The following is a 45,626-nucleotide window of genomic DNA, read 5'->3' on the forward strand; positions in this document are numbered from 1 at the left end:
GCGTGCGAGGCGCGAGCGCCATGGCCGCCGAGCACGTGCTGTCCGCCGCCGCGATCGACGCCCTGATCACCTGAGCGCCCCACCTGCGGTACGGCCGACCGAGCGGCCCGCCGCACCCTCTCCCCATCCCGCCCCGCCGTCGAAGGAGACACCGTGGACCAGCGTCGAGCACTCGTCGTCCGAGGAGGCTGGGACGGCCATGCGCCCGAGGAGGCCGCCGAGCTGTTCGTGCCGTTCCTGCGCGAGCACGGCTTCGACGTGAGCGTCGAAGCCACGCTCGAGGTCTACGCCGACGAGGCGACGATGGCCGCGACCGACCTGGTCGTGCAGTGCTGGACGATGGGCGACATCCTCGCCGACGAGCTGCGCGGCCTGCGCACCGCCGTCGCGGCCGGGACCGGCTTCGCGGGCTGGCACGGCGGCATCGTCGACTCGTTCCGGATCGCCACCGACTACCTGCAGCTCGTCGGCGCGCAGTTCGTCGCGCACCCGCGCGACCTCGTCGAGCACACGATCCAGATCGTTCCCGCGCACGCCGACCACCCGCTCGTCGCCGGCGTGCACGACTTCGCGCTGCGCTCGGAGCAGTACTGGCTGCTCACCGACCCGCTCAACGAGGTGCTCGCGACGACGACGATCACGCCCGGCCCCGACGACCCGTGGCACGCGCCTGTCACGTCGCCCGCGGTGTGGACCCGTCGCTGGGGTGCCGGACGCGTCTTCGTGTGCACGCCCGGGCACCAGCTCGCCGACCTCGAGCTGCCCCAGATACGCACGATCATCGAGCGCGGCCTCCTGTGGGCGGCGCGCTGATCAGACCGCCCGCACGCGCACGGCCGCGCGGGACGCTCAGCCGGTCACGTCGAGGTCGCGCTCGCGGTACACGTACCGGTCGGCAGGGCGGAACCCGAGCGAGGCGTACAGCGTGCTCGCGACAGCGTTCTCGCTCTCCACCTGCAGGAACGCGCGCCGCGCCCCCCGCTCGTGCGCCACGAGCAGCGCCTGACGCGTCAGCTCGCGACCCCAGCCGAGGCCGCGCACCGCCGGATCGACCACGAGGCAGGACAGCGCGACCCAGTCGTCGACGAAGGCGGCCCGCAGGACGCCGATCGTGCGCCGGTCCGCGCCGGTGCTCGCCGACAGGTACGACGCGTCGGCGCCCGCGAGGATCGCCCGGCGCATCGCCTCGTCGGCGTCCGCATCGGCGTCGGCGTCCGTGTCCGTGTCGCGACGTGCCGTCCGGGAGGGCTTGGTGCCGCTCCAGAGCGCGAACCAGGCGGCGTCGGGCGTCTTCGCGACGCGCACCTCCCCCTCCGACGCCGACGATGGCGCCTGCGGACGCAGCGGGTCCAGCACGAGCACGTCCGTCTGGGCCGTCCAGGCGTAGCCGCGCCGGTCGAGCGCTGCGAGCAGCTCCGTCGACGCCGAGCGCCCGACCCGCACGACCGACGGCTGCCCCTCGAGCGCGTAGACCGCCTCGACGCGGGACAGCGTGAGGTCGGGGTCCGCCGCCCCCGCCGGGAGCGCGCTGTTCGCGCGCCGGGTCACACCCCCGGACAGGCCCACCCGCCAGCCGTCGACGTCGACCACGTGCACGGGCGGCCAGGAGGCGATCTCCCGGCGCGCGCCGGGTGGGGCAGGTGCGCTCCACGTCAGCACCCGCAGGTGGACCTCGTCGTGCCCCCAGTCACGTTCGGGTCGGCGCTCGAAGCCGAGCCGCTCGTAGAGCCGGTGGGCCACCTCCATCGCGTCGAGCGTCGACAGCACGACGTGGGCCGCCCCCAGCGCGACGGCCTCGCGCAGGGCGGCGACCACGAGCGCCTCGGCGATCCCCCGCCGCCGCGCTTCGGGCGCCACCGCGAGCATCCGCAGCTCGACCTCGCCGGGCTGGGCGACCTCCGCGTACGACGTGCCGTACGGCGCGAGCGTCACGGTGCCGACGACGACCCCGCTCCCGCCCGCCGGCACCACGGCGACCAGCAGCGTCGCCTCGTCGGCCCGGCGCCGCGCATCGCGCAGCTCCTCGGCGTACGGGTCGCCGTCCGGGACGAGCCGGTCGGCGAGGTAGGCCTCGGCGGTCAGCGCACCCGCGTCCGCGACGTCGTCGCCCCGCGCCACCCTGACCGTCACGCGGGACGGCAGCGACGCGCTCACGCCTGGTCCCCGGCATCGCCGAGCGCCGCGGGACCGCCCGCGAGCAGCGCCTCGAACTGCTCCTCGTCGAGGACGGTCAGCCCGAGCTCGCGCGCCTTGGTCTCCTTCGAGCCCGCGTTCTCCCCGACGACGACGAAGCTGGTGCTCTTCGAGACCGAGCCCGACGCCTTGCCCCCGCGCGCCAGGATCGCCTCCTTCGCCTCGTCCCGGCTGAACCGCTCGAGACTGCCCGTCACGACGACGGTCAGGCCCTCGAGCGTGCGCTCCAGAACCTCGTCGACCGGTTCGGTCATCCGCACCCCCGCGGCGAGCCAGGCGTCCACGATGCGCGCGTGCCACGGCGTCGCGAACCAGTCGACCAGCGACGTCGCGATCGTCGGGCCGACGCCCTCGACACCGCCGAGCCGTGCGGTCGCCGCCTCGGGGTCACCCGTGACCACCTCGCGTAGCGCGGTCATCGTGCGGAACTCCTTCGCGAGCGCGCGCGCCGCGCTCGGTCCGACGTTGCGGATGCTCAAGCCCACGAGCACGCGCCACAGCTCTTTGTCCTTCGCCAGGTCGAGCTGGTCGAGCAGCGTGAGCGCGGCCTCGGACGGCGCCCACCCGGGCAGCTCGCGCCCCTGCGCGTCCGCCTCGGCGCGCTGCGCCTTGGTCCACGTCAGCCGGCGGCGGAACGGCGTGCGCCGCCGCACGTTGCCGTCGTCGTCCTCGCGCGGCAACCCGGTCTCCGGGTCCCGCACCACGACCTCGATCTCGCCGAGCAGGGCCGCGCTCGCCGCCCGCACCCGCGCGCGTTCCTCGTCGGACGCGTCGGGTGGGTAGGCGACCAGACCGAACAGGTCCGCCTCGGTGCGCACCGGCGGCACCTCGGGCACGTCGGGCTGCGTGAGTGCGGCGGCCGTGACCTCGCCGAGAGCCTCGATGTCGAGCGCACCGCGCGAGCCGATGTGCTCCACGCGGCCGCGCACCTGGGCCGGGCACGACTCGGCGTTCGGGCAGCGCAGGTCGACGTCACCCTCGCGCATCGGACGCAGCGCCGTGCCGCACTCGGGGCAGTCCGTGGGCATGTGCCACTCGACGCGCGGCACGGTGTCGTCCGCCGCCTGCGGTGCCGGGCCGACGATCTCCGGGATCACGTCACCCGCCTTGCGCAGCACCACCATGTCGCCGATGCGGACACCCTTGACGCGCACCACGTCCTGGTTGTGCAGCGTCGCCTGGCGCACCGTGCTGCCCGCCACGAGCACCGGTGCCATCACCGCGAACGGCGTCGCCCGGCCCGTGCGACCGATACCGACCTCGATCGCCAGCAGTCGGGTGTTGACCTCCTCGGGAGGGTACTTGTACGCGATCGCCCAGCGGGGTGCCCGGCTGGTCGCCCCGAGCCTGCGCTGCAGCGCGACCTCGTCGACCTTCACGACGATCCCGTCGATCTCGTGCTCCACGTCGTGCCGGTGCTCGCCGTAGTACGCGATCATCTCGGTCACGCCCTCGAGCCCCGGCACCACGCGCGTGTGCGGCGAGACGGGCACGCCCCAGCCGGCCAGCAGCTCGTAGACCTGCGACTGCCGCGTGACGTCGGCGGGCACCGAGCCCGCGGACCACCGCAGCGCACCGATGCCGTGCGCGTACATCCGCAGCGGCCGCGACGCGGTCACGCGCGGGTCCTTCTGCCGCAGCGAGCCCGCGGCGGAGTTGCGCGGGTTCGCGAACGGCGCGCGGCCGGCCGCGACCTGCGCCTCGTTGAGCGCCGCGAACGCCTCGACCGGCAGGAACACCTCGCCGCGGATCTCGATGAGGTCGGGGTGGGTCGCGGGGTCGCCCGCCAGCACCGCGGGGATCGAGGTGATCGTGCGGACGTTGAGCGTGACGTCCTCCCCCGTGCGCCCGTCGCCCCGGGTCGCCGCGCGCACCAGCCTGCCGCGCTCGTACAGCAGCGCGATCGCTAGGCCGTCGATCTTGAGCTCGCACAGCAGCTGCGGCGAGCGCGCGATCTCGAGGTCGCGCTGGAGCCGCTCCGCCCAGGCCTGCAGGTCGTCGGCGGAGAACGCGTTGTCGAGCGAGAGCATGCGCTCGACGTGGTCCACCGCGGTGAACTCGGTCGAGAACGTCCCGCCCACCCGCTGCGTCGGCGAGTCCGGCGTGCGCAGCCCGGGGTAGCGCTCCTCGAGCGCGGCCAGCTCGCGCAACCGCTCGTCGTACTCGGCGTCCGACGCCGTCGGGGCGTCCTTGACGTAGTACGCGAACTGGTCGGCCTGGACCTGTTCGGCGAGCAGCGCCCAGCGGGCGTGCGCGTCGGACGGGATCTCGTCGGTCGGGAGTGCGTCGGTCACCGGCCCATTGTGGCGTGCCCCACCGACACCGGCGCGGCGCGCTCGCGCGGGCTGCCCTCAGCGACGCAGACGAGGCACGACGAACATCGCGATGCAGGTCAGACCGCCGCCGAGGGCCGCCGCGAGGGCCGCCCACGCGAGCGCCGGGGGCACGTCCGCGAGCACCTCGGTCACCAGCAGGTCGTCCGACTGGTAGAAGGTGCACGTCGATCGCGGCGGCATCAGCTCGAACGCGATCTTCGCACCCGGCTCCTGCGCGTCGACCGCGGCGAGGCACGCGGAGCCCTCCTGCGTCGTCTCGCCGGCGCGCGCACCCACGACGATCCAGCAGCCCACCAGCACGAGCACGCCGACCAACGCGATCCCGCTCGCGACGAACAGCACGAGCGCGCGGCGCACGTCCACGGGTGCCGCCGCACGCGCCGGCGGGGGGCCTTCGCCGGCCCCGGAGGGGGCCGCCGACACCGGGCGGACCTCGTCGTCGTCGCTCATCGCACCCCTCGTCTCGTCACGCGAGCGCTCTCTCGACGAGCACGCGCGCCGCCCGGACGATACCCGCGAGCGACGCCCGCGCGTCGTCCGGCCCGCCGTCCCCGGCCCGATCCGCGTCCCGATCCGCGTCCCCCGCGAGCAGCACGACGTCGTCGAGGCCCCGCACCGGGAGCCCGACCTCGCGCCACGGCCGGGCGAGCGTCTCGGCCTGCCCGACGACGTCCGGGCCGGCGCACTGCGAGCTCGTCGCGCGCGGGAGCTGCGCCCAGAAGGTGGTGCCGGCCTCGACCGCCGCCGCGACCCGCTCGACGCCCTGCGTGGTGAGCGCGTCGACGTGCAGCGCGAGGCCGTCCGCACCGGCGGCCCGTACGACGGGGATCGTGGTCCAGGCCGTGCCGCCGTGCACCGCTACGTGGTCGGCGCCGGCAGCGCGTGCGGCCCGCACGACCTGGGCCAGGTGCTCCGCCGCGACCGGCCCGCGCACCGCCCGCAGCCGCGCGTACCCGGAGAACGACGGCAGCACCCCCGCGACCACCTGCGCGAGCAGCGGCTCGTGCACCAGGACGCGCGGCACCGCACCCGGCACGGCCCGACGAACGGCCTGCAGGTGCTCCGCGACACCCGCCGCGAGCGACTGCGCGAGCTCACGCACGGCCCCGGCGTCGCCGACCGCACGGTCACCCCGCGCGAGGTACAGGTCCGCCGCGAGCGACAGGGGTCCGAGCACCGGCACGACGAGCGGGCCGACGTACCCGTGCGCCGCGACCGCGAGCGCGTCGAGGTCCTCGCGCAGCAGTGCGCGCGCGTGGGCCAGGTCGCCGCCGCCGCGGTCGGCGAGCTTCCAGCCGTGCGGACCGAGCTCGGCCGGCAGGTCGACGAGAGAGGCAAGCGCCCGACCCGTGAGCGTCGCCGCCGGACCGCGCTGCGGCAGGTGCACGACGAAGGGCAGTCCGCTCACCTCGGACGGCACGTCCGTGAGGTCGCCGAGCACCACCACCTGCGCCTCGAGCGGATCGGTGCCGGGCCAGGCGCCCGTCCCGGAGACGGCGGTCACGGATGCGCCCCGGCCGGGAGCACCGCGGCCTCGTCGGACGTCGTGGCGTCGCGCGACCCCGCAGGCTCGTCGGACCCCGCACGCTCGTCGGACCCTGCAGGCTCGTCGGACGAGGTCGCCGAACGCCACGAGCGGGTCACGGTCGCCTCGCCGAGCACGCGGTCCGCGTCGTAGAGCACGAGCGACTGCCCGGGCGCGACGCCGCGCAGCCCGGCCGCGACACGGACGCGCACGCTCGTCGCGTCCGCGTGCTCGACGCGCGCGGCGACCGGCGTTCCGTGCGCGCGCACCTGGACCTGGAGGTCGGCGGGCAGCGCGGCGGGCCCGTGGGTCGTCGAGACGTACCAACCCGCCCGGTCGCCCTCGATCACGTGCACGACGAGGTCGTCGGCGGATCCGACCACGACGCGGTTGTGCACCGGCTCGACGGCGAGCACGTAGCGCGGTCGCCCGTCGGCGGCGGGGCGCCCGAGCGCGAGGCCACGACGCTGCCCGACCGTGTACGCGTAGGCGCCGTCGTGCTCGCCGACCACCGCTCCGGACGTGTCGACGATCTCGCCCGGCCGCGCGCCGAGCCTCGTGCGCAGGAAGCCCTGCGTGTCGCCGTCGGCGACGAAGCAGATGTCGTACGAGTCGGGCTTGGCGCTGACGGCCAGGCCGCGGTTCGCGGCCTCGCGGCGCGTCTCGTCCTTCGACGCGACGTCGCCGAGCGGGAACATCGCGCGGGCGAGGCGGTCGCGGCCCATCACGGCGAGCACGTACGACTGGTCCTTCGCGGCGTCGCGCGCGCGGTGCAGCGAGCGGGAGCCGTCGGGCTCGTCGACGATGCGCGCGTAGTGGCCCGTGCAGACCGCGTCGAAGCCGAGCGCGAGCGCGCGGTCGAGCAGCGTCGCGAACTTGATGTGCTCGTTGCACCGGACGCACGGGTTGGGCGTGCGACCCGCCTCGTACTCCGCGAGGAAGTCCGCCACGACGGTCTGCTCGAACCGCTCGGAGAGGTCCCACACGTAGTACGGGATCCCCAGCACGTCCGCGGCCCGTCGCGCGTCGCCCGCGTCCTCGATCGAGCAGCAGCCGCGGGAGCCGTTGCGGAGCTGGTCGCGCGTGCGCGACAGGGCCATGTGCACGCCCACCACGTCGTGCCCCGCGTCGACCGCGCGCGCGGCCGCCACGGCCGAGTCGACGCCGCCCGACAGCGCGGCCAGGACGCGCATCAGAGCACCCCGGACGCGACGTCGGGGCGCGGTGCGGTCGCCGGCGTCCCGGGTCCGGCGGCGAGCCCGGCCGCACGGGCCCGGTCCAGCACCGCGGGGAGCACGGTGAGCAGCGCATCGACGTCGGCCACCGTGGAGGTGTGGCCGAGGCTGAACCGCAGCGCGCCGCGCGCATCCGCCTCGGGCACGCCCATCGCGAGCAGCACGTGCGACGGTCGCGGGACACCCGCCTGGCAGGCCGAGCCGGTGGAGGCCTCGACCCCCGCCGAGTCGAGCAGGTAGAGCAGCGAGTCGCCCTCGCAGCCCGGGAACGTCAGGTGCGCGTTGGCCGGCAGTCGGCGGGCCGGGTCCGCGGGGCCGCGCAGCACCGCGTCGGGCGCCAGCTCGAGCACGCCCGCGACGAGCCGGTCACGCAGCGCGGCCAGCCGGGGCGCGCTCGTCGGGCGCGCCCCGACGGCCTCGTCGGCCGCGACCGCGAACGACGCGAGGAGCGCCGCGTCGAGCGTGCCGGACCGCACGCCGCGCTCCTGACCTCCGCCGTGCAGGATCGGCGTCAGGTCCAGGTCCCGGCGCGCGAGCAGCGCGCCCGTCCCGCCCGGGCCGCCGACCTTGTGCCCGCTGAGCGTGAGCGCGTCCAGACCGGACGCCGCGAAGTCGACCGGGACCTGACCGACCGCCTGCACCGCGTCGGCGTGCACCGGCACGCCGTACCGGCGCGCGAGTGCGACGACCTCTGCGAGCGGCTGCACCGCGCCGACCTCGTTGTTCGCCCACATCACCGAGATCAGCGCCGCCCGCGGGCCGTGCGCGGCGAGCTCGGCGGCGAGCGCGTCCAGGTCGAGCACACCGTCGCGGTCGACGGGCAGCAGCACCAGCTCGGCGCCCGCGTGCTCGGTCATCCAGAACGCCGGGTCCAGCACCGCGTGGTGCTCCACGGCCGAGACGAGCAGCCGACGACGCTGCGGGTCCTGCGTGCGGCGCGCCCAGAACATGCCCTTGACCGCGAGGTTGTCCGCCTCGGTCCCGCCCGAGGTCCAGATCACCTCGCTGGGCCGCGCGCCGAGCGCCGCCGCGAGCCGCTCACGCGCCTCCTCGACCGTGCGCCGCGCGCTGCGGCCGCTCGTGTGCAGCGACGAGGGGTTGCCGACCGAGGCGAGGTGCTCGGTGAGCACACGGGCGGCCGCGGGAAGGATCGACGTGGTCGCCGCATGGTCCAGGTACGCGGTCACCGCGCAAGTGTACGAACCCAGGGTGGGCACCCCGGGCGCCGGGTGCCGATCGACTGGCAGGATGTCCGCCGTGGGTGTCGACGATGAGGTCCTGGGGTTGCCGCTCGCGTTCAGCGGGCAGCGGCTCGACTGGCGCGACCTGCCGCGGCACGTGCGCGAGCGCATCCGTGCCCTCGCCGGCTCCCAGGTGACCGCCGAGACGAGCGCGACGAGCGGCTTCTCCCCCGGTTTCGCCGCGGTGCTCGAGCTCGCCGACGGTCGCGGTGTGTTCGTCAAGGCCGTCTCGCCCGAGCAGAACCCGTTCTCCCCCGACCTCGCGCGCCGCGAGATCCGCGTCGCCTCCGCGCTGCCGCCCGAGGTCCCCGCACCGCGCCTGCTGTGGTCCGACGACGACGGCGAGTGGGTGCTGCTCGGCTTCGAGGTCGCACCGGGCCGCTCCCCCCAGCTGCCGTGGCGGCCCGACGACCTCGGCGCGGTGCTCGACGCCGTGGGCCGGCTCGCCGACGCCGAACCCCTCCCCGGCCACACGCTGCGCCGCGCCGACGACCAGCTCGCCGACGACTTCACGGGCTGGCGCCGGTTGTCGGCGGTCCCGAACGACGACCTCGTCGGACTCGGTCGCACGGGCGAGACCGGACGGTGGGCGGTCGCGAACCTCGAGCGCCTGCTGCTCTGGGAGCAGGAGTCCCTGCCGGCCCTGGGCGGCGACGCGATCGTGCACGGCGACCTGCGGGCCGACAACATCATGATCGACACCGACCACCACCGGGTGTGGCTCATCGACTGGCCGCACGCGTGCGTCGGGGCGCCCTGGATCGACCTCGCGTTCATGCTGCCGAGCGTCGCGCTGCAGGGCGGCGGCGACCCCGCGACGATCTTCCGCTCGCACGCGCTCGCCGACGGCGTGGGCGACGACGAGCTGCGCGCCGCGCTGGCCGGCCTGTCGGGCTATTTCGTCTGGAGCAGCCTGCAGCCCGCACCGCCGGGCATCCCGAACCTGCGCGCGTTCCAGGCGGCGCAGGGCCTGGCGACCTTGCGCTGGCTGCACACCCTCGCGTAGCCGCCGCGCTCAGCGGGTCAGTCGCCCAGGCCGGTGCCGACCTGGCGCGCGGCCTGGATCCACCCGTGGTCGGCGGGCACCAGCTTGACCTTGCCGGCGACCTCGCCGAGCGGGACGGCCTCGGTGCCCTCGCCGCGGGCCGCGACCATGACGCCGAACTCGCCGCGCTCGACCAGGTCGGCCGCCGCGGCGCCCAGCCGGCTGGCCAGCAGGCGGTCCGCCGCGCACGGCGTGCCACCGCGCTGCACGTACCCGAGGATCGTCACGCGCGACTCGAGCCCGGTCGCCGCCTCGAGCTCGCGCGCAAGCGTGAACGTGTGTTCTCGCTGCTGGTCCTCGACGTGCGCGAGGTGGGCGCGCGCGGCACGTGCGGACTCGGGGCTCTTCGCGGCCTTGACCAGCAGCTGCGCGGCCTCGTAGTCGGCGGTGTCGTCGACGTCGCGCGCGCCCTCGGCGACCGCGATCACCGAGAACGTGGAGCCGCGCGCGGTGCGGGCCTTGATCGTCTCGGCCACGGACTCGACCGTGTACGGGATCTCCGGGATGAGGATCACGTCGGCCCCGCCTGCGATCCCCGCACCGAGCGTCAGCCAGCCCGCCCGGTGACCCATGATCTCGGTCAGGATGATGCGGTGGTGGCTGTGCGCGGTCGAGTGCACGCGGTCGATCGCCTCGGTCGCGATCTCCATCGCGGTCGCGAAGCCGAACGTCGTGTCGGTCCTCGCGATGTCGTTGTCGATCGTCTTCGGCAGCGTGATGACGTTCAGTCCCGCGTCGACCAGGCGCATCGCGTTCTTCGCCGTGCCGCCGCCGCCGAGCAGGATGAGCGCGTCGAGCCCGTCGCGCTCGTAGTTCTCGACGACCGTCGGCACCATGTCGCGGGTCTCACCGTCGACGACCCAGCGGTGCACCTTGTCCCGGCTCGTACCCAGGATCGTGCCGCCCACCGTGAGGATCCCGGACAGCGCCGCCCCGTCGAGCTCGACGAACCTGTTCTCGACCAGGCCGGTGACGCCGTCACGGAACCCGATGAGCTCCATCCCGTAGTGCCCGATCGCGGTCTTCCCGAACCCCCGGATCGCGGCGTTCAGCCCGGGGCTGTCGCCCCCGGCGGTCAGGATCCCGACCCGCTTCCGCTTCCTCGTCGGCATGTCGACTCCTCACGTGCGTCTCGTCCTGGGGGGCACGAAGGTGCACGCCGTCGGGCACGCTCGTAGCCCTAGTGTCGTGACCTGCACCGACGTCACACAAGTCGTCACGCGAGTACGGGTATCGCGACCGCCCGGTCGCGACGCGCTCAGCCCTTGAGCCGGCGCAGCTCGGCTGCGGCCTGCGGCAGCACCGTGCGCAGGTCTCCGACGACGCCGAAGTCGGCGATCTCGAAGATCGGTGCGTCGGGGTCGGAGTTGACCGCGACGATCGTGCCCGAGGCCTGCATCCCGCCGCGGTGGTGCACCGCACCGGACACGCCCGCGCCGATGTAGAGGCGCGGCGAGATCGTCACGCCGGTCTGACCGATCTGCGCCTCGTGCCCGATCCAGCCCTCGTCGGTCGCGACGCGCGTGGCACCGACGGCGCCGCCCAGCACGTCGGCGAGCTCCTCGACCGAGCTGAAGTCGCCCTCGGTCCCACGGCCTCCGACGACCACGACGTGTGCGCTGGTGAGGTCCGGCCGGTCGCTCGCGGGCTGCTCGGTGCGCTCGACGAGCCGCACCCGACCCACACCCGCGTCGAGCGCGACCGCGTGGTCGCCGACCTGCGGCGTGACGGGCTCCGGGGCGTCGGTGACCGGCACCGAGTTGGGCTTGACCGTGATCACCGCGAGCGGCGTGCGCACCGCGGTGCTCGTCGTCCACGTGCCGGCGAAGACCGTCTTGCCCGCGACGAGGCGCTCGTCGGACCACACGACGGAGTCGACGTCCGTGACGACCGCGGCCCCGCTCGCGACCGCGAGGTGACCCGCGGCCTCCTTGTTCTCGAACGTCGAGACCGCGAGCACCAGGTGCGCACCCGTCTCGGCGAGCAGCGTGGCCAGGCCCGCCGCGAGCGCGGCCGCGACGTGCAGGTCACCATCGGCGACGAGGCGGTGGACGTGCGTCACACCGAGCACGCCGAGCTCGGCGATCGTCGCGGGCGACGGCTCCGCGCCGTCCGCGACCCACACGCCGCGCACGGCGCCGGGCAGGTCACGGGCGATGGTCACGAGCTCGCGCACGGGGGCGCGCAGCGAGCCGTCGGTGGCGTGGTCCAGCAGAACGAGGGTGTCGCTCACGGCGGGCGCTCCAGAGGGTGGGATGAGGGGTCGGCGCGGCGTCGCGCTCAGACCAGCTGGTTCTCGACGAGGTAGGCCGCCAGGCGCACGCCGGCGTCCCCCGTGTCGTGCACGAGGACCCGGTCCTCGCGCACGGGGCGCGGGGCGGCCTCGAGCACCTCGGTGCGCGCACCCGCCTCGCCGACCTGGTCGGCGTCCAGGCCGAGGTCGGCCAGCGCGAGCGTGGTCACAGGCTTCTTGCGCGCGGCCATGATGCCCTTGAAGTTCGGGTAGCGCGGCTCGTTGGCCTGATCGGTGACGGAGACCAGCGCGGGCAGGTCGGCCTCGAGCACCTCGGTGACGCGGTCCAGGTGACGCGTGACCCGCACCGTCGAACCGTCCAGCACGAGCTCGGCCGCGAGCGGCAGCGCGGGCACGTCGAGCAGAGCGGCGAGTGCGCTCGGCACCACCGAGGTCAGCCCGTCGAGCCCGGCCATGCCGGTGACCACGAGGTCCGCACCGCCGAGGTGGCGGATCGCGGCGGCCAGCACGCGCGCAGTCCCGATCGCGTCCGAACCGGCGATCGCGTCGTCGACGACGTGCACGGCCTCGTCGGCGCCCATCTGCAGCCCCTTGCGCACCGCGTCCACGGCGTCGTCGGGTCCGACCGTCAGCACGACGACCTCACCCTCGCCCGCGGCCTCGACGAGCGAGAGCGCCGCCTCGAGCGCGTTCTCGTCGAGCTCGTTGAGGGTGCCGTCGCCGCCGTCGCGGACGGTGCGACAGGTCGCACCCAACGAGCGGTCCGACTGGATGTCCGGCACGTGCTTGACGCAGACGACGATTCTCACGCCCGGAACGTTACCGTCCGCCACCGACGCCGGCGCGAACGGTTCCGTCCTGCGGACTGCCGCCACCTTCCACCGCACCTTCCGCTCCGCGGACCACCGCCACCTTCCGCTCCGCGGACCACCGCCACGGCACCCTCCCGAAACGCGCGTGTCACACAACGAGCCACGGCCTCGCGCACAATGGCCCGGTGAGTCCCCGCTCCAGCCGGCCCCCCCGCCCGCTCGGCGTGCACGTCGTCGACGGCGGCGTGCAGGTCGCCGTCGTCGCATCGCACGCGACGGGTGTCGACCTGTGCCTACCCGGACCCGACGGCGTCGAACGCCGCGTCCCGCTCGGGGGCCCGCACCTCGGCACGTTCAGCGCGTTCGTCCCCGGCGTGCGTGCGGGCGACAGGTACGGGTTCCGCGTGCACGGCGCGTGGGACCCGGTCCGCGGTCTGCGGCACAACCCCGCCAAGCTGCTCGTCGACCCCTACGCCCGCGGCCTGTCCGGTGAGCTCGAGTACGGGCCGGAGACGTACGGCCACGTCGTCGACAGGTTCGGGCTCGGCGACGTCTACGGCCAGGCCGATCCGCGCGACTCCGCAGGTCACGTGCCGTGGTCCGTCGTCGTGGACACGCGCGAGCTGCCCGGCCCGGACCCCGCGGCGAACCGCCCGTGGGTGCCGTGGGAGCGCTCCGTCGTCTACGAGGCGCACGTGCGCGGCCTGACCATGCGCGCGCCGCAGATGCCCGAGGAGCTGCGCGGCACCTACGCCGGGCTCGCGCACCCGTCCGTCGTGGACCACCTGCTGGGGCTGGGCGTCACCGCCGTCGAGCTGCTGCCGATCCACGCGGTGGCCTCCGAGCCGCACCTGGTCGCGCGCGGCCTGACGAACTACTGGGGCTACTCGACGCTCGGCTTCTTCGCGCCCGAGCCCCGCTACGCGACCGCGGCCGCACGAGCAGCCGGCCCGGCAGCGGTGCTGGCGGAGGTCCGCGCGATGGTGCACACGCTGCACGAGGCGGGGCTCGAGGTGCTGCTCGACGTCGTCTACAACCACACGCACGAGGGCGGCCTGCCCGGTCAGCACGTCTCGTGGCGCGGCCTCGACAACACGCTCTACTACATGCACGACGGCAACACCCCCGCGACCCTGATCGACGTCACGGGCTGCGGGAACACGCTCGACTTCCGGCGCACCGCGGTGGTCGGCATGACGCTGGACTCCTTGCGCTACTGGGCTGAGGTCGTCGGCGTCGACGGGTTCCGGTTCGACCTCGCCGTGACGCTCGCGCGCGGGCCGGACGGCTTCGTGCAGGACCACCCGCTGCTGGTGGCGGCCACGACCGACCCTGTGCTGCAGGGCATCAAGCTCGTCGCCGAGCCGTGGGACGTGGGACCCGGCGGCTGGCGCACCGGCATGTTCCCGCCGCCGTTCGCGGAGTGGAACGACCGGTTCCGCAACGCGGTGCGCTCGTTCTGGCTGGCCGACCCGGCACGCGCCGCGCACGGCCTGCCGGGGCACCGCGTGCGCGACCTCGCGACCCGCCTGTCCGGCTCGGTCGACCTGTTCGGCCAGTCCGACCCGCCGCTGCTGCGTGGCCCGATGGCGTCGGTCAACTTCGTCACCGCGCACGACGGCTACACGCTCGCCGACCTCGTCACGTACGAGCACAAGCACAACCTCGCCAACGGCGAGCACAACCGGGACGGGACCGACGACAACCGTTCGTGGAACCACGGCATCGAGGGGTCCGTGCTGCCCGACTCGCCCGCCGCGGCCATCGCGCCGCTGCGCCGCCGCTCGATCCGCAACCTGTTCGCCACGCTCGCGATCGCCGCCGGCACGCCCATGATCACCGCGGGCGACGAGATGGGGCGCACGCAGAGCGGCAACAACAACGCCTACTGCCTCGACGACGAGCTCACGTGGGTGAACTGGGACCTCGCACCGTGGGGGCACGACCTGCTCGCGACGACGCGCTGGCTCATCGCGCTGCGGCGCGACCACCCCGCGCTGCGCTCGACGCGCTTCTACACGGGCCGCCCCGTGGACGGCAGCGGTCGCGCCGACCTGTCGTGGTTCGACGCCGAGGGGCACGCGTTCGACCACGGCCGCTGGCACGACGCCTCCATCCGTACCTTGCAGATGCTGCGCGCGGCCCGCCCCGACGATCCCGCGGAGCACGACGGGACAGGCCGCGCCGACCCGCTCGACGTCGTGCTCGTCGTCGTCAACGGCGCGCTCGACGCGGTGGACGTCGCGCTCGCCGGCGAGCCCACCGACCGGTGGCGCCTGGTGTGGGACTCGGTGTGGGAGCACCCCGACGAGCAGCGCTCGTCGGCGATCGCGGGGGCGCTGCACGGCGACGCGGGCGAGGTCGCGGTGATGGAGCCCCTGAGCATGCGCATCTACGTCCTGGAACCACCGACGGTCTGACGCGTCGGCTCCGCCTGACCGCGCTCGCTCCCGACGGGACCTGCGACCCAGCCGCACGCACATGTGCACCGGGATGCTTGACCCATGGGAGCGCTCGTGGTGTTCGAGTCGATGTTCGGCTGCACGCAGTCGATCGCCGAGGCCGTGGGCGACGGGCTCACCGCCGCGCACATCCCCGCCGAGGTGGTCGAGGTCGGCCGCGCGGCCGGGCACGACGTGGCGGTCGCCCGCGCGGACCTGCTCGTGATCGGCGCGCCCACGCACATGCGTGGGATGAGCACGCCCCGCACCCGTGCGCTCGCGCGCACCCGCAGCGACGACCTCGTCTCGACCGACCTCGGCGTGCACGAGTGGCTGGACGCGCTCCCCGGTCTGAGCGGTCGGCTCGTCGCGGTGTTCGACACACGCTCGGGGGCACGGTTCGCCGGTTCGGCCGGTGAGCGGATCGAACGCCTGCTGCGCAAGCGCAACGCCCGGTTGGTCGCTCCCGTGCAGGCGTTCGGCGTCATCTCCAAGGACGACGGCACCGCGGAGCTCGGGCCGGGACAGCTCGAGCTCGCGAAGGCGTGGGGTGCCACGCTCGCCGGGGCGCTCGCCAGCGCGATCTGACCCGGACCGGCCCCGCAGGACGTAATCTGCCCCGCATGGGAACCCACGACGTCGTGGTCGTCGGCGCCGGGCTCGCGGGCCTGGTCGCCACCGCCGAGCTCACCGCCGCCGGTCGGCGCGTGCTGCTCCTGGACGCGGAGAACGCCGCCTCGATCGGGGGCCAGGCGTTCTGGTCGTTCGGCGGGCTGTTCCTCGTCGACTCGCCCGAACAACGTCGGCTGGGCGTCAAGGACTCCCGCGAGCTCGCGCTCGCGGACTGGTTCGGCTCCGCGGACTTCGCGTCCGACGGCTCCGACCGCTGGGGCCGGGCGTGGGCGGAGGCGTTCGTCGACTTCGCGGCCGGTGAGCTGCGGCCGTGGCTGCACACGCAGGGCGTGCGTTGGTTCCCGCTCGTGCAGTGGGCCGAGCGCGGCGGCTACCTCGCGGGCGGGCACGGCAACTCGGTCCCCCGGTTCCACGTCACGTGGGGCACCGGGCCGGGCATCCTCGAGCCGTTCGTGCGCGCGCTCGTCGACGCACGGGCCGCGGGCCTGGTCGAGGTGCGGCTCCGGCACCGGGTCACCTCGCTCGTCGTGACCGACGGCCGCGTCACGGGGGTGCGCGGGGACGTCCTGGCCCCGGACGGCGCGGCGCGCGCGGTCCCGACGACGCGCGAGGTCGTGCGGCCGTTCGAGGTCGACGCGACCGCGGTCGTCGTCGCGACCGGCGGGATCGGCGCGAACCACGAACTCGTGCGAGCGGCGTGGCCGGCCGACGCGGGCCGCCTGCCCGCCCGGATGCTGTCGGGCGTCCCGGACCACGTCGACGGGTCGGGCATCGCCGCGGCGCGCGCGGCGGTGCGGCCGTGGTCCACGAGGACCGCATGTGGCACTACCCCGAGGGCATCACCAACCACTCCCCGGTCTGGTCCCGGCACGGCATCCGCATCCTGCCGGGCCCGTCGTCGCTGTGGCTCGACGCCGACGGCAACCGGCTGCCGGTGCCGCTGTTCCCGGGCTTCGACTCGCTCGGCGCGCTGCAGCACATCACCCGCCGCGGTGACGACCACTCCTGGTTCGTGCTCGACAAGACGATCCTCGGCTCGGAGTTCGCGCTGTCCGGCTCCGAGCAGAACCCCGACCTCACGGGCAAGGACGTGCGCCTGCTGATGCAGCGCGTCCGGCCGGGTGCTGTCGGACCGGTCGAGGCGTTCGCGCAGGAGTCCGACGAGTTCATCTGGGCGGACACGCCCGCCGAGCTCGCGGCCGGGATGAACGCGCTGACGGGCGAGGACCGCATCGACGCGGCCGCGCTCGAGCAGCTCGTCGTCGAGCGGGACCGCCAGGTCACCTCGGGGCTGGCCAAGGACCTGCAGGTCGTCGCGACGGCGCAGGCGCGCCAGTACGTCGTCGACAAGCTCATCCGGGTCGCCAAGCCCCACCGCCTGCTCGACCCGAAGCACGGCCCGCTGCTCGCCGTGCGCCTCTCGGTGCTCACCCGCAAGACGCTCGGCGGCCTGCACACCGACCTCGAGGGACGCGTGCTGCGCCCCGACCGTCAGGTGCTGCCCGGCCTGTGGGCCGTCGGCGAGGCGGCCGGCTTCGGCGGTGGCGGCGTGCACGGCCACCGCGCGCTCGAGGGCACGTTCCTCGGCGGCTGCCTGTTCACGGGCCTGACCGCCGGCCGCGCCCTCGCGGCGCTGGACTGAACCGTCCAGCCCCTCACGATCTGGTCGAGCTGCGTCCGAGTGCCGCAAGGTTGAGCGCCACCTCGCGCGCGGCGAGGTCGTACCCCGTCGCGGCCGTCCCCGACCAGTTCACGCCCACGCGGATGTCGTCCCGCTCGAGTCCCGGCAACCAGCGCGAGAGGAACACTCCCAGCGAGAGCTCGACGGGAACGAAGGCTCCGTAGTCCGGCACCGTGGCGATGACCTTCTCCGCGCGCGAACGCAGCGACCAGAACGGCATCGCTCGACGGCCTTCCGGTGATAGCGGTGCCGGGAACCCGTCGCCGTCCCGCACGGCCCACACCGACCCCTCGCGGACGGCCTCTTCGTAGAAGGCCGTCGCCTGCGCCGCGCTGATGCCCACTCCGTCATCGTCCCACCCAGCACGTCACGCCTGTGCCCGACCTACCGAGGTCGTGAGAGGGTCGTTCGTCAGGCTGGCGAGCCAGCCGCGAGCGCGGGCGCGATCACGGGCGTGAGCGGCAGCCGCGGGATCAGCGTCGCCTGCACGGCGTGGTAGAGGTCCGCCTTGCCCGCCCAGACCGTGCGTGAGACGGCGTTGTCGACGCCGAGCTCGTGCCACCAGGACCCGCCGTCGCGGTCGATCACGTGCGCGCCGATGTACTCCCACCAGGTGGTGTACCAGTCGTCGAACCGGGCGTCACCGGTCGCGGTGTGCAAGGCGGCGGCCGCCGCGACGGCCTCGGCGGCGACCCAGTGCATCCGCTCGCGGACGACCGGCGCGCCCGTCCAGTCGACCGTGTAGACGAATCCGTCCGCACCGTCGACGGCCCAGCCCTCGCGCACGCCCGCGTCGAACAGCGCGACGGCGTCGTCGAGCATCCAGTCCGGGACGTCGGCGCCGCGCACCGCGAGCGCCGCGCGGGTGTGCAGCGTGAGACGCGCCCACTCGAACCAGTGCCCGATCGTCGCGCCGTAGGGCCGGAACGGGTCGGCCGGCGCGTCCGCGTTGTACTCGAGGTCCGCGACCCAGTCGGCGTCGAAGTGCTCGGGGATCCGCCATTCGTTGCCGCGGGCGAAGCCGTGCACGACGCGCTCGACGATCCGCGCGGCCCGGTGCAGCCAACGGTCGTCGCCCGTGACCTCGGCGGCCGCGAGGTAGGCCTCGACCGTGTGCATGTTCGCGTTGACGCCGCGGTAGCCGTCGAGCGTCGCGAACGCCCGGTCCCACTCCTCGACGACCATCCCCGCGGACTCGTCCCAGAACCGCTCCTCCTGCACACGCAGTGCACGTTCGAGCAGGTCGCGCGCCCCCGGGCGCCCCGCGAGCGTCGCGCTCGAGGCGGCGAGCACGACGAACGCGTGGGGGTAGGCGGCCTTCGTCCCCGTCCCCACCGGCTCGCCGTCGCGCGTGACCTCGGCGTACCAGCCGCCGTGCTCCTGGTCCTCGAACGTCCCGACGATCGCCGCGAGCCCGTGGTCGACGAGCGCGGCGGAGCCCGGCCGGCCGAGGAGGTGGCCGATCGCGTAGACGTGGGTCATCCGGCACGCGATCCACAGCTCGAGCGGCCCGTCGACGGGCCGGCCGTCGTCGTCCTGGCGCGCGAACCCGCCGGCCGGCAGCGCGGCCGCGCGCCCGAACGCGAGCAGGCGGTCGGTCTCCGTCTCGAGCCAGCGGGTGTGCGCAGTCGTCGCGAGCCAGGCCATGTCGGCATCCTCCACCTGTCGGGTGGCCGTCACGTGTCGACGGACACCTCGTGCGCTTAGTTTGTGGGCCGAACTTAACATCGCACCGCCGACGACAGGACCGGTGGACGCCTCCCGCGCCGCTCGTCGTGCACACCGGCTCGATCGCCACGGTCGGACGAGCTGGTGACCGACCGACGGGCGCTGCGGATGCCCGCACGGCTCACGTGTCGGTAGGTTCGGGAGCTGTGACGAGCTCCCCCGACGGTCGCCGCGCGCCCGCCCCCTCCGGCAAGGCGAAGCGCCGTGCCGCCCCCGCCACCGCTACCGCTCCCGACGCGGTGTCCGCACCGACTCCCAGGCCCGACGCCGGGCCAGTTCCCGGGACAGTTCCCGGGACAGTTCCCGGGCCAGTCCCCGAGCCTGCACCGGCCCGCCCGGCGCCGATCGGCCGCATCCCGGTCGTCGACGTCTTCCCCGTCGCCGAGGGTGGGCGGTTCCCCGCCAAGGCCGTCGTCGGCGAGGCGTTCCCCGTCCGGGCGACGGTCTTCCGCGAGGGCCATGACGCGGTCGCTGCGACCGCGGTGCTGACGGACCCGGACGGCGCCGACCACTCGTGGGCTCCGATGGTCGACGTCGCGCCCGGCCTCGACCGGTTCGAGGCACGCCTGGCCCCGGACCGCACGGGCGACTGGACGTTCCGCGTCGAGGGCTGGTCGGACCCCTACGCGACCTGGGTGCACGACGCCGCGATCAAGGTCGCGGCGGGCGTCGACGTCGAGCTCATGCTCACCGAGGGTGTTGCGCTGCTGACGAGGGCCGCCGAGCGTGCGGCCGACGAGCCCGCGCCCGGGACCGTGTCCGGCAAGGTCCCCGTCGCGATGCCGGCCGACGACGCGGCGACCCTGCGCGCCGCCGCCGCCGCGATGCTCGCCACCCACGCCTCCCCCGACGAGCGTCTGGCCGTCGGCCTCGGCGACGACGTCCGCGCGGCGCTGGCCCGCACCCCGCTGCGGGACCTCGTGTCCGCCTCCCCCGCCTACCCGCTGCGCGTCGAGCGACCCCTCGCGATGACGGGCGCCTGGTACGAGCTGTTCCCGCGCTCGCACGGTGCGCGGTTCGACGAGCGCACCCAGTCGTGGGTGAGCGGGACGCTGCGGACCGCCGCCGACGAGCTGCCCCGCATCGCGGGGATGGGCTTCGACGTCGTCTACCTCACGCCCATCCACCCGATCGGGCTGTCCAACCGCAAGGGCCGCAACAACGCCCTGGGCGCCGAGCCGGGCGACCCGGGCTCGCCGTACGCGATCGGGTCGGCCGACGGCGGCCACGACGCGATCGAGCCCACGCTCGGCACGTTCGAGGACTTCGACGCCTTCGTCGGCCGGGCGCGCGACCTCGGCCTCGAGGTCGCGCTCGACATCGCGCTGCAGTGCTCGCCGGACCACCCGTGGGTCTCCACGCACCCGGAGTGGTTCACGACGCGGCTCGACGGCACGATCGCGTACGCGGAGAACCCGCCGAAGAAGTACCAGGACATCTACCCGCTCAACTTCGACAACGACCCGGTCGGGCTGGCCCACGAGATCCGCCGCGTCCTGCAGGTGTGGATCGACCACGGCGTGACGGCGTTCCGCGTCGACAACCCGCACACCAAGCCGCTCGACTTCTGGCAGTGGCTGCTCGCGGACGTGCACCGCGACCACCCCGAGGTCATCTTCCTGTCCGAGGCGTTCACGCGTCCCGCGATGATGCAGACGCTCGCCAAGGTCGGCTTCCACCAGTCGTACACGTACTTCACGTGGCGGCAGACGAAGGAGGAGCTCGGCGCGTACCTCGCCGAGGTGGGCGGTGACCAGGGCGCGTGGATGCGCCCGAGCTTCTGGCCGACGACGCACGACATCCTGCCGCCGTACCTGCACGGCCAGGGCGCCGCCGCCTGGGCGGTCCGCGCGGTGCTCGCGGCGCTCGGCGCGCCGACCTGGGGCGTCTACTCGGGGTACGAGCTGCTCGAGAACATCCCCCGGCCGGGTGTCGAGGAGCAGATCGACAACGAGAAGTACGAGTTCAAGCCGCGCGACTGGAGCGCCGCGAAGCAGTTCGGGCTCGAACAGCTCATCACCCGGCTCAACGCGCTGCGCCGCGAGCACCCGGCCCTGCAGCAGCTGCGCAACGTGCGTGTGCACCCGACGACCGACGACGCGACGCTCGCGTTCTCGCGCCACCTCGCCGCGGAGCACTCGCCGACGGGGCGGCCGGACACCGTCGTCGTCGTCGTGAACCTCGATCCCTGGAACACGCGCGAGGGCATGCTCTACCTGGACCTGGAGGCGTTCGGGCTGGCGCCGGATGCGCGCGTCGTCGCGCACGACGAGCTGCGCCCCGACACCTACGAGTGGGGCTCCGACGTGTACGTGCACCTCGATCCCGCGCTGCGCCCCGCGCACGTCGTCCGCCTGGAGCACCCGTGACGTCCCTCCCGCACGTGCGCGAGCCCGCGCCGACGACGAGCCAGATCCGGCTGCCCGCGGGACGCCAGCCCGCCGTGCCCGGGACGCCCGCCGACGGCCTGCACGACGACCCGCAGTGGTACCGCACGGCCGTGTTCTACGAGGTCATGCTCCGGTGCTTCTCGGACTCCACGGGCACGGGCTCGGGCGACCTGCGCGGGCTCATCGACCGGCTGGACTACCTGCAGTGGCTCGGGATCGACTGCCTGTGGCTGCCGCCGTTCTACCCGAGCCCGCTGCGTGACGGCGGCTACGACGTCGCCGACTACACCGCGGTGGCCAGCCAGTACGGCTCGGTCGAGGACTTCACCGAGCTCATCGAGCAGGCGCACGCGCGCGGCATGCGCGTCGTCGTCGACCTCGTGATGAACCACACGAGCGACGCGCACCCGTGGTTCCAGGCGTCGCGCAGCGACCCCGACGGCCCGTACGGCGACTTCTACGTCTGGTCCGACGACCACACGCGCTACCCCGACGCGCGCATCATCTTCGTCGACACCGAGACGTCCAACTGGACGTTCGACCCCGTGCGACGCCAGTACTTCTGGCACCGGTTCTTCAGCCACCAGCCGGACCTCAACTTCGAGAACCCACGCGTGCGCGAGGCGATGCTCGACGTGGGCCGGTTCTGGCTGCGGCTCGGCGTCGACGGGTTCCGGCTCGACGCGGTGCCGTACCTGTTCGAGGCCGAGGGCACCAACTGCGAGAACCTGCCCGAGACGCACAAGTTCCTGCGTTCGGTCCGGCGGGTGCTCGACGAGGAGTTCCCCGGCCGGATCATGCTCGCCGAGGCGAACCAGTGGCCCGAGGACGTCGTGCACTACTTCGGCACGGACGACGAGCCCGAGTGCCACATGTGCTTCCACTTCCCGGTGATGCCGCGCATCTACTACGCGATCCGCGACCAGCGGGCCACGCAGATCGTCGACATCCTGGCGGACACGCCCCCGATCCCGTCGCACGGGCAGTGGAGCACGTTCCTGCGCAACCACGACGAGCTCACGCTCGAGATGGTCTCCACCGAGGAGCGCGCGTCGATGTACGGCTGGTACGCGCCCGACTCGAGGATGCGCGCGAACGTCGGCATCCGCCGGCGCCTGGCTCCGCTGCTCGACAACAGCCGCAAGGAGATCGAGCTCGCGCACGCGCTGCTGCTCAGCCTGCCGGGCAGCCCCTGCCTGTACTACGGCGACGAGATCGGCATGGGCGACAACATCTGGCTGCCTGACCGCGACGCCGTCCGCACCCCGATGCAGTGGACCCCGGACCGCAACGCCGGCTTCTCGACCGCCGACCCGGGCCAGCTCTACCTGCCCGTCGTGCAGTCGCTCGTGCACCACTACGGGCACACCAACGTCGAGGCCCAGCTCGCGCAGCCCACGAGCCTGCTGCACTGGGTCAAGGGCATGCTCGCGGTCCGCAAGCAGCACCCCGCGATGGGCCTCGGCGAGTTCCAGGTGCTCTCGAGCGACCACGAGTCGGTGCTCGCGTTCACGCGCACGTCGCAGGACGAGACCGTGCTCGTCGTGGCGAACCTCGCCGCGACGGCCCGGTCCGCACACGTCGTCGTGCCGGGCCACGCGGGCGCGGCGATGACGGACGCGTTCGGCGGCGCCTCGTTCGGCACCCTCGACGAGCACGGCGCCACCCGGTTCACGCTCGGCTCGCGCGAGTTCTTCTGGCTCCTGCTGACCCCGGCGCCCGACCACCGCACCGCACCGCCCATGGTCCCGAGGACGACGGTCGCACCGCACGCCACGAGCGTCGCCCCCACCGGCGCCATCCCGGTGACGGCCGCCCCGACGACGACCGCTCCGACGACGTCGCCGGAGCGCTGACGTGCTGACCGCGCGGGCGCCCGACCAGCTCGACGAACGCCTCCTCGCGCTCGTCGGTCCCGCGCTGGTCGCGCGGCGCTGGTTCCCGGTCAAGGGTGTCGCGGCGGACCTCGTCGTCGTCGGCACGATCTCGTTGGTCGACCCGGCCGCGGCGGCCCCGGCGGTCGAGGTGCGCGTGCTGCTCGTGCGCGCCCGCGCCGGCGCGGTGGACGCGTTGCTGCAGGTCCCGCTCGCGGTGCTCGCCCCCGGCGAGCTCGCGCCGGACCCGCTCGGCGAGCTCGACGGCCGCACGGTCGTCGACGCGGTCGCGCACCCCGCGTTCCTGCGGGCCTGGCTGGCCGCGGCGACGGGCCCGGGCGGCACCGCGGCGCGCGTACCGCTCGACGAGGTGCGTCCGATCACGGGTGAGCAGTCGAACTCGTCGGTGGTCCTCGGCGCCGCAGGCGACCCGGACCGCGGCATCCTCAAGGTCGTCCGCGCGCTGCAGGCCGGCGCCAACCCGGACATCGACGTGCCGCGCCGGCTGGCCGAGGTCGGCGACGACGACGTCCCGGCACCGCGCGCGTGGCTGCAGGCGACCTGGACGGGACCGGACGGCGCGCCGGTCGTCGGGGACCTCGGGGTCGTGAGCGCGTTCGTCGAGGGCGCGCAGGACGGCTTCGAGCTCGCGTGCGCGATGGCCGGGCGGCACGAGTCGTTCGCGGACCTGGCCCGCGAGCTGGGCGCCGTCACGGCGCGGCTGCACGACGCCCTCGCGCGGGTCTACCCGACCGCCGCGGACGACGACGGCCCCGCACGCCTGGCCGGCGCCCTGCACGACCGGTTCGCGTGGGCCCTGGCCGCGGTCCCCGAGCTCGAGCCGTTCCGCGCCGGCGTCGAGGCGACGTGCGCCCGGGTCGCCGCGCTGCCGTCCACTCCACCGCGCCAGCGCGTGCACGGTGACCTGCACCTCGGGCAGGTGCTGCGCGCGAGCGGCCGCTGGCTCGTGCTCGACTTCGAGGGCGAGCCGCTGGCCCCGCTCGAGGCCCGCGTCCGCCCCGACCTCGCCGTGCGCGACGTCGCCGGGCTGCTGCGCTCGTTCGACTACGCCGCCGCGGTGGGCGGTCTCACGGGCGAGGACGCCGCGGCGTGGACGTCGGCGGCCCGCGCGGCACTGCACGCCGGGTACGCGTCGTCGTCCGCGGGCTCGTCGGACGAGGTCCTGGTGCGCGCGCTCGAGCTCGACAAGACCCTCTACGAGGCCGTCTACGAGTCCCGCAACCGCCCGACCTGGCTCCCCATCCCCCTGGCCGGCCTGCACCGCCTCACCTCCTGACGCAGCGACCCCCAGACAGGTCCGGCGCGGCCACCCACCCGATCGGTGCAGAGGTCGATGCAGCACCGGCGGGGTCTACCCGCCGAGCCCTGCATCGACGCCTGCACCCACGCCCGATGCCCTCCGCGCCCGACTGCCGGGATAGGTGCGGGGATCGGTGCAGGGATCGGTGCGGGGATGGGTGCGGGATCCGCGGGGTGGGGCCGCCGGGATCTGCATCCATCCGTGCACCGAGCGGGCCGGCCCCGCGGCGCGGCGTCAGCCCGCGAGGCTCGCCTCGGCGGGCTCCGACTTCAGGCGCGGGCGCGTGCGCGGGGCGAGCTCGGCCTGCAGCACGAGCGCAGCCCCGCCGACGGCCGCGGCCTCCGGCGCGTGCGACGAGATGCCCACGCGCACACCGTGGCTGCCGCGGGCGAAGAACGAGCGCGACAGGTGCTCCTGGATCACCGGGAGGTACAGCGAGCCGGCCAGTGCGAAGGACGGGCCCGTGAGCACCACCTCGGCGAGGTCGAGGACGTTGCACAGGCCCAGCGTCGCGACCGCGACGTAGCCGGCCGATCGCTCGAGCAGAGCCATCGGGGCTGGCGCACCGCGGGCCGCGGCGCGCGCGAGGTGCGCGAAGTCGTCGGACACCCCGCGACCGGGCAGCTCGAGGCCTGCCTCGCGCGCCTGCGCGACCACCGCGGCCGGTCCGGCGAGCGCCTCGACGCAGCCGCGGCCGCCGCACCAGCACTCCGGCCCGTCGAGGTCGAGGCAGATGTGCCCGATCTCGCCCGCGTTGGAGCTCGTCCCGCGGTAGACCGAGCCGTCGACCAGGATGCCCGCGCCGATGCCGCTGCCCATGTACAGCGCGGCGAACGCGGTGCCCGTCGAGACACCGCCCGACCAGTACTCGCCGATCGCCGCGGCCGTCGCGTCGTTGTCGAGCAGCACGGGCAGGCCCACCGCGTCCTCGATCGCGGTCGCGAGCGGGAACTCCGTCCACGCGCGCATCAGCGGCGGGGCGAGCGTCATGCCCGTCGAGGCCGAGATCGGACCGGGCGAGACCACGCCCAACCCGAGCAGACGGTCGCGCTCGATGCCGATCCGGGCGACGGTGGCGTCGATCTCGGCTGCGACGCGTGCGACGACGTCGGGCGGCTCGTCGAAGCCGGCGCCGGGCTGGCGCCACCGGGCGACGATCGCGCCGCCGAGGTTGGCGATGACGTAGGTGATGCCGGCGTGGTCGAGGTGCACGCCGATCGCGTAGCGCGCGGACGGGTCGAGCTCGAGCATGACGCGCGGCTTGCCGCCGGTCGACTCGCCCTGCCCGACCTCGACGACGAGCCCGTCGTCGATCAACCTGCGCACGACCGTGGACACCGTGGGCGCCGAGAAGGCGGTGACCTGCGTGAGCTCGACCCGGGAGATGGTCCCGGCCGCCCGGATCACGTCGAGGATCGCCGCGCGGCTGCTGACGTGCGAGCCACCGATCCCGGGGTGGGACATCGAACCTCCAGTCGCGTACGGCGCCGTCATCGTAGCAATCGACCACCGGAGACGAGTCGGACCGTACGGGGTCTTGATAACTTTATTCTCTTGCCTAAGAATAGCCGTCGGAGCGGGGTGGACGCTGCGTCGGCCCCGGATCGGCAACGAAGCCCTCCACCCACGACCGGCACGCGGAGGTGCCGGACGACGAGAGGATCACCCATGTTCCCTCAGCAGCAGCGGCGGCGCGGGGCACTGGCCCTGGCGGCGGGAGTGACACTGGCGCTGACGGCGGCCTGCTCGAGCGGCAGCGACGACCCGGCGACCACGCCCGACCCCACCGGCAGCTCGACCGACGGCGCCGTGGCGGCCCCGGCGGGCGAGATCACGGTCCTGACGTGGCGCACCGACCTCGTCGAGGACGGCACGTTCGACCGGTACGTGAGCGAGTTCAAGGCGAAGTACCCCGACGTCACGGACGTCAAGGTCGAAGGCATCACCGACTACGAGGGTGAGGTCAAGACCCGGATGAACACCGAGGACTACGGCGACGTCCTCGCGATCGTGAACACCGTCAACCCCGACCAGCTCCCCGACTTCTTCGAGCCGCTCGGCGACCAGGCCGCGATGTCGACCGAGTACCGGATGCTCGCCCCGAAGTCGTTCGAGGGGAAGTCCTACGGCATCCCCGTCGTCGGGAACACGCAGGGCATCGTCTACAACAAGAAGGTCTGGGCGGACGCCGGCATCACCGACCTGCCGACGACGCCCGACGAGTTCCTCCAGGACCTCAAGGCCATCAAGGACTCCGCCCCGGACGTCGACCCGCTCTACACCAACTACGCCGACGGCTGGCCGCTGACGCAGTGGGAGTCGCACCGCGGCGAGATCAGCGCGGACCCCGACTTCGACAACCTGTTCGCGCAGGACGACGCACCGTGGGCCGAGGGGACCGACCACTACGTGATCGACTCGCTCCTGTGGGACGCGGTCGAGCAGGGCCTGACCGAGGCCGACCCGACGACGACGTCGTGGGAGCCGTCGAAGAACCTGCTCGGCACCGGCAAGATCGGGGCGATGGTCCTCGGCTCGTGGGCGATCGTGCAGATGCAGCAGGCCGCGACGGACTCCGGCGGCTCCGCCGACGACATCGGGTACATGCCGTTCCCGTACCAGGTCGACGGCACGTTCCACGCGATCATCGGCGGCGACTACAACCTCGGCATCAACGTCCACTCCGACAACAAGGTCACCGCCCGGGCGTGGATCGACTGGTTCAACCACGACTCGGGGTTCGCCGACGACCAGGGCGGCATCTCCCCGTTGGTCGACAGCCAGCTGCCCGCCAACCTCGCGGACTTCACTGCCGCGGGCGTCGAGTTCATCGAGATGAACCCGGCGCCGGCGGGCAAGGAGTCGCTGCTCAACGACATCGACAGCGCGGCGGAGATCGGGCTCTGGTCGCCCGACTACCGCAAGGCGCTCGTCGACAACGCGCGGGGTGCGGGCGAGGGCAAGTCGAAGCAGGAGTACTTCGACAGCCTCGACGCGAAGTGGGCCGCCGCGCGGGCGACCGTGGCCGGCTGACGAACCGGGCGACCGGTCCGGTTCCTCCGGGGCCGGACCGGTCGCCCCGCGTCGACCCTCCCCGCGACCCGCGAACCCCTCGCAGGAGTGCACTTCATGGCCAACACCTCACCGACGCTGATGCGCACGCTCAAGACCCGCCGCCTCCGACGCGAGACCCGGGACGCCCGGGTGGCCGGGCGTGGACGCCGGTCGGGCCTGCGCCTGACGCCGTACCTGTTCCTGCTCGCCCCGATCGCGCTCCTGGTGACGTTCACCTACATCCCCGTCGTCAACATGTTCTACTACTCGTTCACGTCGTGGGACGGGCTCGACAAGACCAAGGACTGGGTCGGGTTCGACAACTACGTCGAGGTCTTCACACGGCCCGAGCTGTTCCGCGTCTTCTACGTGAGCCTGTACTACTTCGCCGCGTCGTTCCTGCAGATCGCGCTCGCCCTCTACTTCGCGACGGTGCTGTCGTTCCGCACCAGGTTCCGCAACTTCTTCAAGGGCATGATCTTCTTCCCGTACCTGATCAACGGGGTCGCGATCGGGCTGATCTTCATCTACTTCTTCAAGCCCGGCGGCACGCTCGACTCGCTGCTCGCGGCGTTCGACCTCGAGAGCCTGCAGCAGCAGTGGCTGGGCAACCCGGACATCGTCAACGTCTCGCTCGCCAGCACGAGCGTCTGGCGGTACACCGGCCTCAACTTCGTGCTCTTCCTCGGCGCGATCCAGTCCATCCCCGGTCAGGTCTACGAGGCCGCCGAGCTCGACGGCGCCAACAGGTGGCACCAGTTCCGCTACATCATCGCGCCGGGGATCAAGCCGATCATCGGCCTGTCGTTCATCCTCGCGATCGCCGGCTCGCTGTCGGTGTTCGAGATCCCGTTCGTCATGACGGCGGGCGCCAACGGCTCGATGACGTTCGTCATCCAGACCGTGAACATGGCCTTCAAGTTCTCCAAGTTCGGCCTCGCGTCCGCGATGGCCGTGGTGCTGCTGGCGATCGTGCTGGTCGTGACGTGGATCCAGCGCCGCGTCGTCCCCGACGAGAAGGTGGACCTGTCGTGAGCGCCCTCGCCCGGACCTTCAAGTACCTGACGCTGGTCGCGGCGTGCCTCGTGACCGTGGTGCCGATCGCCGTGATCGTGCTCGGCTCGTTCAAGGGGCACCAGGAGTTCCTCACGAGCGGGCCGCTCGACCTGCCGACCGGCTTCGACCTCGAGAACTACGTCACCGCGTTCACCAAGGGGAAGATGGCGCAAGGCTTCGTGAACACCACGATCATCCTGGTGCTCTCGCTCGTCGGCACGATCGTGATCGGCTCGATGACGGCCTACGCGATCGACCGGTTCGAGTTCCGGGGACGCGGCGTCGTCCTCGCGCTGTTCCTGCTCGCGACGCTCGTGCCCGCGGTCACGACCCAGGTGGCGACGTTCCAGGTGGTCAACCAGCTCGGGCTGTTCAACACCCGGTGGGCGGCGATCGTCCTGTTCATGGGCACCGACATCGTGTCGATCTACATCTTCGTGCAGTTCATGCGCTCCATCCCCCGCGAGCTCGACGAGGCCGCGACGCTCGACGGTGCCAACCGGCTGACGATCTTCTACCGGATCATCTTCCCGCTGCTCAAGCCCGCGATCGCGACGGTCGTGATCATCAAGGGCATCGCGATCTACAACGAGTTCTACGTGCCGTTCCTCTACATGCCGAGCCAGGACCTGGGGGTGATCTCGACGTCGCTGTTCCGGTTCAAGGGACCGTTCTCCGCCGACTGGGAGGTCATCTGTGCCGGGGTGGTCGTCGTGCTGCTCCCCACCCTGATCGGCTTCCTCCTGCTGCAGCGCTACATCTACAACGGACTCACTGCCGGGGCGACGAAATAGCGCGACGACGAGAGGAACCAGCGCACCGCCCGGCCCGCACCACCCGGCCCACACCCGGCCGCCCACCCAGGAGCACACCGATGAACACGCAGGACCTCACCGACGGCTGGACGCTCACCGCGACCTCGGGCGTACCCGACGGGCTCCCGGCCGAGCTCACGCGGGCGCTGCACGCGGGCGTCCCGGCCGCCGTACCCGGCACGAGCCACACCGCTCTGCTCGATGCCGGCATGATTCCCGACCCGTACCTCGACCGCAACGAGACCGCGCTGGCCTGGATGCGGCACGTCGACTGGCGCTACGAGCGCCTGCTGAGCCTCGCCCCGCCGGCCGACGACGAGCGCGTCGACCTGGCCTTCGACGGCCTCGACACGGTCGCGACGGTCGGCGTCGTGCAGGGCGACGGTCGCTACGCCGAGCTCGGACGCACCGCGAACCAGCACCGCTCGTACCGGTTCGACGTGCGCCGCGCCGCCGTCGCCGGCACGGCGACGATCCGCGTGGACCTCGCTTCCGCACTGCACCACGCGCAGGCGCTCGCGACGCGCCTGGGGCCGAGACCGCTCGCCTACGACCAGCCGTACAACATGGTGCGCAAGATGGCGTGCTCGTTCGGCTGGGACTGGGGACCGGACCTGCAGACCGCAGGCCTGTGGCGACCGGTGCGGCTCGAGCGCTGGCGGGTGGCCCGCCTCGCGCAGGTCCGGCCGGTGGTCACGCTCGGCGACGACGGCACGGGCCGGATCGAGCTCCACGTCAGCGTGGAGCGCTCCGGTCTGGCGGGCGGCGACGCGCCGCTCACGGTGCGGGTCGGCGTCGGCGGGCACGAGGAGGTCGGCACGATCGCGCCCGGCCGCACCGAGAGCCGGCTCGTCGTCGAGGTGCCGGACGCACCCGTGTGGTGGCCCGTGGGGTACGGCGAGCAGCCACTCGTCGAGGCGACGCTGGAGCTCACCACCACGACGGGCGACGAGCTCGGTCGCTGGTCTCGTCGCCTCGGCCTGCGCTCGGCGCGGGTCGACCGTTCGCACGACGAGCACGGCACGCGGTTCACGCTCGTCGTCAACGGGCAGGAGGTGTTCGTCCGCGGCGCCAACTGGATCCCGGACGACCACCTGCTCACGCGGATCACGCGCGAGCGCCTCGCGACGCGCATCGACCAGGCGCTGGGTGCACACCTGAACCTGCTGCGGGTCTGGGGCGGCGGCATCTACGAGTCCGAGGACTTCTACGAGCTGTGCGACGAGCGCGGCGTGCTCGTCTGGCAGGACTTCCTGCTCGCGTGCGCGGCCTACCCCGAGGAGTCCCCGCTGTGGGAGGAGATCGAGGCCGAGGCCCGCGAGCACGTCGTGCGCCTCGCGAGCCACCCGAGCCTCGTCGTCTGGAACGGCGGCAACGAGAACGTCTGGGGCCACGAGGACTGGGGCTGGAAGGAGTCACTCGGCGACCTGAGCTGGGGCGGGCGCTACGTCGGCGACCTGCTGCCGTCGGTCGTCGCGGAGCTGGACCCCACCCGGTCGTACAGCGACAACAGCCCGTACTCCCCCGGCGCCTCGCCGGACGAGGTCCACCCCAACGACCCCGACCACGGCACGTCCCACCAGTGGGAGGTGTGGAACCGGATCGACTACGCGCACTACCTCGACGACGTGCCGCGGTTCTGCTCGGAGTTCGGGTTCCAGGGTCCGCCCACGTGGGCGACGCTCGAGCGCGCCGTGCGGCCCGCGGACGGCGTGCGGTCCAAGGCCGACCCGGTCTTCCTGCTGCACCAGAAGGCCGAGGACGGCAACGCGAAGCTCGACCGCGGCCTGGCGCCGCACCTCGGTGTACCCGACGACTTCACCGACTGGCACTGGGCCACGCAGCTCAACCAGGCGCGCGCGGTCCGGCTCGCGGTCGAGCACCACCGCTCGTGGTGGCCGCGCACGGCAGGCTCGGTCGTCTGGCAGCTCAACGACTGCTGGCCCGTGACGTCGTGGGCCGCGATCGACGGCGACGGGCGCGTCAAGCCGCTGTGGTGGGCGTTGCGCCGTGCGCACGCGCCCCGTCTGCTCACGGTGCAGCCGCGCGACGAGGGCCTCGCGCTGGCGGTCGTCAACGACACCGCGCACCCGTGGCGCGGCCACGCGACCCTGACCCGTGAACGGTTCGACGGCGTCGTGCTGGCGCGCGAGTCGCTCGTCGTCGACGTCCCGGCGCGAGCGGTGGGCGTCCTGACGCTGCCCGCCACCGTCTCGTCGCCCGACGACGCGTCGCTGGAGGTTCTCGTCGTCGGGCTGGACGACGAGCGGGCGGTGCACGTCTGGCGCGACGACGTGGACCTCGCCCTCGACCCGGACGCGCTCGCCGCCAGCGTGGCACCCTCGTCGGACGGCTTCGAGGTCACGGTCACGGCGCGCTCGCTGGCGCGCGACGTGACGCTGCTCGTCGACCGCCTCGACCCGGCGGCGAGCGTCGACGACGCGCTCGTGGACCTCACCGCCGGTGAGAGCGTCACGTTCCGCGTCCGGACCGACGCGGTGCTCGACCCGACCGCGCTCACGTCCTCCCCCGTGCTGCGGTGCGCGAACGACGTGGTGGTCACCGCGCTCGCCGCCGCGGGGTCTTGACGGGCATCGGGACGGGCGTCGGGACGGGCCGCGCACGCACCGGCGGCCCGTCCCGCACCCTGGGGAGCGCATCGGCCTCGCTAGGCTCGGGCCCGTGACACACGCCGATGCCGTCGGGCTCGTCCTCGCCCGCCCGTCGCGCCTGCTCGGGATCGAGCCGTTCTTCGCCGAGCTCATCTCCGGCATCGAGGAGCGGCTGTCGGGAGACGACCGATCGCTGCTGCTGCACGTGGTGCCCGATCACACCGCCGAGATCGCCGCGTACCGCCGGTGGAGCACGGGCGGGGTCGACGCCGTCGTCGTCGTCAACGTCGAGTCGCACGACTCGCGTCTCGACGCGCTCGCCGGGCTCGGGCTGCCCGCCGTCGTCGTCGGCGGGCCCACGCGGGACGCGCGGTTCGCGAACGTCTGGATCGACAACGGCGGCGCGATGCGGGACGCGGTGCGCGCGCTCGTCGACCTGGGGCACACGCGCCTCGCGCGCGTCTCGGGCCCGGCGTCGCTCGCGCACACCCGCACGCGCACCGAGGCGTTCCTCGAGCAGTGCGCGGAGCGCGGCGCACGGGGCACCGTCGTCGAGGGGGACTACCAGGAGGAGTCCGGCGCGCGTGCCACACGCGAGCTGCTGACCTCGGCCGACCGCCCGACGGCGATCGTCTACGACAACGACGTGATGGCGGTGGCGGGCCTGCAGACGGCCACGGACCTCGGGTTCGCGGTGCCGCAGGACGTCTCGCTGCTCGCCTGGGACGACTCGGCGCTGTGCCGCCTCTCGCGGCCGCCCCTGTCGGCCATGAGCCTGGACGTGCACGCGATGGGCGAGCAGGTCGCGGACGGCGTGCTGGCCCTGCTCGCGGGCGAACGCGTCTCGGTCACGGCACCCGCGCCCCGGCTCGTCACACGTGGGAGCACGGGACCCGCGCCGGCCTGACCGCGGTCGCGGGCCCCGCCCGGGGCCACGGGCGCGACATGCCTGCACCGAGGGCGCTCAGGTGGTTGGGTAGACGCATGAGCCCGGCCGTCCCTGCCCCGGTCCACGTCGATCCCGGCACCTTGAGCGCTGTCGCTCACGGTTCCTGGTTCGACCCCCACGGCGTCCTCGGCGCCCACGTCGGCGTCGGGGCGGTGACCATCCGGACGCTGCGACCGCTCGCGGACGCCGTCGTCGTGATCACCCCGGACACGCGTGTGCCCGCGCGGCACGAGCAGGACGGCATCTGGGTGGCCGTGCTCCCCGGCGAGGAGGTGCCCGACTACCGCATCGAGGTCACCTACGGGGACTCGACGACGCTCGGCGACGAGCCGTACCGGTTCCTGCCGACCGTCCAGGAGCTCGACCGCCACCTGATCCGTGAGGGCCGCCACGAACAGCTCTGGGAGGTGCTCGGCGCGAGCACCCGCACCTTCCCGAGCGTGCTCGGCGACGTGCACGGCACCGCGTTCGCGGTCTGGGCGCCCAACGCGCGCGCGGTGCGCGTCGTCGGGGACTTCAACTACTGGCAGGGCGCGTCGCACGCGATGCGCTCGCTCGGCGACTCGGGTGTCTGGGAGCTGTTCGTCCCCGGGATCGGCGCAGGTGCCCGTTACAAGTTCGAGCTCCTCGGGCCCGACGGCTCGTGGCGGCAGAAGGCCGACCCGATGGCGCGTGGCACCGAGGTCCCCCCGGCCACCGCGTCCGTCGTGGTCGAGTCCGCCTACACCTGGTCCGACGACGAGTGGATCGCAGCCCGCTCGCAGCACGACGTGCACACCGGACCCATGTCGGTCTACGAGGTGCACCTCGGGTCCTGGCGCGCGGGGCTGTCCTACCGCCAGCTCGCCGAGCAGCTCACGGAGTACGTCGTCGACCTCGGGTTCACGCACGTCGAGTTCCTGCCGGTCGCCGAGCACCCGTACGCCCCGTCGTGGGGCTACCAGGTCACGGGCTACTACGCGCCGACGTCTCGCTTCGGCCACCCCGACGACCTGCGCTACCTCATCGACACGCTGCACCGCGCGGGCGTCGGCGTCATCGTCGACTGGGTACCCGGCCACTTCCCCAAGGACGCGTGGGCGCTCGCACAGTTCGACGGCACCGCGCTGTACGAGCACCCGGACCCGCTGCTCGGCGAGCAGCCCGACTGGGGCACCTACGTCTTCAACTTCGGCCGCAACGAGGTGCGCAACTTCCTCGTCGCGAACGCCGTGTACTGGCTGCAGGAGTTCCACGTCGACGGCCTGCGCGTGGATGCCGTCGCCTCGATGCTCTACCTCGACTACTCACGCCAGGCCGGCCAGTGGCGGCCCAACAAGTACGGCGGCCGCGAGAACCTCGACGCTCTCGAGTTCCTGCAGGAGACGAACGCGACGGCCTACCGGCGCGCTCCCGGCACGATCATGATCGCCGAGGAGTCCACCGCGTGGCCGGGCGTCACGGCGCCGACGAGCTACAACGGCCTGGGCTTCGGCCTGAAGTGGAACATGGGCTGGATGAACGACACCCTGCGCTACATGCAGGAGGAGCCCGTCCACCGGCGCTACCACCACGGCGAGATCACGTTCTCGATGGTCTACGCATACTCGGAGCGCTACATCCTGCCGATCTCGCACGACGAGGTCGTGCACGGCAAGGGTTCGCTGTACGCGCGCATGCCGGGCGACCACTGGCAGAAGACCGCAGGCGTGCGCACGCTGCTCGCCTACCAGTGGACCCACCCCGGCAAGCAGCTGCTGTTCATGGGGCAGGAGTTCGCGCAGCCCGAGGAGTGGACCGAGTCGCACTCGCTCGACTGGTGGGCGTTGGACGACCCGCTGCGCGCGGGCGTGCACCGCATGGTGCGGGACCTGAACGCGCTGTACCGCGCGACGCCCGCGCTCTGGCAGCTCGACCACACGCCCGACGGCTTCGAGTGGATCGCGTCCGACGACGCCGACCGCAACACGCTCGTCTACCTGCGCAAGGGCGTCGACACCCCGGACGTCGTGGTGATCGTCAACTTCGCCGGGATCCCGCACGAGGGGTACCGGCTCGCTCTGCCGCGTGGTGGCCGCTGGACCGAGGTCTTCAACTCCGACTCGCCCGACTACGGCGGCTCGGGCGTCGGCAACCTCGGCGCGGTCGACGCGCTGCCCGACCCGCACCACGGCCGCCCGTACTCCGCGTCGGTCCGGGTGCCGCCGCTCGGTGCCGTGATCCTGCGCGCACCCGAGCCCGCCTGAGCCCGGACGCAGAACAAGAGGGCGGCGACCCGACCCGATCGCCGCCCTCTTGCCGTCCCGCCTGACGGCTGTGCCGTCAGCGGACGCGCAGGGTCAAGGGCGTGGCGGTGCCCGCCCTGACCGAACCATCCCCGGCGTACGCGACGTTCACGGTGTACTTCCCTGCCGGCAGCACCGGGAGCTGCACCTTCGCGCGACCCTTGTCGGCCGGCGTGAGCACCGCGACGACCGTCTTGCCGCCGACGCGGACGGTGACCTTGCCGGTCGGCGCGGCCACGCCGGCCGCCCGCACCATCACGGTCACCTTGGTGGTCTCGGACCTCGGCACCACGGTCCGGCCCAGTGCGGCCTTGACCGTCGAGGGCGTCTTGACCACCGTGAGCGTCACCGGAGCCGCAGCCGCGGCCGCGACCTTGCGGTCACCGCTGTACGCGACGGCGACGACGTGACGTCCCGCTGCGAGGTGGGGCAGCGCGACCGTGATGACACCGTTGCGGGCCGCGTGCAGCGCGACCGACTTGGTCCCCGTGCCGTAGTCCACGGTGATCGTGCCGGTCGGCGCACGCGACGCAGTCACGCGCACCGCGACACGCGGGTTCTCGCCCGTCGTGACGTTCGACGACACGAGCGTCGCCGACATGCTCGACACGAGCCGCAGCCCGGCGAGCGCGTCGGTGAGCAGCGTGGTGATGGCGTCCACGTCCTCCTGCGTGCGGGTGCTGCCCGCCGCGGAGAACTCGGCGACCGCGATCGCGTGGTCCAGTGCGGCGACGGACTCCGCGGTGTACCCGGCGGGGTCCACCGCCCGGGCCGCGGCGAGTGCGGTGTCGAGCGCGGCCGTGTCCAGCACCACCGGGTCGCTCGCGGCGACGACCGAGACGTCGTCGATCCAGCCCCACGCGCCGCCGGCCAGGTCGGTCCCGGTGAAGGCCACCGTGAGCGCGCCGTCGTCGCCGACCTGGGCCGTCACCGTCGGGTGGCTCCAGACGAGCCAGCCCGCGAGGGTCGCCGGCGCGCTCGTCGTGCCGTTGGACGTCGTCGCGACGAGCGCGACCGTGCCCGTCGGCGCGTCGCCGCCGTGCACCCACATCGAGACGTCGTACGTGCCGGGCGCCAGGCCCGTCACCGTGCGGCTCCCGGTGAACGAGTACACCCCGGCGCTCCAGAAGTTGACCGCCATCGCGCCACCGTGCTGGTTGCCGGCGCCCTCCTTGACGGGGGCGTTGGTCCAGTCGATCGTCCAGCCGTCGCCCCAGTTCGTCTCGAAGCCGCCGTTGGGCAGCAGCTCCGCGGAGACGGTCAGGGAGGCCGTCACGGCGTCGCCGTCACGGGTCACGCCGTGGACGGTGTACGCACCCGGACCGCGCACCCAGTCGAGCACGTCGGCCCAGGTCACAGGCACGTCCTCGACGGTCTCGTCGTTGTACGTGACGGACACGGTCGTCGGCAGCGAGACAGCGTCACCGGACCGCACGGTCACGTCGACCGGCGCGATCGAGTACACCGCACGCGGCGCGGTCGAACCGGTGAGCACGTACCGGAACGTCTGCAGCGACTCGAGCGGGTTGCCCGCGAAGTCGAACAGCGCCTGGTTGTCCCACGACGAACCGCCGTAGTACTGCGCGGCGTCGTCCTCGTACTCCCCCGCGTAGCTCGACGCCCAGCCGGAGCCGAACTCCTCCCACAGGAGCTTGTTCTGCTCGACCTGCGACGCCGGGCCGACCGGCAGCCACGCGGGCTCCCAGTAGAACGCCCCGATGCCCATGCCGTCCGGCACGTCCGCGACCGCCTGCATCACGGTGCGCAGCTCGGTCGCCTGGCCCTGCACGCTGATCGGGTAGGCCAGCCCGGTGTCGTTCTGACCGGCGCGCACCGTGTTCGGGTGCCCGTCGCCGTCCTCGAGCGTCGACGCCCACGACGTCTCCGCGACCATGACCTTCTTGCCGTAGTCCGCCGCGACCTCGCCCAGCACGGCCGTCAGGTTCGCCGGCGTGCCGTGCCAGAACGGGTAGTACGACGACGCGAACACGTCGTAGTCGACGCCGCGCGCGTCGAGCTGCTGCGCGTAGTCGGCGTAGCGGCCGGCGGTCTCCGGGTTGGTGAAGTGCAGCGCGACGAGCGCGTCGGGCAGCACGTCGCGCACGGCGGCGCTGCCGGCGGAGAAGATCGCCGCCCGGTCGTCCCACGACGTGGTGCCGGCGACCCCGTTGTTCGTCTCGTTGCCGACCTGCACCATGCCCACGTCGACGCCCGCGTCGACGAGCTCCTGCAGCGCGGCGTGCGTGAACTGCTCGACCGCCGCGGCCTTGTCGTCGATGCCGAGCGCGGTCCACGCCTTCGGTGCGGTCTGCTTGCCGGGATCCGCCCAGAAGTCGGAGTAGTGGAAGTCGACGACGACACCCAGGCCGGCCGCGGTCGCCCGCTCACCGATCTCGACGGCCCGGTCCACGTCGACGTCGCCGCCGCCGTACCCGTTGCCCTCGGCGTCGTACGGGTCGTTCCACACCCGCACACGCACGTCCGTCACGCCGGCGTCGGCCAGCACGTCGAACAGATCGGCGGGTGCGCCGCCGGTGTCGCGGAACACGACACCGCTCTCCTCGAGCGAGAGCACCGACGAGACGTCGACACCCCGCATGAAGCCCTCGGGCAGGTTCTCGATCTTCTTGACGACGATGCCGGCCTCGACCGGGGCGTCGTCGGTCGCCGCGGCCGGGGCCGCGACGACGAGCATGGACCCGGCGGCCAGGCAGGCGGCAGCACGAAGTCGGCGAGGCAGTGTTGACACAGCGGTGTCCCTTTCGGATCGAACGTCGTTGGTCGAACAGCTGCCGGCAGCGGGTCGGAACCGCCGGAGGGGAAGCCCCGAGGGGCTACTTGACGGAGCCGGAGGTGAGCCCCCCGACGATGTACTTCTGCGTGAAGAGGAACAGGATCAGCACCGGCAGCGCGGCGATCACGGCGCCCGCAGCGAACAGGCCCCAGTTGGCCGACAGCTGGTCGGAGACCCAGCCGTACATGCCCACGGCGAGCGTCCAGTTGTCCTCCGAGGTGAGGATCACCCGCGCGAGGATGAACTCACCGAACGTCGAGATGAAGGACAGCAGTCCGACGACGGCGAGGATCGGCGTCACGAGACGCAGGATGATCCCCCAGTAGATCTGCGCATGCGTCGCACCGTCGATCTTGGCGGCCTCGTCGAGCTCACGCGGGACGCTGTTGAAGAACCCGTACATGAGGAACGTGTTCGTCCCGAGCGCGCCGCCGAGGTACACGGCGACGAGGCCCAGCTTGCTGTCCAGGCCGAGCGCAGGAATGACGTTCCCGAGCGCGATGAGCAACAGGAAGATGGAGATGAACGCGAGCATCTGCGGGAACATCTGGATGACCAGCAGGCCGGTCAGGCTCCCCCGGCGGCCGTAGAACCGGTACCGCGAGAACGCGTACGCGGCCGCGGCGCCCATGAGCACCGAGCCGATCGCCGTCACGGTGCCGATGACGAGGCTGTTGCCGGCCCAGGTCCAGAACATGGTGGTGTTGAGTGCCTTGTAGTTCGCGCTCGAGATGCTGCGGAACAGCTCGGTGGAGCCCGTCAGGGTCCCGGAGCTCGCGAGCGAGGCCGAGAGCACGTACACGAGCGGGAACACCGCGTACCCGACGATGACGATCGCGAGCAGGTACTTCCAGCTCACCTCGGTGATCCAGCGCCGGCGGCGCGAGCGTGTCCGCATCGCCTCGTTGCGCTCCATCACCGTCTCGGTGATCACGGCGGACATCAGACCTCCTCGAGCTTGCGCGTGCGGCGGAACATCAGCGCGGAGATGCCACCGATGATGACGAAGATGACGATCGACAGGGCACTCGCGAGGCCGAAGTCAGCCCGACCGCCCGAGACCCCGGAGATCTGATACACCATCGAGATCAAGATGTCGGTGGCCCCGAGCGTCGCGGACGTGTCGGTGAACCGTGGTCCACCGCCGGTCAGCATGTAGACCAGCGTGAAGTTGTTGAAGTTGAACGCGAACGACGCGATGAGCAGCGGCGCGGTCGAGACGAGCAGCAGCGGCATCGTGATCGCGCGCCAGGTGCGCCACCGGCCGGCACCGTCGATGCGGGCGGCCTCGAGCACGTCGTCGGGCAACGACTGCAGCGCGCCCGTGCAGACCAGGAACCAGTACGGATAGCTGAGCCACAGGTTCACGGCGATCAGCGAGACCTTGGCCAGGAACGGGTCGTTCAGCCAGTCGATGCGGGCGTCGAAGAAGAACAGCTTGTTGACGATGCCGTAGTCGGGGTTGGCGCTCAGCATGCCCTTCCAGAGCAGTGCCGAGAGGAACGCGGGGAACGCGTACGGAAGGATGAACAGCATCCGCAGCACGCGGCGGGCGCGCACCCGCGGGTCGTTGTAGATCAGGGCCATCACGAGGCCCATGAGGAAGCTCGTCACGACGCTGAAGAACGCGAAAACGAACGTCCAGGCCGTGATCTTGAGCAGCGGACCCGAGTAGGTGTCGTCGGTGAATGCCTTGGTGAAGTTCTCGAAGCCGACGAACACGCGCCACCCGACCGCGAGAGCGGTGCCGTCCTCGGCGACGAACAGGCCCTCGTCGGTGGCCGAGTACACGACACCGGTCGTGGTGTCGGTCATGGTCTGCGCGGCCGGGTCCCACTCGAGCGTCGAGTGGTACACCTGACCGGTCGTGCCCTCGCGCGTCCGGACGGAGCCGTCGTCGGCGTCCTCGGAGATCGGTACACGCAGCGCCAGGACCTCGTTCTGCAACGCGGCGTCGCTCATCAACGTCCCGCGGTCGACGACCTCCCAGCCCGGGACCGCGGTCGCGCGGCCGTCCTCGACGGTGGCGTCCGGCGCCGGCTGGAGCGGGTCCTCGGCCGTGCCGACCTTGACCACGCCCTCGTCGACGATCGCGAAGCCGAGCTCGTCGCCCTGCTCGACGATCGTCAGCGGGTACGAGGGCGAGCCCTCGACCTTCTGCTCGCTCTGGATGAGCAGCGCGTCGACCGCCTGCTGCTGCGTGCCGTTGTGGCCCGTGCCGTAGTTCGTCATGGCCACGTAGCCGGTGTAGCCGATCGTGAACAGCTGGAAGAGCACCAGGAACGACAGTCCCGGAAGGATGTACTTCAGCGGCACCGCGCGCTTGGTGAAGTACACCCAGTCGGCCGCGACGACGAGCACGAGCATGAGCCCGAGCACGGCCCACGACCGCTGCAGGTACGCGGACCAGATCGCCATGACGCCGAAGGCGTTGACGAGTGCCATCAGCGCGAGCTTGACGACGAAGCCCCAGCCGCGGCCGTCCCAGCGACGAGCGTGGGACACCCTGGTGTCCACCTCGCGCGGGGGCGCGGTCTTCGGGTCGGTGATCATGAGTCCTCCGGACTGTTCACGGGTCGGCGGGTCGGTGCCGTGCGGCCGGCGGCGGGTTGCCCCGCCGCCGGCCGGCGACATCAGCCGAGCTTCGCCTCGAGGTCGGCGATCATCTTGGTCCAGGCGTCCTTCGCGGTCGCCGTGCCGGAGATGATCGAGGACTCAGCGGCGTTCCAGTACTCCCACACGTCGCCCATCTCGGGGATCGACGGCATCGGCGCACCGGTCTTCGACGCGGCGAGGAAGCCCGCGACGATCGGGTCGGACGCGACCTGGTCGGCCACCGACGACATCGCAGGCAGTCGCGGGTCGGCGTCGTAGAGCGCCTTCATGACCTCGGGGGTCGCGACGTAGTTCACCAGGAAGTCGTTGGCGACGAGCTTGTTCTGGCTCTGCGCCGACAGGTAGAAGCCCTGCACGCCGACGAACGGTGCGGCATCCTGACCACCCGCGGACGGGATCGGGTCGACGGCCACGTCGATGCCCGCGTCCTTGTAGGTCTGGATCGCCCACGGACCGGCGATCGTGTACGGGGCGTTGCCGGAGGAGAACTCCTGGTTCGCGACGTCGTACGTCCAGTCCGTGCTGAAGTTGCCGGTGCCCTTCATGCCGTTGGCGGCGAGGAAGTCGGCCCACGCGAAGCCCTCGGGGCCGGCCATGCCGAGCTCGTTGGTGTACGAACCGTCCTCGTTCTGCTTGAACACCGGGGCGCCGAACGACGTCTGCAGCGCGTACGAGGTGTACGCGTCACCGGTCGTGCCGTTCACGTTGATGACGAACGGGTACTTGGTGCCGGCCGCCTTGCCCATGGCGATCATCTCGTCCCAGGTGGCGGGCGTGGAGTCGACGAGCGCGGTGTTGCGGACGATCGCGACGGACTCGAGCGCGTACGGCAGGCCGTACATCTGGCCGTCCTGCGTGAACGCCTGCGTGGCGACCGTCTCGAACTCGCCCGCCTTGTCGCCGATATCGATCGTGTCGACCACGCCGTTGACGATGAGGCCGCCGAGCCAGTCGTGCGCGCCGATCGTGATGTCCGGGCCCTCTCCGGTGGGGACCTGGGCGAGGAAGTCCGCGCGGATGTCCTCGAAGTTCTTCTGGACCAGCGTGACCTTCACGTCAGGGTTGGTCTCGTTGTAGATGTCGACCGCGGCCTGGACGGCGGGCTTGCGGTTCTCGTCGACCCAGATCGTGAGCGAGCCGGTCGCGCTGACGGGCGCCTCCGACTCGGCCTGCGTGGGCGAGGTGGTCTCGGCCGGGGTGTCGTTGTCGTCGCCGCCGCCGCACGCGGTCAGCATCGAGACGGCCGCCACCACTGCGGCGGCGGTGAGCAGGGACTTGCGCATGGGAGTCCTTCCGATAGGTGTCGCCTCACGCGTCCCCGACGGGGTCGCGACGCTGCGACGAACCGAACTACTGGTGGAACTGAAGGGTCGTGCGGGATGGAGCGGATCGACGGCGGTGGCGCCGCCGCACACGGGATCAGACCGGGCGATCACCTCCCGGTCGCTGATCCGTGCGGAGCACGGCAGTCGCACCGGCGGCCAGGTCGAGCGCGCCCGTGACCGAGGTGGCCGCGAGCAGCTCCTGACCATCGCCGAGGTCGAGCTTCACGTCCTCGGCGGTGTGGTTGATCGCGACGACGAAGTCCGCGTCGTCGCCGTGCCGAGTGATGACCTCGACGTCACTCGGCAGGTTGGTGGGCGTCAGGCCCGCGTCCGCGTACACCGCCTCGAGCACCGGCGCGAGCGCGTCGATGCCGAGTCGCGTCGCGACGTACCAGGCCGCGCCGTCCCCGTGCTCGTTCCGCGTGACCGCGGGACCGCCGGCGGCGGGACCGCCGACGTTGCGTGCGACGACCTGCGCGCCCGCCAGCTTGATGTCCTCCTGCCAGACGTCGGACGCGAGCAGCTCGTCGCCCCAGGCGACCGCGGCATGCTCGCCGGCGCGCAGCGGCTGGAACTCCTCGACCGTCAGACCGAGCACGTCGCGCAGCGGAGCCCCGAACCCGCCGACGTGCACCGCGTCGGTCTCGTCGACGATCGCCGAGAAGTACGACACGAGCAGCGTGCCGCCGGCGGCCACGTAGCGGTCCAGGTTGGCGGCATCCGCGAGCCGCAGCAGGTACGACGCGGGCGCGACCACCAGGCGGTAGCCGGACAGGTCGGCCGACGGCTGCACGAAGTCGACGGTCCGACCGTCACGCCACAGCCGCTCGTAGTACGCGCGGACCCGCTCGCGGTGCCGCGCGTCGACCGACGGACGCCACTCGAGGTCCTGCGCCCAGAACGACTCGGTGTCCCACAGGATCGCGACGTCCGCGCGCACCTGCGAGCCGACGACGGGCGCGAGCCGCTCGAGGGCGCCGCCGAGCTCGACGACCTCGCGCCACACCCGGGAGTCGGTGCCCGCGTGCGGCAGCATCGCCGAGTGGAACTTCTCCGCGCCGGAGCGCGAGGCCCGCCACTGGAAGAACATGATCGCGTCGGCCCCGCGGCCGAGGTGCGACATCGCGTTGCGAGCCATCTCGCCGGGCCGCTTCGCGACGTTGCGCGGCTGCCAGTTGACGGCCGACGTCGAGTGCTCGAGCAGGAGCCACGGTCGGTTGCCCGCGACCGACCGCGTCAGGTCCGCGGCCATCGCGAGCCCGACGAAGCCGCGCTCGTCGGCCGCGGTGAGGTAGTGGTCGTTGGAGACCAGGTCCACCTCGCCGGCCCAGGCCCACAGGTCGGTCGTCGGGCACTCCGTGGCCATGAAGTTCGTCGTGATCGGCTGCGTGGCGTGCGCGCGGATCGCGTCGCGCTCGATCACGAAGCAGGCGCGCAGCTGGTGGTCGGTGAACCGCGCGAAGTCCAGCCGCTGCGCCGGGTTCGCGACCGAGGCTGTCGCTGCGGGGGCTCCGACGTGCTCCCACGCCGTGTAGTGCTGGCCCCAGAACGCGGTCCCCCACGCGGCGTTGAGCCCCTCGAGCGAGCCGTAGCGCTCCTGCAGCCACTCCCGGAACGCCGCCACCGCCGCCGGCGAGAAGTCCTCGCCCACCGGCGCGCCGTACTCGTTGTGCACGTGCCACAGCACGACCGCCGGGTGGTCGGCGTAGCGCTGCGCGAGCGCGCCGGCGATCCGGGCGACGGCCTCCCGGTACGCGGGGGCGCTCGGGGAGACGGCGCCGCGCGAGCCGAAGCCGAGCGTGACGCCGTCGCGCGTCACGACCCGGGCCTCCGGGTAGTTCGCGTAGAACCAGGCAGGCGGAGCGGCGGTGGGGGTGCCGAGGTCGACGGCGATGCCGTTGGCGTGCAGCAGGTCGAGCACGTCGTCCAGCCAGCCGAAGTCGAACACGCCCTCGCTGACCTCGATGCGTGCCCACGAGAAGATGCCGACGCTGACGAGGTTGACTCCGGCCGCGCGCATGAGCGCCACGTCCTCGTGCCAGACGTCACGCGGCCACTGCTCGGGGTTGTAGTCGCCACCGAACGCGATCGCGTCGCCTGTGGGCCAGCTCTGGGCCATGACACTCCGTCGGGTCTCACCGTGCGACTGTGCACGGTCACTGCCTGTGAACGTGCACATGTTAGGCACAGGCCCAGGGGTCCCCACCAGTAGGCGCAACCGATTCGTTATCGACCTGTGACCGTGCACAGTTTGAGAGCGCTCCATGGGTCCAGAAACGGCGCACAGGGGCTACAGTCAGGCACTGTGAGTGTCACCCCTGGGCGCCGACGCCCGACCATCCGCGACGTCGCCGACGCCGCCGGCGTCTCCCGCGGAACCGTCTCGCGTGTGATCAACGGCGGGCACTGGGTCTCCGAGGAGGCGCGCCTCGCGGTCGAGGAGGCGATCCGGACCACCGGCTACCGGGCCAACCCGCACGCGCGCAGCCTGGTCACCGGGCGCAGCAACTCGATCGCCTTCCTGCTCACCGAGCCTCAGCGCCTGCTCTTCTCGGACCCCAACTTCTCGACCCTGCTCGGCGGTGCCGCCGAGGCGACCACGCAACGTGGCATGACGTTGGTGCTGCTGGTCGCCGGCACGGCCACCGAGCGCGAGAACGTCGCCGCCTACGTCGGCGCCGGCCACGTCGACGGCGTGCTGCTCATCTCGTCGCACGAGAACGAGCCGCTCATCGGCTGGCTGCACGACGAGGGTGTTCCCACGGTCGCGTGCGGCATCCCGCTCGGCTACCACGCACCCGAGGCGTGGGTCTCGGTCGACGAGTCGGGCGGCGCCCGGCAGATGGTGCGCCACCTACGCTCCCGCGGTCGCACGAAGATCGCGACGATCACGGGCCCCCTCGACACGCCAGGCGGGCGCTACCGGCTCGAGGGCTATCGAGCCGAGCTGGGCGAGGCCTACGACGACCGCTACGTCGCCCACGGCGACTACAGCGCCGAGTCGGGGCAGGCCGCGATGGCAGAGCTGCTCGAGCGCGTGCCGGACGTCGACGCGGTGTTCGCCGCCTCCGACCTCATGGCCTCCGGCGCCCTCGTCACCCTGCGCCGTGCAGGCCGAACCGTCCCCGACGACGTCGCGCTGGGCGGCTTCGACGACTCCGGACTCGCCGACACGCTCGACCCTCCCCTGACGACGATGCATCAACCCTTCGACCGCATCAGCGCCGAGATGGTCCAGATGCTCATCGAGCAGATCAAGGGCAGCGCCCCGAAGGCGGTCACGATGCCCGCCACCCTCGTCGTCCGCTCCTCGACCTGAGCGATCGGACCTCGCCGGCTACTTGGCAGCAGCCCGCTCGAGACCCACGGCCTCAGACCCACGGCCTCAGACCTGACTCGTGCCATTCGCTTAGTGACCGATGTCGAGCGCCG

The 45,626-nt window shown here is 72.7% G+C and carries 32 protein-coding genes and 1 pseudogene (1 of these 33 cut by a window edge); 16 read left to right on the forward strand and 17 right to left on the reverse strand.

Annotation, left to right across the window (positions count from 1 at the left end):
• Both CCO02nite_RS10960 and CCO02nite_RS10965 read left to right on the forward strand, forming a co-directional pair.
• Window positions 1-74 carry the final stretch of an ROK family protein gene (locus tag CCO02nite_RS10960; protein WP_146843182.1) on the forward strand. Its footprint begins 1,108 nt before the window's first position, so only the last 74 of its 1,182 coding nucleotides appear in the window; the start codon falls outside the window, past its left edge; the stop codon is at window positions 72-74.
• 79 nt (window positions 75-153) lie between these two features.
• On the forward strand, window positions 154-813 hold the full coding sequence (locus CCO02nite_RS10965; RefSeq protein ID WP_146843183.1) for a ThuA domain-containing protein: 660 nt from the start codon (window positions 154-156) through the stop codon (window positions 811-813).
• Window positions 814-849: 36 nt separating this feature from the next.
• Here CCO02nite_RS10965 and CCO02nite_RS10970 read toward each other — a convergent pair whose 3' ends face one another.
• Genes CCO02nite_RS10970 through CCO02nite_RS10995 form a run of 6 tightly spaced genes read right to left on the reverse strand, consistent with a single transcriptional unit; the run spans window position 850 to window position 8,476 of the window.
• On the reverse strand, window positions 850-2,154 hold the full coding sequence (locus CCO02nite_RS10970; RefSeq protein ID WP_222593192.1) for a GNAT family N-acetyltransferase: 1,305 nt from the start codon (window positions 2,152-2,154) through the stop codon (window positions 850-852).
• Window positions 2,151-4,487: an NAD-dependent DNA ligase LigA gene (ligA, locus tag CCO02nite_RS10975; RefSeq protein ID WP_146843184.1), complete on the reverse strand. Its 2,337-nt coding sequence runs from the start codon at window positions 4,485-4,487 to the stop codon at window positions 2,151-2,153. Before ligA ends, CCO02nite_RS10970 begins: the two co-directional genes overlap by 4 nt.
• A 57-nt stretch (window positions 4,488-4,544) precedes the next feature.
• Window positions 4,545-4,979, reverse strand: a complete 435-nt coding sequence (locus tag CCO02nite_RS10980; RefSeq protein ID WP_146843185.1) for a hypothetical protein — start codon at window positions 4,977-4,979, stop codon at window positions 4,545-4,547.
• A 16-nt stretch (window positions 4,980-4,995) separates the two neighbouring features.
• Entirely contained in the window at window positions 4,996-6,033 is a 1,038-nt protein-coding gene (locus CCO02nite_RS10985) for a uroporphyrinogen decarboxylase/cobalamine-independent methonine synthase family protein (protein WP_146843186.1), read from the reverse strand.
• A complete protein-coding gene (gene mnmA / locus CCO02nite_RS10990) occupies window positions 6,030-7,247 on the reverse strand; it encodes a tRNA 2-thiouridine(34) synthase MnmA (protein WP_146843187.1) in 1,218 nt (405 codons plus the stop codon). The genes CCO02nite_RS10985 and mnmA overlap by 4 nt, the downstream gene beginning before the upstream one ends.
• Entirely contained in the window at window positions 7,247-8,476 is a 1,230-nt protein-coding gene (locus CCO02nite_RS10995; protein WP_146843188.1) for a cysteine desulfurase family protein, read from the reverse strand. The genes mnmA and CCO02nite_RS10995 overlap by 1 nt, the downstream gene beginning before the upstream one ends.
• Window positions 8,477-8,537: 61 nt before the next feature.
• Here CCO02nite_RS10995 and CCO02nite_RS11000 point away from each other — a divergent pair, with 61 nt between their 5' ends.
• Window positions 8,538-9,536 (forward strand): phosphotransferase family protein, encoded by a 999-nt coding sequence (locus tag CCO02nite_RS11000; protein WP_146843189.1) that lies wholly within the window; start codon window positions 8,538-8,540, stop codon window positions 9,534-9,536.
• A 17-nt stretch (window positions 9,537-9,553) separates the two neighbouring features.
• On the opposite strand, the gene CCO02nite_RS11005 is transcribed toward CCO02nite_RS11000, so the two are convergent.
• The 3 genes from CCO02nite_RS11005 to CCO02nite_RS11015 form a co-directional block, all read right to left on the reverse strand.
• On the reverse strand, window positions 9,554-10,687 hold the full coding sequence (locus CCO02nite_RS11005; RefSeq protein ID WP_146843190.1) for an ATP-dependent 6-phosphofructokinase: 1,134 nt from the start codon (window positions 10,685-10,687) through the stop codon (window positions 9,554-9,556).
• 146 nt (window positions 10,688-10,833) lie between these two features.
• On the reverse strand, window positions 10,834-11,808 hold the full coding sequence (locus CCO02nite_RS11010) for an electron transfer flavoprotein subunit alpha/FixB family protein (protein WP_146843191.1): 975 nt from the start codon (window positions 11,806-11,808) through the stop codon (window positions 10,834-10,836).
• Between the two features lie 47 nt (window positions 11,809-11,855).
• Window positions 11,856-12,638 carry an electron transfer flavoprotein subunit beta/FixA family protein gene (locus tag CCO02nite_RS11015; RefSeq protein WP_146843192.1) on the reverse strand — a complete coding sequence of 261 codons (783 nt, stop codon included), beginning with the start codon at window positions 12,636-12,638 and terminating at the stop codon, window positions 11,856-11,858.
• Window positions 12,639-12,826: 188 nt separating this feature from the next.
• On the opposite strand from CCO02nite_RS11015, the gene glgX reads away from it, so the two are divergent.
• From glgX to CCO02nite_RS11030, 3 genes and pseudogenes are all read left to right on the forward strand, one after another.
• On the forward strand, window positions 12,827-15,061 hold the full coding sequence (glgX, locus tag CCO02nite_RS11020) for a glycogen debranching protein GlgX (RefSeq protein ID WP_246117493.1): 2,235 nt from the start codon (window positions 12,827-12,829) through the stop codon (window positions 15,059-15,061).
• An 84-nt stretch (window positions 15,062-15,145) separates the two neighbouring features.
• The gene (locus CCO02nite_RS11025) at window positions 15,146-15,670 is read left to right on the forward strand and encodes a flavodoxin family protein (RefSeq protein WP_146843193.1); all 525 of its coding nucleotides are present in this window, start codon (window positions 15,146-15,148) and stop codon (window positions 15,668-15,670) included.
• Between the two features lie 35 nt (window positions 15,671-15,705).
• Window positions 15,706-17,357 (forward strand): annotated as a pseudogene (locus tag CCO02nite_RS11030) (FAD-binding dehydrogenase).
• A gap of 13 nt (window positions 17,358-17,370) precedes the next feature.
• On the opposite strand, the gene CCO02nite_RS11035 reads toward CCO02nite_RS11030, so the two are convergent.
• On the reverse strand, window positions 17,371-17,739 hold the full coding sequence (locus CCO02nite_RS11035) for a DUF2750 domain-containing protein (RefSeq protein WP_146843194.1): 369 nt from the start codon (window positions 17,737-17,739) through the stop codon (window positions 17,371-17,373).
• Between the two features lie 68 nt (window positions 17,740-17,807).
• Window positions 17,808-19,043, reverse strand: a complete 1,236-nt coding sequence (locus CCO02nite_RS11040; RefSeq protein ID WP_146843195.1) for an AGE family epimerase/isomerase — start codon at window positions 19,041-19,043, stop codon at window positions 17,808-17,810.
• A gap of 227 nt (window positions 19,044-19,270) precedes the next feature.
• On the opposite strand from CCO02nite_RS11040, the gene CCO02nite_RS11045 reads away from it, so the two are divergent.
• The 3 genes from CCO02nite_RS11045 to CCO02nite_RS11055 are packed head-to-tail and all read left to right on the forward strand — an operon-like array spanning window position 19,271 to window position 24,685.
• Entirely contained in the window at window positions 19,271-21,493 is a 2,223-nt protein-coding gene (locus CCO02nite_RS11045; RefSeq protein ID WP_371862503.1) for an alpha-1,4-glucan--maltose-1-phosphate maltosyltransferase, read from the forward strand.
• A gap of 44 nt (window positions 21,494-21,537) precedes the next feature.
• Complete coding sequence (gene treS, locus CCO02nite_RS11050; protein ID WP_246117500.1) at window positions 21,538-23,370, forward strand: maltose alpha-D-glucosyltransferase; 1,833 nt, start codon at window positions 21,538-21,540, stop codon at window positions 23,368-23,370.
• Between the two features lies 1 nt (window position 23,371).
• Entirely contained in the window at window positions 23,372-24,685 is a 1,314-nt protein-coding gene (locus tag CCO02nite_RS11055; RefSeq protein WP_146843197.1) for a phosphotransferase, read from the forward strand.
• 258 nt (window positions 24,686-24,943) lie between these two features.
• On the opposite strand, the gene CCO02nite_RS11060 is transcribed toward CCO02nite_RS11055, so the two are convergent.
• Complete coding sequence (locus tag CCO02nite_RS11060; RefSeq protein WP_146843198.1) at window positions 24,944-26,173, reverse strand: ROK family transcriptional regulator; 1,230 nt, start codon at window positions 26,171-26,173, stop codon at window positions 24,944-24,946.
• A 204-nt stretch (window positions 26,174-26,377) separates the two neighbouring features.
• On the opposite strand from CCO02nite_RS11060, the gene CCO02nite_RS11065 reads away from it, so the two are divergent.
• From CCO02nite_RS11065 to glgB, 6 genes are all read left to right on the forward strand, one after another.
• A complete protein-coding gene (locus tag CCO02nite_RS11065) occupies window positions 26,378-27,742 on the forward strand; it encodes an ABC transporter substrate-binding protein (RefSeq protein ID WP_146843199.1) in 1,365 nt (454 codons plus the stop codon).
• A gap of 96 nt (window positions 27,743-27,838) precedes the next feature.
• Window positions 27,839-28,798, forward strand: a complete 960-nt coding sequence (locus CCO02nite_RS11070; protein WP_146843200.1) for a carbohydrate ABC transporter permease — start codon at window positions 27,839-27,841, stop codon at window positions 28,796-28,798.
• On the forward strand, window positions 28,795-29,613 hold the full coding sequence (locus CCO02nite_RS11075) for a carbohydrate ABC transporter permease (protein WP_246117494.1): 819 nt from the start codon (window positions 28,795-28,797) through the stop codon (window positions 29,611-29,613). The genes CCO02nite_RS11070 and CCO02nite_RS11075 overlap by 4 nt, the downstream gene beginning before the upstream one ends.
• Before the next feature lie 80 nt (window positions 29,614-29,693).
• The gene (locus CCO02nite_RS11080; protein ID WP_146843202.1) at window positions 29,694-32,222 is read left to right on the forward strand and encodes a glycoside hydrolase family 2 protein; all 2,529 of its coding nucleotides are present in this window, start codon (window positions 29,694-29,696) and stop codon (window positions 32,220-32,222) included.
• Window positions 32,223-32,316: 94 nt separating this feature from the next.
• On the forward strand, window positions 32,317-33,153 hold the full coding sequence (locus CCO02nite_RS11085) for a LacI family DNA-binding transcriptional regulator (RefSeq protein ID WP_186812673.1): 837 nt from the start codon (window positions 32,317-32,319) through the stop codon (window positions 33,151-33,153).
• A 77-nt stretch (window positions 33,154-33,230) separates the two neighbouring features.
• Window positions 33,231-35,420, forward strand: a complete 2,190-nt coding sequence (gene glgB / locus CCO02nite_RS11090; protein ID WP_146843203.1) for a 1,4-alpha-glucan branching protein GlgB — start codon at window positions 33,231-33,233, stop codon at window positions 35,418-35,420.
• A gap of 76 nt (window positions 35,421-35,496) precedes the next feature.
• On the opposite strand, the gene CCO02nite_RS16230 is transcribed toward glgB, so the two are convergent.
• From CCO02nite_RS16230 to CCO02nite_RS11115, 5 genes are all read right to left on the reverse strand, one after another.
• Entirely contained in the window at window positions 35,497-38,208 is a 2,712-nt protein-coding gene (locus CCO02nite_RS16230) for a glycosyl hydrolase 53 family protein (protein WP_146843204.1), read from the reverse strand.
• 85 nt (window positions 38,209-38,293) lie between these two features.
• Entirely contained in the window at window positions 38,294-39,196 is a 903-nt protein-coding gene (locus tag CCO02nite_RS11100; RefSeq protein ID WP_146843205.1) for a sugar ABC transporter permease, read from the reverse strand.
• Window positions 39,196-40,806 carry an ABC transporter permease subunit gene (locus tag CCO02nite_RS11105; protein ID WP_146843206.1) on the reverse strand — a complete coding sequence of 537 codons (1,611 nt, stop codon included), beginning with the start codon at window positions 40,804-40,806 and terminating at the stop codon, window positions 39,196-39,198. The genes CCO02nite_RS11100 and CCO02nite_RS11105 overlap by 1 nt, the downstream gene beginning before the upstream one ends.
• An 80-nt stretch (window positions 40,807-40,886) precedes the next feature.
• Entirely contained in the window at window positions 40,887-42,152 is a 1,266-nt protein-coding gene (locus CCO02nite_RS11110) for a sugar ABC transporter substrate-binding protein (RefSeq protein WP_146843207.1), read from the reverse strand.
• A 136-nt stretch (window positions 42,153-42,288) separates the two neighbouring features.
• The gene (locus CCO02nite_RS11115) at window positions 42,289-44,313 is read right to left on the reverse strand and encodes a beta-galactosidase (protein ID WP_146843208.1); all 2,025 of its coding nucleotides are present in this window, start codon (window positions 44,311-44,313) and stop codon (window positions 42,289-42,291) included.
• Between the two features lie 186 nt (window positions 44,314-44,499).
• Here CCO02nite_RS11115 and CCO02nite_RS11120 point away from each other — a divergent pair, with 186 nt between their 5' ends.
• Window positions 44,500-45,513 carry a LacI family DNA-binding transcriptional regulator gene (locus CCO02nite_RS11120; protein ID WP_146843209.1) on the forward strand — a complete coding sequence of 338 codons (1,014 nt, stop codon included), beginning with the start codon at window positions 44,500-44,502 and terminating at the stop codon, window positions 45,511-45,513.
• The last annotated feature ends 113 nt before the right edge of the window (window positions 45,514-45,626 follow it).

It is taken from the genome of Cellulomonas composti, assembly GCF_007990245.1.
Taxonomy (GTDB): Bacteria; Actinomycetota; Actinomycetes; order Actinomycetales; family Cellulomonadaceae; genus Cellulomonas; species Cellulomonas composti.

Excerpts from the sequence above, each read along its gene's own strand:
- glgB (WP_146843203.1), top strand. The coding sequence starts at position 33,231 with ATGAGCCCGGCCGTCCCTGCCCCGGTCCACGTCGATCCCGGCACCTTG.
- CCO02nite_RS11105 (WP_146843206.1), bottom strand. The coding sequence starts at position 40,806 with ATGATCACCGACCCGAAGACCGCGCCCCCGCGCGAGGTGGACACCAGG.
- CCO02nite_RS11110 (WP_146843207.1), bottom strand. The coding sequence starts at position 42,152 with ATGCGCAAGTCCCTGCTCACCGCCGCCGCAGTGGTGGCGGCCGTCTCG.
- CCO02nite_RS10980 (WP_146843185.1), bottom strand. The coding sequence starts at position 4,979 with ATGAGCGACGACGACGAGGTCCGCCCGGTGTCGGCGGCCCCCTCCGGG.
- mnmA (WP_146843187.1), bottom strand. The coding sequence starts at position 7,247 with ATGCGCGTCCTGGCCGCGCTGTCGGGCGGCGTCGACTCGGCCGTGGCG.
- CCO02nite_RS11025 (WP_146843193.1), top strand. The coding sequence starts at position 15,146 with ATGGGAGCGCTCGTGGTGTTCGAGTCGATGTTCGGCTGCACGCAGTCG.
- CCO02nite_RS11100 (WP_146843205.1), bottom strand. The coding sequence starts at position 39,196 with ATGTCCGCCGTGATCACCGAGACGGTGATGGAGCGCAACGAGGCGATG.
- CCO02nite_RS11070 (WP_146843200.1), top strand. The coding sequence starts at position 27,839 with ATGGCCAACACCTCACCGACGCTGATGCGCACGCTCAAGACCCGCCGC.
- CCO02nite_RS11080 (WP_146843202.1), top strand. The coding sequence starts at position 29,694 with ATGAACACGCAGGACCTCACCGACGGCTGGACGCTCACCGCGACCTCG.
- CCO02nite_RS11115 (WP_146843208.1), bottom strand. The coding sequence starts at position 44,313 with ATGGCCCAGAGCTGGCCCACAGGCGACGCGATCGCGTTCGGTGGCGAC.
- CCO02nite_RS11000 (WP_146843189.1), top strand. The coding sequence starts at position 8,538 with ATGTCCGCCGTGGGTGTCGACGATGAGGTCCTGGGGTTGCCGCTCGCG.
- CCO02nite_RS11005 (WP_146843190.1), bottom strand. The coding sequence starts at position 10,687 with ATGCCGACGAGGAAGCGGAAGCGGGTCGGGATCCTGACCGCCGGGGGC.
- CCO02nite_RS11040 (WP_146843195.1), bottom strand. The coding sequence starts at position 19,043 with ATGGCCTGGCTCGCGACGACTGCGCACACCCGCTGGCTCGAGACGGAG.
- CCO02nite_RS11060 (WP_146843198.1), bottom strand. The coding sequence starts at position 26,173 with ATGTCCCACCCCGGGATCGGTGGCTCGCACGTCAGCAGCCGCGCGGCG.
- CCO02nite_RS11065 (WP_146843199.1), top strand. The coding sequence starts at position 26,378 with ATGTTCCCTCAGCAGCAGCGGCGGCGCGGGGCACTGGCCCTGGCGGCG.